The 55,919-nt window shown below is 54.5% G+C and carries 55 protein-coding genes, 2 pseudogenes and 3 riboswitches; of the genes and pseudogenes, 36 read left to right on the plus strand and 21 right to left on the minus strand.

What is annotated here, in order from left to right:
- Window positions 1-34 precede the first annotated feature (34 nt).
- From PEL01S_RS21955 to PEL01S_RS21965, 3 genes are all read right to left on the minus strand, one after another.
- The gene (locus PEL01S_RS21955; protein WP_063184365.1) at window positions 35-871 is read right to left on the minus strand and encodes an ABC transporter ATP-binding protein; all 837 of its coding nucleotides are present in this window, start codon (window positions 869-871) and stop codon (window positions 35-37) included.
- 172 nt (window positions 872-1,043) lie between these two features.
- A complete protein-coding gene (locus PEL01S_RS21960) occupies window positions 1,044-2,096 on the minus strand; it encodes a FecCD family ABC transporter permease (protein ID WP_127461853.1) in 1,053 nt (350 codons plus the stop codon).
- Complete coding sequence (locus PEL01S_RS21965) at window positions 2,093-3,103, minus strand: FecCD family ABC transporter permease (RefSeq protein WP_127461854.1); 1,011 nt, start codon at window positions 3,101-3,103, stop codon at window positions 2,093-2,095. Before PEL01S_RS21965 ends, PEL01S_RS21960 begins: the two co-directional genes overlap by 4 nt.
- Before the next feature lie 230 nt (window positions 3,104-3,333).
- Between PEL01S_RS21965 and PEL01S_RS21970 the strand changes: the two genes are divergently transcribed.
- The 6 genes from PEL01S_RS21970 to PEL01S_RS21995 all read left to right on the plus strand — a co-directional run bounded on the left by PEL01S_RS21970 (window position 3,334) and on the right by PEL01S_RS21995 (window position 9,806).
- Window positions 3,334-4,335, plus strand: a complete 1,002-nt coding sequence (locus PEL01S_RS21970) for an ABC transporter substrate-binding protein (RefSeq protein ID WP_127461855.1) — start codon at window positions 3,334-3,336, stop codon at window positions 4,333-4,335.
- 132 nt (window positions 4,336-4,467) lie between these two features.
- On the plus strand, window positions 4,468-5,799 hold the full coding sequence (locus PEL01S_RS21975) for a DUF7847 domain-containing protein (RefSeq protein ID WP_127461856.1): 1,332 nt from the start codon (window positions 4,468-4,470) through the stop codon (window positions 5,797-5,799).
- A complete protein-coding gene (locus tag PEL01S_RS21980) occupies window positions 5,792-6,424 on the plus strand; it encodes a DUF4129 domain-containing protein (protein ID WP_164824308.1) in 633 nt (210 codons plus the stop codon). Before PEL01S_RS21975 ends, PEL01S_RS21980 begins: the two co-directional genes overlap by 8 nt.
- The gene (locus PEL01S_RS21985) at window positions 6,417-7,550 is read left to right on the plus strand and encodes a DUF4350 domain-containing protein (protein ID WP_127461858.1); all 1,134 of its coding nucleotides are present in this window, start codon (window positions 6,417-6,419) and stop codon (window positions 7,548-7,550) included. Before PEL01S_RS21980 ends, PEL01S_RS21985 begins: the two co-directional genes overlap by 8 nt.
- 5 nt (window positions 7,551-7,555) lie before the next feature.
- Entirely contained in the window at window positions 7,556-8,476 is a 921-nt protein-coding gene (locus PEL01S_RS21990) for an AAA family ATPase (protein WP_063184358.1), read from the plus strand.
- Window positions 8,427-9,806 (plus strand): DUF58 domain-containing protein, encoded by a 1,380-nt coding sequence (locus PEL01S_RS21995; RefSeq protein ID WP_255320151.1) that lies wholly within the window; start codon window positions 8,427-8,429, stop codon window positions 9,804-9,806. Before PEL01S_RS21990 ends, PEL01S_RS21995 begins: the two co-directional genes overlap by 50 nt.
- Here PEL01S_RS21995 and PEL01S_RS22000 read toward each other — a convergent pair.
- The gene (locus tag PEL01S_RS22000) at window positions 9,784-10,839 is read right to left on the minus strand and encodes a stage II sporulation protein M (protein ID WP_127461859.1); all 1,056 of its coding nucleotides are present in this window, start codon (window positions 10,837-10,839) and stop codon (window positions 9,784-9,786) included. The two genes, PEL01S_RS21995 and PEL01S_RS22000, sit on opposite strands and share 23 nt — an antisense overlap.
- 73 nt (window positions 10,840-10,912) lie before the next feature.
- Between PEL01S_RS22000 and PEL01S_RS22005 the strand changes: the two genes are divergently transcribed.
- The 5 genes from PEL01S_RS22005 (at window position 10,913) to trxA (ending at window position 13,604) form a co-directional block, all read left to right on the plus strand.
- A complete protein-coding gene (locus PEL01S_RS22005; protein WP_127461860.1) occupies window positions 10,913-11,716 on the plus strand; it encodes an RDD family protein in 804 nt (267 codons plus the stop codon).
- 128 nt (window positions 11,717-11,844) lie between these two features.
- Window positions 11,845-12,171: a hypothetical protein gene (locus tag PEL01S_RS22010; protein ID WP_010497605.1), complete on the plus strand. Its 327-nt coding sequence runs from the start codon at window positions 11,845-11,847 to the stop codon at window positions 12,169-12,171.
- A gap of 146 nt (window positions 12,172-12,317) precedes the next feature.
- Entirely contained in the window at window positions 12,318-12,749 is a 432-nt protein-coding gene (locus PEL01S_RS22015) for an RrF2 family transcriptional regulator (RefSeq protein WP_127461861.1), read from the plus strand.
- A 91-nt stretch (window positions 12,750-12,840) separates the two neighbouring features.
- A complete protein-coding gene (locus PEL01S_RS22020; protein WP_127461862.1) occupies window positions 12,841-13,260 on the plus strand; it encodes a hypothetical protein in 420 nt (139 codons plus the stop codon).
- Window positions 13,261-13,289: 29 nt separating this feature from the next.
- Complete coding sequence (gene trxA, locus PEL01S_RS22025) at window positions 13,290-13,604, plus strand: thioredoxin (RefSeq protein ID WP_010497598.1); 315 nt, start codon at window positions 13,290-13,292, stop codon at window positions 13,602-13,604.
- Window positions 13,605-13,900: 296 nt separating this feature from the next.
- Here the strand turns inward: trxA and PEL01S_RS22030 are convergent, their stop codons facing one another.
- Window positions 13,901-14,500, minus strand: a complete 600-nt coding sequence (locus PEL01S_RS22030) for a P-loop nucleotide/nucleoside kinase family protein (RefSeq protein WP_127461863.1) — start codon at window positions 14,498-14,500, stop codon at window positions 13,901-13,903.
- Between the two features lie 416 nt (window positions 14,501-14,916).
- On the opposite strand from PEL01S_RS22030, the gene PEL01S_RS22035 reads away from it, so the two are divergent.
- From PEL01S_RS22035 to PEL01S_RS22050, 4 genes are all read left to right on the plus strand, one after another.
- Entirely contained in the window at window positions 14,917-15,627 is a 711-nt protein-coding gene (locus PEL01S_RS22035; protein ID WP_127461864.1) for an MIP/aquaporin family protein, read from the plus strand.
- A gap of 52 nt (window positions 15,628-15,679) precedes the next feature.
- A complete protein-coding gene (gene glpK, locus PEL01S_RS22040; RefSeq protein ID WP_127461865.1) occupies window positions 15,680-17,182 on the plus strand; it encodes a glycerol kinase GlpK in 1,503 nt (500 codons plus the stop codon).
- Window positions 17,183-17,332: 150 nt separating this feature from the next.
- Window positions 17,333-17,875, plus strand: coding sequence for a glycerol-3-phosphate responsive antiterminator (locus PEL01S_RS22045; protein ID WP_010497591.1), 543 nt, complete (start codon window positions 17,333-17,335; stop codon window positions 17,873-17,875).
- Between the two features lie 114 nt (window positions 17,876-17,989).
- On the plus strand, window positions 17,990-18,760 hold the full coding sequence (locus PEL01S_RS22050; RefSeq protein ID WP_127461866.1) for a DODA-type extradiol aromatic ring-opening family dioxygenase: 771 nt from the start codon (window positions 17,990-17,992) through the stop codon (window positions 18,758-18,760).
- Here PEL01S_RS22050 and PEL01S_RS22055 read toward each other — a convergent pair whose 3' ends face one another.
- Window positions 18,761-19,171, minus strand: a complete 411-nt coding sequence (locus PEL01S_RS22055) for a hypothetical protein (protein ID WP_127461867.1) — start codon at window positions 19,169-19,171, stop codon at window positions 18,761-18,763. It abuts the gene before it with no gap.
- Window positions 19,172-19,295: 124 nt separating this feature from the next.
- A riboswitch (cyclic di-AMP (ydaO/yuaA leader) is annotated at window positions 19,296-19,490 on the minus strand.
- 329 nt (window positions 19,491-19,819) lie between these two features.
- Window positions 19,820-19,994, plus strand: a riboswitch (cyclic di-AMP (ydaO/yuaA leader).
- A gap of 137 nt (window positions 19,995-20,131) precedes the next feature.
- Between PEL01S_RS22055 and PEL01S_RS22065 the strand changes: the two genes are divergently transcribed.
- Entirely contained in the window at window positions 20,132-20,587 is a 456-nt protein-coding gene (locus tag PEL01S_RS22065; protein WP_127461869.1) for a hypothetical protein, read from the plus strand.
- Here the strand turns inward: PEL01S_RS22065 and PEL01S_RS22070 are convergent.
- Window positions 20,579-21,844, minus strand: coding sequence for an ATP-binding protein (locus PEL01S_RS22070; RefSeq protein WP_063184346.1), 1,266 nt, complete (start codon window positions 21,842-21,844; stop codon window positions 20,579-20,581). The two genes, PEL01S_RS22065 and PEL01S_RS22070, sit on opposite strands and share 9 nt — an antisense overlap.
- A 559-nt stretch (window positions 21,845-22,403) precedes the next feature.
- Here PEL01S_RS22070 and PEL01S_RS35345 point away from each other — a divergent pair.
- Together PEL01S_RS35345 and PEL01S_RS35350 are read left to right on the plus strand one after the other, a co-directional pair.
- A pseudogene (locus PEL01S_RS35345) lies at window positions 22,404-22,711 on the plus strand (DUF3048 N-terminal domain-containing protein); the annotation flags it as partial.
- A 126-nt stretch (window positions 22,712-22,837) separates the two neighbouring features.
- Window positions 22,838-23,290, plus strand: a complete 453-nt coding sequence (locus tag PEL01S_RS35350) for a DUF3048 C-terminal domain-containing protein (RefSeq protein WP_239550995.1) — start codon at window positions 22,838-22,840, stop codon at window positions 23,288-23,290.
- Between the two features lie 18 nt (window positions 23,291-23,308).
- Here PEL01S_RS35350 and PEL01S_RS22080 read toward each other — a convergent pair whose 3' ends face one another.
- Window positions 23,309-24,109 carry a class I SAM-dependent methyltransferase gene (locus tag PEL01S_RS22080; protein ID WP_127461871.1) on the minus strand — a complete coding sequence of 267 codons (801 nt, stop codon included), beginning with the start codon at window positions 24,107-24,109 and terminating at the stop codon, window positions 23,309-23,311.
- A gap of 389 nt (window positions 24,110-24,498) precedes the next feature.
- Here PEL01S_RS22080 and PEL01S_RS22085 point away from each other — a divergent pair, with 389 nt between their 5' ends.
- Both PEL01S_RS22085 and PEL01S_RS22090 read left to right on the plus strand, forming a co-directional pair.
- On the plus strand, window positions 24,499-25,953 hold the full coding sequence (locus PEL01S_RS22085; protein WP_163767473.1) for a M14 family zinc carboxypeptidase: 1,455 nt from the start codon (window positions 24,499-24,501) through the stop codon (window positions 25,951-25,953).
- A gap of 44 nt (window positions 25,954-25,997) precedes the next feature.
- Window positions 25,998-27,107 carry an N-acetylmuramoyl-L-alanine amidase family protein gene (locus PEL01S_RS22090; protein WP_127461873.1) on the plus strand — a complete coding sequence of 370 codons (1,110 nt, stop codon included), beginning with the start codon at window positions 25,998-26,000 and terminating at the stop codon, window positions 27,105-27,107.
- Between the two features lie 155 nt (window positions 27,108-27,262).
- Here the strand turns inward: PEL01S_RS22090 and PEL01S_RS22095 are convergent, their stop codons facing one another.
- Window positions 27,263-29,158 (minus strand): acyltransferase family protein, encoded by a 1,896-nt coding sequence (locus PEL01S_RS22095; protein WP_127461874.1) that lies wholly within the window; start codon window positions 29,156-29,158, stop codon window positions 27,263-27,265.
- Window positions 29,159-29,308: 150 nt separating this feature from the next.
- Between PEL01S_RS22095 and PEL01S_RS22100 the strand changes: the two genes are divergently transcribed.
- Together PEL01S_RS22100 and PEL01S_RS22105 are read left to right on the plus strand one after the other, a co-directional pair.
- The gene (locus PEL01S_RS22100) at window positions 29,309-29,845 is read left to right on the plus strand and encodes an RNA polymerase sigma factor (RefSeq protein ID WP_127461875.1); all 537 of its coding nucleotides are present in this window, start codon (window positions 29,309-29,311) and stop codon (window positions 29,843-29,845) included.
- Window positions 29,842-31,194, plus strand: coding sequence for a DUF4179 domain-containing protein (locus tag PEL01S_RS22105; protein ID WP_127461876.1), 1,353 nt, complete (start codon window positions 29,842-29,844; stop codon window positions 31,192-31,194). The genes PEL01S_RS22100 and PEL01S_RS22105 overlap by 4 nt, the downstream gene beginning before the upstream one ends.
- A 106-nt stretch (window positions 31,195-31,300) precedes the next feature.
- On the opposite strand, the gene PEL01S_RS22110 is transcribed toward PEL01S_RS22105, so the two are convergent.
- The 4 genes from PEL01S_RS22110 to PEL01S_RS22125 all read right to left on the minus strand — a co-directional run bounded on the left by PEL01S_RS22110 (window position 31,301) and on the right by PEL01S_RS22125 (window position 34,950).
- Complete coding sequence (locus tag PEL01S_RS22110) at window positions 31,301-32,593, minus strand: hypothetical protein (protein WP_127461877.1); 1,293 nt, start codon at window positions 32,591-32,593, stop codon at window positions 31,301-31,303.
- Entirely contained in the window at window positions 32,577-33,152 is a 576-nt protein-coding gene (locus PEL01S_RS22115; protein ID WP_010503149.1) for a sigma-70 family RNA polymerase sigma factor, read from the minus strand. The genes PEL01S_RS22110 and PEL01S_RS22115 overlap by 17 nt, the downstream gene beginning before the upstream one ends.
- A 176-nt stretch (window positions 33,153-33,328) precedes the next feature.
- Complete coding sequence (locus PEL01S_RS22120; RefSeq protein ID WP_127461878.1) at window positions 33,329-33,970, minus strand: YjgB family protein; 642 nt, start codon at window positions 33,968-33,970, stop codon at window positions 33,329-33,331.
- Between the two features lie 62 nt (window positions 33,971-34,032).
- Window positions 34,033-34,950, minus strand: a complete 918-nt coding sequence (locus PEL01S_RS22125; RefSeq protein ID WP_127461879.1) for a polysaccharide deacetylase family protein — start codon at window positions 34,948-34,950, stop codon at window positions 34,033-34,035.
- A gap of 193 nt (window positions 34,951-35,143) precedes the next feature.
- Here PEL01S_RS22125 and PEL01S_RS22130 point away from each other — a divergent pair, with 193 nt between their 5' ends.
- Window positions 35,144-35,968 (plus strand): DUF6492 family protein, encoded by an 825-nt coding sequence (locus PEL01S_RS22130; RefSeq protein ID WP_063184335.1) that lies wholly within the window; start codon window positions 35,144-35,146, stop codon window positions 35,966-35,968.
- The gene (locus PEL01S_RS22135; RefSeq protein WP_063184334.1) at window positions 35,965-37,131 is read left to right on the plus strand and encodes a glycosyltransferase family 4 protein; all 1,167 of its coding nucleotides are present in this window, start codon (window positions 35,965-35,967) and stop codon (window positions 37,129-37,131) included. Before PEL01S_RS22130 ends, PEL01S_RS22135 begins: the two co-directional genes overlap by 4 nt.
- Before the next feature lie 89 nt (window positions 37,132-37,220).
- Here the strand turns inward: PEL01S_RS22135 and PEL01S_RS22140 are convergent, their stop codons facing one another.
- On the minus strand, window positions 37,221-41,420 hold the full coding sequence (locus tag PEL01S_RS22140; RefSeq protein ID WP_164824309.1) for a S8 family serine peptidase: 4,200 nt from the start codon (window positions 41,418-41,420) through the stop codon (window positions 37,221-37,223).
- 274 nt (window positions 41,421-41,694) lie between these two features.
- Between PEL01S_RS22140 and PEL01S_RS22145 the strand changes: the two genes are divergently transcribed.
- Together PEL01S_RS22145 and PEL01S_RS22150 are read left to right on the plus strand one after the other, a co-directional pair.
- A complete protein-coding gene (locus tag PEL01S_RS22145; RefSeq protein WP_127461880.1) occupies window positions 41,695-42,351 on the plus strand; it encodes a TetR/AcrR family transcriptional regulator in 657 nt (218 codons plus the stop codon).
- The gene (locus PEL01S_RS22150; protein WP_063184331.1) at window positions 42,348-42,860 is read left to right on the plus strand and encodes a DUF4188 domain-containing protein; all 513 of its coding nucleotides are present in this window, start codon (window positions 42,348-42,350) and stop codon (window positions 42,858-42,860) included. Before PEL01S_RS22145 ends, PEL01S_RS22150 begins: the two co-directional genes overlap by 4 nt.
- A gap of 100 nt (window positions 42,861-42,960) precedes the next feature.
- On the opposite strand, the gene PEL01S_RS22155 is transcribed toward PEL01S_RS22150, so the two are convergent.
- Entirely contained in the window at window positions 42,961-43,479 is a 519-nt protein-coding gene (locus PEL01S_RS22155) for a hypothetical protein (protein WP_127461881.1), read from the minus strand.
- Between the two features lie 89 nt (window positions 43,480-43,568).
- Window positions 43,569-43,736 (minus strand): sporulation histidine kinase inhibitor Sda, encoded by a 168-nt coding sequence (locus tag PEL01S_RS22160; RefSeq protein ID WP_239550991.1) that lies wholly within the window; start codon window positions 43,734-43,736, stop codon window positions 43,569-43,571.
- A 255-nt stretch (window positions 43,737-43,991) separates the two neighbouring features.
- Window positions 43,992-44,161, plus strand: a riboswitch (M-box (ykoK) riboswitch).
- A gap of 344 nt (window positions 44,162-44,505) precedes the next feature.
- Between PEL01S_RS22160 and PEL01S_RS22165 the strand changes: the two genes are divergently transcribed.
- Genes PEL01S_RS22165 through PEL01S_RS22180 form a run of 4 tightly spaced genes read left to right on the plus strand, consistent with a single transcriptional unit; the run spans window position 44,506 to window position 48,258 of the window.
- Window positions 44,506-45,204 carry an MgtC/SapB family protein gene (locus PEL01S_RS22165; RefSeq protein WP_108535153.1) on the plus strand — a complete coding sequence of 233 codons (699 nt, stop codon included), beginning with the start codon at window positions 44,506-44,508 and terminating at the stop codon, window positions 45,202-45,204.
- A gap of 18 nt (window positions 45,205-45,222) precedes the next feature.
- Window positions 45,223-45,996 (plus strand): magnesium transporter, encoded by a 774-nt coding sequence (locus PEL01S_RS22170; protein WP_127461882.1) that lies wholly within the window; start codon window positions 45,223-45,225, stop codon window positions 45,994-45,996.
- Window positions 45,997-46,026: 30 nt separating this feature from the next.
- Window positions 46,027-47,121 (plus strand): putative lipid II flippase FtsW, encoded by a 1,095-nt coding sequence (ftsW, locus tag PEL01S_RS22175; RefSeq protein ID WP_127461883.1) that lies wholly within the window; start codon window positions 46,027-46,029, stop codon window positions 47,119-47,121.
- Window positions 47,122-47,127: 6 nt separating this feature from the next.
- Window positions 47,128-48,258: an FtsW/RodA/SpoVE family cell cycle protein gene (locus PEL01S_RS22180; protein WP_127461884.1), complete on the plus strand. Its 1,131-nt coding sequence runs from the start codon at window positions 47,128-47,130 to the stop codon at window positions 48,256-48,258.
- A 242-nt stretch (window positions 48,259-48,500) separates the two neighbouring features.
- On the opposite strand, the gene PEL01S_RS22185 is transcribed toward PEL01S_RS22180, so the two are convergent.
- Complete coding sequence (locus tag PEL01S_RS22185) at window positions 48,501-48,959, minus strand: MarR family winged helix-turn-helix transcriptional regulator (protein WP_108535066.1); 459 nt, start codon at window positions 48,957-48,959, stop codon at window positions 48,501-48,503.
- Window positions 48,960-49,151: 192 nt separating this feature from the next.
- Entirely contained in the window at window positions 49,152-49,361 is a 210-nt protein-coding gene (locus tag PEL01S_RS22190; protein ID WP_127461885.1) for a sporulation histidine kinase inhibitor Sda, read from the minus strand.
- A 266-nt stretch (window positions 49,362-49,627) separates the two neighbouring features.
- Here PEL01S_RS22190 and PEL01S_RS22195 point away from each other — a divergent pair, with 266 nt between their 5' ends.
- The 3 genes from PEL01S_RS22195 to PEL01S_RS22205 are packed head-to-tail and all read left to right on the plus strand — an operon-like array spanning window position 49,628 to window position 51,449.
- Complete coding sequence (locus PEL01S_RS22195) at window positions 49,628-50,047, plus strand: hypothetical protein (protein ID WP_127461886.1); 420 nt, start codon at window positions 49,628-49,630, stop codon at window positions 50,045-50,047.
- A gap of 28 nt (window positions 50,048-50,075) precedes the next feature.
- Complete coding sequence (locus tag PEL01S_RS22200; protein WP_127461887.1) at window positions 50,076-50,849, plus strand: RNA ligase family protein; 774 nt, start codon at window positions 50,076-50,078, stop codon at window positions 50,847-50,849.
- Between the two features lie 15 nt (window positions 50,850-50,864).
- On the plus strand, window positions 50,865-51,449 hold the full coding sequence (locus PEL01S_RS22205) for a hypothetical protein (RefSeq protein WP_127461888.1): 585 nt from the start codon (window positions 50,865-50,867) through the stop codon (window positions 51,447-51,449).
- Between the two features lie 167 nt (window positions 51,450-51,616).
- Here the strand turns inward: PEL01S_RS22205 and PEL01S_RS22210 are convergent, their stop codons facing one another.
- Window positions 51,617-53,644: a Kelch repeat-containing protein gene (locus PEL01S_RS22210; RefSeq protein ID WP_127461889.1), complete on the minus strand. Its 2,028-nt coding sequence runs from the start codon at window positions 53,642-53,644 to the stop codon at window positions 51,617-51,619.
- Window positions 53,645-53,867: 223 nt separating this feature from the next.
- Here PEL01S_RS22210 and PEL01S_RS22215 point away from each other — a divergent pair, with 223 nt between their 5' ends.
- From PEL01S_RS22215 to PEL01S_RS35360, 3 genes are all read left to right on the plus strand, one after another.
- Entirely contained in the window at window positions 53,868-54,083 is a 216-nt protein-coding gene (locus PEL01S_RS22215) for a hypothetical protein (RefSeq protein ID WP_174806988.1), read from the plus strand.
- Between the two features lie 14 nt (window positions 54,084-54,097).
- The gene (locus PEL01S_RS35355; protein WP_239550988.1) at window positions 54,098-54,859 is read left to right on the plus strand and encodes a hypothetical protein; all 762 of its coding nucleotides are present in this window, start codon (window positions 54,098-54,100) and stop codon (window positions 54,857-54,859) included.
- 197 nt (window positions 54,860-55,056) lie between these two features.
- Window positions 55,057-55,242, plus strand: coding sequence for a hypothetical protein (locus tag PEL01S_RS35360; RefSeq protein WP_239550986.1), 186 nt, complete (start codon window positions 55,057-55,059; stop codon window positions 55,240-55,242).
- Here PEL01S_RS35360 and PEL01S_RS35760 read toward each other — a convergent pair.
- Window positions 55,219-55,443: pseudogene (locus PEL01S_RS35760) on the minus strand (stalk domain-containing protein); the annotation flags it as partial. The gene PEL01S_RS35360 and the pseudogene PEL01S_RS35760 overlap by 24 nt on opposite strands.
- 136 nt (window positions 55,444-55,579) lie before the next feature.
- On the minus strand, window positions 55,580-55,888 hold the full coding sequence (locus PEL01S_RS22225) for a hypothetical protein (protein WP_127461891.1): 309 nt from the start codon (window positions 55,886-55,888) through the stop codon (window positions 55,580-55,582).
- Between the last annotated feature and the right edge of the window lie 31 nt (window positions 55,889-55,919).

Below are 55,919 nucleotides of genomic sequence, written 5' to 3' on the forward strand. Positions count from 1 at the left end.
TTTGCAGGAGAGGCGCTTTATTCGATATCTTAATTTACTTCCCGGCAACCGCGAGCTGCTGAGCTGCCGCTTGGGCCGCCAGAGGCTGCTTGCCTCTGCCGAAAGGAACGACCATCGGCGTGCCGAACAGCGGGTCCTCGACGACCCGCGATTCGAGCTCGAACACGTTGCGGATCAAATCTTCGTTGACGATATCCTGCGGCCGGCCTTCGGCCCAGACTTTGCGGTCTTTGATGGCTACGATGTTATGCGCATAACGGCAGGCAAGGTTAATGTCATGAAGCACCATGACGATGGTGCGCTGCTCGCTTTCGTTCAACTCGTACAGCAAGTCGAGCACTTCGATTTGGTGCGCCAGATCGAGGTATGTTGTCGGTTCATCAAGCAGAATCGTCGGCGTGCCTTGAGCCAGCGTCATGGCGATCCAGGCCCGCTGCCGCTGGCCGCCGGACAAGGAATCGACCGTACGCTCAGCGAGCGGCTTCATGTGCGTCAGCTCAAGCGCGCGCTGCACCATGGCTTCGTCTTCCTTGGACCACTGCTGGAGCCAGCTTTGATACGGATAGCGCCCCTGCTTGACAAGCTGCAGTACCGTCAAGCCTTCCGGAGCCGCCGGGCCTTGCGGAAGAATCGCCATGCGTCTGGCGACTTCCTTGGTGGACATCGTCGCGATGTTGCTGCCGTCGAGCACCACTTGTCCGCTTTGCGGCTTGAGCAGCCGGGCCAGAGAGCGGAGCAGCGTCGATTTGCCGCAGCCGTTGCCGCCGATAAACACCGTTATTTTTCCTTTCGGAATTTTGATGTTCAGCTCTTGAAAAATGCACGTATCCCCATAACAGAGGCACAGGTCGTTCGATTGGATGGCAGTCATAAAATCTTCTCCTTCGGTCTCGAAGCCCGGCGATAAGCAGACATGGCGCAGACGGTACGGTGTCGACAGTTTAGGTCGATTAAGCCGTTCCGCTGGGATAGGCCGGGCTTCTCTGTTTTACATGGTGTCCGTGTCAAGGCTTTGCATCGATATCGACAGGTTAATAACGTAGTTAACGGCTGCGGCTGCGGTACAGCAAATAGACGAAGAACGGCGCGCCGATGCAGGCGGTGAATACGCCGGCAGGAATATCGAGCGGCGCAAACAGCGTCCGGCCGGCGAGGTCGGACAGCAGCAGCACGAGCGCTCCGATGAGCGCCGATACCGGCACCAGTGCGCCGAAGGCCGGGCCGACGAGCTTGCGGGCCATATGCGGCGCCATCAAGCCGATGAAGCCGATCGCTCCGCCGAACGCTACGGCGGCTCCGCCCAAGGCGACGCTGAGCAGCAGCAGCAGGAACCGCTGGCGCTGGACGGCGCTGCCTACGCTGCGGGCGACTTCTTCGCCAAGCTCCTGAATGTTGACATGCCGAGAATAGACGATAATCAGCGGCAGCAGCACAATAAACCAAGGCAGCAGCGGCGTGACGGACTTCTCCCAAGAGACACCGTAAATGCTTCCGGTCATAAACGTAAGCGATTGGTTCGCCAGAACGACAGGACCGGAGATCAGCATCATATACGAGATCGAGCTCATTGCCGCCGCGAAGCCGATGCCGATCAGCACGAGCCGGAGCGGGGTCACGCCGTCTCCTTTCCACGAAAGGGCATAGACGACGAACGTGGCGATGAAGGCCCCGGCAATGGCGAACACGGGCAGCAGATGAATCGTAATTTTATCCGAGAAAAAGAAAAAGAACGACACGGCTCCCAGCGTTCCGCCCCCGGTCATGCCGACCGTGTCGGGCGAAGCCAGCGAGTTACGCACGACGCCTTGCAGAATGGCCCCGGCCACCGCCAGCGACGCTCCGATGAGCACGGCCATTAGAATGCGCGGCAAGCGAAGCGAGCGGACAATCATCTCGCTGGAATCGTCTCCGAAGCCGAAGACCGAACGGACGACTTCGCCCGGCGGGATGTAGACGCTGCCGATGCCAGTGCTGAGAATCATGATGGCAATCGTGATAAAGAGCAGCAATAACGTGATGGCCAGCGCTCTTTTGCTGACAAGATACGAGAAAGCTTTTCCACGGACGGCAAAGTACCGGCTGGATGGACGGCTCATGACAGCTGCCCTCCTTTGCGCGCGATATACACGAAGAAGGGGACGCCGATCAGGGCGGTCGTGACGCCGACGGGCACTTCCTTCGGCATGGCGATGAAGCGCGCCCCGATGTCGGCGCTAACCAGCAGCAGCGCGCCAAGCACGGCGCAGTAAGGTATCAGCCAGCGGTGGTCGATGCCTACCAGATAGCGGACGATATGCGGCACGATGATGCCGACGAATACGACCGGTCCCGCTACGGATACGGCGCCGCCGGCGAGCAGCACGATGACAACGGCCGCTGCGGTTTTAACAAGCAGGGTGCGCTGGCCGAGCCCTTTGGCGACGTCCTCGCCCATCGCGAGCACGTTGATTTGCGGCGAGAGGAGCAGGGCTCCTATCAAGGCTGCGAGCATATAAGGCAGAACCGCGTTAAGCATCTCCATCGTCCGTCCGGCTACCGAGCCGACGAGCCAGAACAGCACTTGATCGAACGCTTTGCCGCTGCCGAGCAGGATGCCTTGGGTCAGCGACGCGAAGAAGGCGGTGACGGCCGATCCGGCGAGTGTAATCTTGATCGGGGTCAGGCCGTCGCGCCCGATCGAACCGAGAAAGTAGACGCCCCCGGCGCTGACGGCCGCCCCCAGAAACGCGATCCAGGTATACTGTGTCATGCCCGAGACGTCGAACAGGGCGACGGATAAAACAATGGCAAACGCCGCTCCGGCATTGACGCCGAAAATACTCGGCGATGCGAGCGGATTGCGGGTAATGGCTTGCATCAGCGCGCCGGCTACGGCGAGGCCTGCACCGACCGCGGCGGCGATAAGTGCCCGGGGCACGCGCGCCGTCTGGATAATAATATGCTCGTTGGAGCCGTTGAATTGCGTATAGGACGCGATAACGCGATCCCATGAATAATAGTTAAGGCCGAACATGACGCTGGCCGCCATAGCCAGAGCGAGCAGCACGAGAGCTGCGATCAGACCGATGATTTTGGAAGAGCGACGATGAAGTGGATTGCGCATAAAAAAATAGCCTGCTTCCTGTCTTAACCTATAGTATAAACGCTTTATTTCATTGTATGAGAACCATTATCAGCTGTCAATGAATCTGAGAATCATTATCATAAAATAGTTGACAAGCAAGCCGCTGCTCAGTAATATTAACCAAGTAAATGATAATGATTATCAATAGTTTATGGCATTCACAATGATAATGAAGACATCAAGAACAACCAGAAATCAGGAGGTCGCACATGTTTTCCTTTAACCGGTCCTTTCGTCTGAAACCGGCGGCGCTGCTTGCCGTCGTCTTATTATTGTCCGTCTGGCTGACGGCCTGCGGCGAGAAGCCCGCAGCGCAGCCGGATGCCAAACCCGGAGAAGCTGCAGCGCCGGCCCAAGCGGACGGTAAGCGCAAAATCAAGCATGCCATGGGCGAAAGCGAGGTTCCGGCCAACCCGCAGAAGGTCGTCATTTTGACCAACGAAGGGACGGAGGCGCTGCTTGCGCTCGGCGTGAAGCCGATCGCGGCGGTGCAATCGTACACCGGCAATCCGTGGTTCGATCATATCAAAGCCGACATGGAAGGCGTCAAAGCGGTCGGTGGCGAGCAGCAGCCGAACCTGGAGCTGATCGCATCGCTCAAGCCCGATCTCATCATCGGCAACAAAATGCGCCACGAAAAAATTTACGACCAGCTCAAAGCCATCGCGCCGACCGTCTATTCGGAAACGCTGCGCGGCGAGTGGAAAGACAACTTCAAGCTGTATGCTGATGCACTGAACAAAAAAGCCAAGGGCGACAAGATCATCGCCGCATTCGACAAGCGAATCGAGGACTTCAAGCAAAAGGCCGGCAGCAAGCTGAATGAGAAAGTGGCCGTCGTCCGCTTCATGGGCGGCAAAACCCGTTACTACTACGGCAATATGTTTACCGGCGTTATCTTTAAGCAAATCGGTATTGCCCGTTCCGATGCCAAGAACGACGAGAAGGCGTTCGAGGACATTACGAAAGAACGGCTGACGGAGCTGGAAGCCGCCGACCGGGTCATCTATTTCACCTATGAGACCGGCGACGGCAAAGGAACCAAGCAGGAAGAGGAATGGATGAACGATCCGCTCTGGAAAAACCTGAAAGTCGTCAAAAACAATAAAGTGTTCAAAGTGGATGATGTCATTTGGAATACGGCGGGCGGCGTCAAAGCTGCCAACCTGATGTTGGACGGCTTGTACAAAATGTATGACGTGAAGCCTTAAGCACCCATAGCAGCACCCGGACCGGCCGTCGAATCAGACGGCCGGCTTTTTGCATTCTGTAATTTATTGGTGCTATCCCGTTGAAAGTTCGTGTATAATGATGTCGAATATGTGGGGCAGGAGGAGCGACCAATGATTTCATTTGAAAGGCCGATGGGGATCGGTGCGATTTTGGACAGGAGCTTTCAGATCTACCGCAAGCATTTTACGGTGACGTTCTTGCTGATGCTGCTGTTTTTCGGCCCGCTTTATCTTTTGCAAAACCTGGTGCTCTTCGATGTGAGCAGCGTTTCGCTCCTTCCGGAATCCGGGGAAACGATTGCCGATTCGATAGACCGCTTCGCCGAAGCCAGCGGATCGGACGACGAACTGCGTATAGGGTTGCTGTTATTTTCGTTCTTGCTGATGCCATTATACATGCTGGCCGTGTTTCCGGCAGCGGTCTCGTCGCAGCTTCATCTGGTCCGAGCCGCCGCCGATGGAGCTTCCGTGGGCTTCAAGGAGCTGTTAAGAAGCTCGTTTTCCCGTTATTGGCCGAAGGTGGGCAATACGCTGCTGTTCGGATTGATTCTCATGGGCGTATACATGGCGATCTCAACTGCTGTTGTGTTTGGGGTAATCATTGTGTTCGTGGTAACGGTGGGAATCGGCACCGGCTTTTCCCAGTTGGGTTCCGATCCGTTCGGCAGCAGCATCGTGCTGGTTGTTTTGCTGGTCGTTATGTATTTGCTGGTTGCGCTGATGGTGATGGCGGGGATTGGCTTTTTCGCCATCCGTTTCGGCTTTTATTTGCCGGTTATCGCGCTGGAGGGCGCTCCTTCGTCGCTAGGCCGGAGCTGGAGGCTGACCAAAGGGAACTTTTGGCGTATATTCGGCATTTACTTCGTCCTGTCAATTATTTACGGCGTCTTTATGATGGGGACCTATGCGCTGCTGATCGCGGTGTTCAAATTGTCTCTGCTCGGCCAATTGATTTATATCGTGATGACGCTGCTGATTACGCCGATCTATATGATCCCTTATGCAGTGACGTACTTCGACTTGCGGGTGCGCAACGAAGGGGCCGATCTGGAGCAGATGCTTGCAGCCGGTCAGTCGTACGAGTCATACAGCGGCCAGCCGGGAGAAGCGGGATATGCGGCCGGTTCCGCGCAAGCCGGGGCTGGGCACGCTGTGGACGCTGCACGGACGGATAGGTTTGGGCAGCCTGCGGAGGCAGAGCGACCGGACGGGACGGCCCAAGCCGCGGGAACCGTGCAAACGGAAGAAGCGGCGCGAAAGGCAGCAGCGGGGCACACGAGCGGAGCTGCACAGGACCGGGCCGAATCTGCCGGGGAAGCCGTCCGTGCTCCGGGCATGACTGCGCCTGCCGGACAGGAAAACGGAAGTCCCGCGAATCCGTCGCCGGAACGCGAGCCTTCCGATGCCAACGGTTCGAAGGAGCCGGAGAAGAAAGATGAATAGCGACGGTTGGAAAGCGGAAAAAAAACAGCTGGAAAGCATTCTGGAACGCGACGAATACACGGCGTATTTGCGAGGCGACGGACGGAACCCCGTCGTCGAATGGCTGGAGCGGATGTGGCGGAAGGTGCTGGACTTGTTCCCGGACATGTCCGTTCCGCCCGGCACCCCGAAGTTGCTCGCTTACGTCCTGCTCGGCATTCTGCTGGCCGTCCTTGTGGCGGCCATCGTCTGGCTGGTGCGCAGCCTGATCCTGATTCGCCGCAGCCGGCGGCGCAGCGTGTTCCGCAGCGCTGCGGAGCTGGACCGCTCCTTCGCCGCATTGCTCCGGGAAGCGGAGGAATGCGCAGCGGTGGGCGACTATCCGGAGGCGGTACGCCGGACGTTTCTGGCGATGCTTCTGCTGATGGACGAACGCGAATGGGTGCGGGCGGAGCGATGGAAGACGAACCGCGAATATGCGGAGGAGCTGTACGAGCGGCAGCCGGGGGCGGTCGAGACGTTCAAGCAGGCCGCTTCTTTGTTCGAACTCGTCTACTACGGAGGCGGTACGGCGGGAGCGTACGAATACGGACGGATGACCGAGCTGTTGGCGCCGTACCGGCGGGAGGAGGCGGGTTATGCTTAAGCGGAACAAGCTGCAGATCGCTTTGGCGGTCAGTATCGTCGCCTTTCTGCTGTTCGGATACATTCTGGTGAAGCCCGATCTGCCGGATCTTCCTCCGTATCTGTCGACATCCGCCGACCGCGACGGGACCAAAGCGGTATTTACTTTGCTGAAGGAGCAGGGCGCACCCGTCAAAACCTGGAAGCAGCCTTGGCGTTCTCTGCCAAGCGGGGGGCGTCATAAGCTGCTCGTCATTCAACCGTATACGCTGGGGGCCAAAGAATGGGAAGAGATCCGCACATGGGTAAGCGGGGGCAATGAGCTTGTCATGTTGCATGACTCGCCGGAAGAAATGGATGGATTCTCCCTTACGAAGACGGGGCAAGTCGGTACCGACGCTGTAGCGATCACCGACTTGACAGGGCAGTCGGGAACCGGGCTTAGCGGGCAGGTGGCGTCCGTTTACCGCCTGAAGGAAACATCGGGCATGAAGCCGCTGCTAAAGGATGAGCGGGGCATTATTGCCGGACGCACAGAAGTCGGGCAGGGCAGCATCACGCTGCTTCTCGTCCCGGAGTGGATGAGGAACGACCGCATTTTAGAGCATTCGCATTTTGAGCTGATCCGGCCGTACCTACAGACAAGCCTGGATACCGGGGGGCTGTGGTTCGACGAGTATCATCACGGGCTATACGAAAAGCCGGGTATGCTTGCGGTATATCCCGGCTGGCTGCTCGCCGTGCTGCTGCAGCTGACGCTGGGAGCGCTGCTGTGGCTCTGGATGAAGGGCGTCCGCTTCGGGCCGGTTTACACGCCGCGCGCATGGACGGTGCGGCGCGGGGACGAGACGTTGCTCGCCGCCGCAGGGTGGTACGAGCGGCGCGAGCTGACGCGGGAAGCGTTGGCGCACCAAGCGAGATATATCCGCGGCCTCATGCGCGAGCGGTGGGGCGTACGCCTCGATGCGACCGTCACGCAGGCACTTGCGGCGGCCAAGCCGCATTTAAGCAAAGGGGAGCTGGAGCAGCTTGCGGCGGTGATGCGAAGCTGGCAGGCCGCCGAGGAAGCGGCGAGCTATTCGCCGAAGCAGTTCGAGAAAGACAGCCGGATGGCCGATGGCGTGATCCGTAGACTGGAGAGGGAGTGAGCCGATTGCAGCAGTTGCTGGAACAGATGGAGAAGAGCGTGATCGGACAGCGGCACAATATTCGTCTGCTGCTGACCGCTTTTTTGGCCGGGGGGCATGTGTTGCTGGAGGGAGTTCCCGGCCTTGGAAAAACGAAAATGGTACGCACGCTTGCCGAATTGACGGACGGTTCGTTCAGCCGGGTGCAGTTCACGCCGGACATGATGCCGAGCGATATTACCGGCAGCGTAATTTTCAATATGAAGGACAACGAATTCCAGACGGTCCGCGGTCCGGTCTTTACGAACCTGCTGCTGGCCGACGAGATTAACCGTACGCCTCCGAAAACGCAAGCTGCTTTGCTCGAAGCGATGGAGGAGCGGCAGGTGACAATTCAGGGTACGACGTACCGGCTGCCCGATCCGTTCTTCGTCGTCGCGACGCAGAACCCGGTGGAGTACGAAGGCACGTATCCGCTGCCTGAAGCGCAGTTGGACCGCTTTTTATTCAAACTGACCGTATCGTACCCGAATATGGAGTCGGAGCTTGCGATTTTAAAAGAGCACGTTCCTTTCTTCGCCGCTGCGGAGAGGAAGGAGAACGCCGTATTCTCGCTGGACCGTCTGAAGCAGCTTCGTGCGGAGCTGCAGGAGGTTGTCGTGCAGGACAGTCTGGTCGAATATATTGCCGTAATCATCCGCAAAACCCGCGAAGACAAGCGGCTCCTGCTCGGGGCAAGCCCGCGGGCGGGGATTGCGCTCATGACGGCGGCCCGCGCCTGGGCGCTGCTGGACGGGCGCAGCTTCGTCACGCCGGACGATATCAAGACCGTAGCCGTTCCGGCGCTGCGGCACCGTCTGCTGCTGACGCCGCAGATTGAATTGGAGGGAGAGACCGGTGACCACTTCATCCAGGAAACGCTGGCGACGATTCCGGTCCCTCGCTGACGCGATTGAGAAGCGGCTGATCGTGCCGACGCCGCGCATGGCCCTGCTGACAGGCGCCGGGGCGGTTCTTGTAGGCGCGGGTCATGCCGCCGGGTCAGGGGTCGGAGCCGCCGTGCAGTGGCTGGTGTGCGGCGTGCTGCTCGGGCTGAGCGCGCTCGATCTGTCGCTGCTTCCCAGGCGGCGCAGCTTGCGCGTCAGCCGCGGTCTCCCGGGGCAGGCCGATATCGGCAGCCCGTTTGAGGTGACGGTGCGCGCGGAAGCCTCGCAGCCGGTATCCTTGAAGCTGACGATCGCCGACGACCTGCCGCAGACGTTCGTTATGCCGGGAGAGCCGCAGACGGCGGCTTGGGAAGGGAAAACGGCGGAGATCCGCTACACGACGCAGGGCCGGGAGCGGGGAGAATATCATTTTCGCTCGGTATGGCTCCGCTTGAGAGGGCGGATCGGCTTGTGGGAGAAGCAGACGCGCCTGGAGCTGGAGCAGACCATCCGCATTTATCCCGATATGTCGGGGGTTCGCGGCATCTTATCTTCGATGCAAAATCAGCTGACGCTGGAAGGAAGGCGGATTTACCGGAAGGAGCGGTCCGGCTCGGAATTTCACGCGATTCGCGAATACGTTCCCGACGACGACCCGCGGTTTGTTAACTGGAGAGCGTCGGCGCGGTCCCGCACACTGATGACGAACGTATTTCGCCCGGAACGGGGCAAGGTCGTTACCATCCTGCTGGACTGCGGACGCATGATGGGGATCGAGCTGGACGGCCGGACCAAGCTCGACGTGTCGCTTGAAGCGGCGCTGGCGCTTGCCGCCGTAGCGCTTAAGCAGGGGGATAAGGTGGGGCTGCTCGCGTTCTCGAACCGGGTGAAGGTGTATGTGCCGCCGGATAGCGGACTTCTCCATCTGCAGACGTTGACGGCGGCGGTTTATAACCTGCAGAGCGATTTTGTGGAGGCCAGCTATGGTACGGCGCTGCAGCATTTGCTGCGCGTGCAAAAGAAACGGAGCCTGACTGTCCTGTTCTCCGATATGGACAATTATATGTTCGAGGAGGGGCTGCGTCCGCTGCTGATGCGGCTGAAGCGGCAGCACCGGATTTTGCTGCTCGGCCTGCGGGATGAAGTGCTGCAGCGTTGGGCGTCGGCCGAGACGGCGGGCAGGCGCCAAGCTTATGTGAAAAGCGTGGCGCACAAGTTCGCCGTCGACCGGCAAACGGTCGCTGCGGAGATGGCCGCCGGCGGGATCGACATCGTGGACGTTCCCGTCGGGCAGCTGGCCTGGACGGCGGTTAACCGGTATCTGGATCTTAAATCGAACGATTCGATATAGAGCCCGGGGAGGAGAAGAGGTCCGCCGTCCTCAATCCTGCTTCGTCCTTCGGGGCGGCGCCTTCGGCTGCAAGCTGCGTATGCCTGCGTTCGTTCAAACGTCCGTAAGTCACATACAGCGCCAGAGCAATCAGCGTGGCGCCCGCGACGATATACTTCGTTTCCAGCGACAACCCGGAAGGCGTAATATAGCCTTCGATAATCCCGGCAATGACGAACAGCGGAATCGTGCCGACCATCAGGAGCGCCGATTCCTTGACGGAGCGCAGAAGCATATATTTTCGCGTATACGGTCCGGGGTTGATCATCCGGTAGCCCATATACAAGCCGGAGCCCCCGGCAATGAAGATGGCGGTCAGCTCGATGACGCCGTGCGGCAAAATGTACGCCCAGAACACGTAGCTTTTGCCGGATTGCCAAAAGACAGCGGTTAGCGCGCCGATCAGGATGCCATTGTAGAACAGCACGTAGACCGTCAGCAGCCCGAAGGTGATGCCGCTCACGAACGCGAGAACGGCGACCCGGATGTTGTTGGTCATGATGGACGTGGACATGACGGCGCTTTGCACTTCGCCGTGGTTTTTGCCCACCGCATCGGGATTGATGCCGTCGGCCATCTCAGGGGATACGAGCGCATACAGGTTTAGCGGGTCCTGCCAGACGGCCGCGAAGCCGGACAGCGCTCCGACCATAAACAGCAGAAACGCAATCGCAATGAACTGTTTGCGTTCCAGCACGTAGCCGATAAACCGGCGCTTGAAAAAATCGCCGAGCCGATGGGACGTTTTCCACTGTTCGGCATGCAGGGCATGGTGCGCCCGCGCCACGAGCTGATTGAGGTAGAGCCCGATCTCGTCGCCGGGATAGTACGTCTGCGCGTAGGCCAGATGTGCGGAGGCCGTCCGGTACAAGAAGGTCAGCCGGTCAACCTGCGGGGCCTGTACCGTGCGGCGCTTTTTCTCGAATAAGGTCAGCAGTCCGTCAAGCTCGGTCCATACGGACTTGTGCTCGCGGATAAAGCGCTGAATGTTCATAGGTGCGAACAATCTCCTTCCGTCTCTCGAATAGTTCAATATTACCACAAAAATGGAAAGGAGGAGCGGGGAAATGAACGAGGTGAATATCAGGGAAGCTTCGATCGTGACGCCGGAGCATGTCCGGCTCCAGTTTCGGACGGCGGGTATCGGCAGCCGGACGGCCGCTCAGCTCATAGACAATCTGCTGCTGCTGGCAGCCTTCGGGGCCATCAGCCTGCTGGTCGGTCTGATCCTGATGCTGCTGGACATCGGCTTGGACGATGCGCTTGGGGAATATGCCGCCGCTTTCCTGATCGTGCTCAGCTTTCTATTGATCGGCTGCTACTACGCGTTGGCGGAATATTATATGGGCGGACAGACGTTTGGCAAAAAATGGCTGGGTCTGCGCGTCATTCAAGAGAACGGGCAGCCGGTTACGCTGCTGTCGGCCATCATTCGCAATTTTTTCCGGCTGATCGATTTTTTGCCGTCCTTTTATTTTGTCGGCATGCTGTGGATGTTCTTCCATCCGATGGACAAACGGATCGGCGACCTGGCCGCAGGCACGCTCGTCATCCGGGATATGCAGCATGAGCGGCTTGCTCTTCGTAAGCGGACCCGGAAGTGGCTGGACAAGAACAACATTCGGCTGACGTATGAACTCAAGCTGTCCGAAGCGTTCCGCAGGCGGATCGAGCGGGAGGATTGGCTGCTGCTGTCCACGTTCGTGGAACGCCTCCCCTCGCTGGATAAGTTCAAGCGCGAGGAGCTCTCCTGGCAGATAGCCGAGCGGCTCGGAACCAAGCTGGAGCTGGAACGGGAGCTTTATGCGGCCCAGTCGACGGCTTTTTTGATCGAGCTGTACGTGCAGTTGTCGGAGGAATGGACGCTGTAAACGAGGCGGGAACGGCGGAAAATATTTTGCGTAGGGATGAATGAGGACGAAAGGAAGCATGCATACTAAAATGGGCTAAATGAAAAGCCAAGCATTTCCAGAAAGCATGCCAAGGAGGAATTTCGTTCATGTTCAACGCTACTCAGCAATTGAACCATTGCCAGCAAATGATTCAACAATTGATCCAGCAAACGGATCAAGCGAGCGCGAATTATCAGCAGTTGCTCCAGCAGGAGCAGCAAAATGCGCAGCAGCTGCAAATTTTGTCCCAGCGCGAGCAGCATGCGGCGCAAGTGATCCAAACGGCGCTGCAAGGCCACCATACGGCGGTACAGCAAATGCAGCAAATGGCGCAAATCTGCAATCAGCTGGAGCAAACGCTCGTACAGTTGAATCAAGCGAGCTTTCAATCGCAGCAAAATCAAAACTTCGCCCGCGGCAACTTCTATCAATAATTGGGCAAATGCGGAACAGAGCCGGCTCCCGGGAAGAAGGGACGGCTCTGTTTTGTCGTTCGGAAAATGGTGCATAAGCGGATTTGACAAAAGCAACTGTTATTATTATAATTACAGTAAGCGAACGGAGAGAAGGGAGCCGCCCGGTGAACAGCGAATTTACGATTGCCGTCCACAGCCTCGTGCTGCTCGCCTATCGGCCGGATCATATGGCTACCAGCGATATGATCGCCCACAATGTGGATACGCATCCGGCCCGTGTACGCAAGGTGATGGGATGTTTGCGCAAGCAGGGATACGTGACGACCAAGGAAGGCAGCGGCGGAGGATTTGCGTTAAACTGCCGTCCGGATGAGGTCACGCTTGCCGAGATTTACCGCGCCACGTCGTTCGGTTCGATCAAGCCGTCCTGGTGCTCGGGGAATGTGGAGGAAGACTGCCTCGTCGCCTGCAATATGACCGAGGTGATGGATCATATATTCACGGAAGCGGAGGAGCAGATGTTGACGTACCTCCAACGGCTGACGATTCAAGACGTGCTGGAACGCGTCCTCGCGAAGCAGCAGAGAAAGTGCTAATTTTTTTTAACGCAACTGTTATTAAAAAAGTTTCAGTCGTTTCAGAGGCTTCATAACCGTGTAATGGTGTAAAAAAGGGAGGGTGATCAACATGGCAGCTGCAAATCATGAGCTGATTCGGGAAGGCGATTGGGTAAGCGGGACTTCCTGGAAGGACGAAAGGTTTATCGGATATGTCGAATGGACGGACGGAGCTGGCGCGCTGCGGGTTCGAATTACGCAATGCGACCGCGCCGAAGCGGTAGGCTTTGTGACGGAGGCCCGGCAGTCGAAAGTAACCCGGCTGCCCGAGCCCGACGGGCTGTCTTCGGACGAAGCGGCGCTGCGCGATCTGATCGAGCTGGCACTGCAAACCCGGGATCAGGCATGGTTTGAAGAGCTGAGCGCCATGCTGCCCTCGGCGTCCGCGCAAGCGGCGGGAGGGCGGAAGCCGAGCCTTCCCGGACCGAGCGGGTGGAAGGCTCCCGCCTCCCGGTTTCCGTTCGGATTCAATCTGGAGAACCTGCGTTAAACCAAAAAATAAACTAAGGAGTGGTTGAGATGGCTATTGTCAATGTTAAAGATGCGGAGTTTAAGGATGCGATTCAAGAAGGTGTCGTGCTGGTCGATTTCTGGGCGCCTTGGTGCGGTCCTTGCAAAATGATCGCCCCTGTGCTTGAGGAGCTGAACGGCAAGCTCGGCGATTCGGTGAAGATCGCGAAGGTCAACGTAGACGACAATCCGGAAACGGCCGGACAATACGGCGTGATGAGCATTCCGACGCTGAAGCTGTTCAAAAACGGCGTCGAGGTCGGTACGCAAGTAGGCGTCCGTCCGCTGACGGAGCTGGAAGCTTGGGTGCAAGCGCAGCTGTAATGGTAGCGATAGAAAGGCCCCTTCGGAAACGAGGGGCCTTTTGAGCTTGTTGAGGAACCCGCTTCGCGTAGAAAATTCTCTGCATACGCCGGTGGGGTATATCCCTCCAGCCGCTCTTGAAACCCGTGAACTTGATTAGAATTGGCGGTATTTTCACGGATTTCAAAGGCGGACGTAAACTCTTACGGAATATACCCCACCTCTATTGGTCTGAGATTTTTCTACTTCTAACGTTTCTCAACACGCTGGTGCCCCTCGAAAACGATGGGCCTTTTACTTTGGGTTAGAGTACCGATTTAGGCTTCCGATTCGTCGCCGTAAATAAAACGCTCGACCAGCCGCAGCTTTTCCTCCGTGAGCGGGCCTGCGTTATTGAACGAGAGAATCGATGAGGCCGGCAGCTTCCACCGGATTTCCCGAACCGCAAGAGAGTGGCTGAATTCGTTCCAGTTCTCCAGCTTCCACGCATCCAGGGCCAAGCCTCGGTCCCGAATGCGCTCGCGGTAATGCTGCTCGTCGGGGAGCGAGACGAGGATCGCTTTGACGTCTACGTCGTTCAGCGATGCGCCGATCCGCAGCAGCTCCTTCTCCGGCCATGCCGGATCTTCAAGCTCCCGGGTGAACGGACCGATGACGAAGGCATTCACGCCGAGGTCCACGTTTTCCAGAGCGGCGTCCATCGTGATGCGGTAGCCCAGATCCCGGCAACGTATTTTGTAAACGTCGGAATCGCGGTCGTTCGGGTCAAGCCCGGAGAGGGTCATAATCGCCTCCGATGCGGGCCGGGATAAGGTGTCCATGTCGAATAAGGCCGCATGGCGTCTGCGGGCCAAGGCTTTGGCCAAGGTCGTCTTGCCCGCGCCGGCGGGACCCAGGAAAAATACGAGCTTGCGCATGTCATGCCTCCTGTCCTGCTTCTTCTGCCATATATCGTATCATAAACGCGGAGGGTAACGGTAACGGCCGATTGTCTTTAACAAGAAACGGATTGGCTAGGATGCGATTGGCGTATCATTCAAATAAATGGAATTTTAGGGGTTCAGGGTTTACGAAACGGGGCACATATACTATAATAAAGATCACAAGTAAACAGTTTTGCTGTGAGAAGATGAGAACAGCCATCATCCAAAGTGGAGCTTTCCACATTTCGGATCATGGCTGTTTTTTGTCTTATCCTGGAAAGGAGGGGCTCTTCATGCAAGGGCTCGGGTGCAGAATATATTGACCTACGACCAATTAAGTGGGGAAGTCTTTCTTTAAAGCGAAAGTTTGAAAGGGTTTACAAAAAAACATAATGCCAGGAGGTAGGCCGATGACTCCGTTTATGGGGGAATTGCTGGGGACGATGCTTTTAATCTTATTCGGCGATGGGGTATGTGCCGGAGTGAGTCTGAACAAATCCAAAGCGCAGAATTCGGGCTGGATTGTCATTGCGATGGGCTGGGGGCTCGCGCTCGCCATTGCGATTTTTGCGGTCGGCCGATTTAGCGGCGCGCATTTGAATCCCGCCTTTACCCTCGGGCTGGCCATGGCCGGACAATTCCCTTGGGAGAAGGTCCCGTCCTATATTGCCGCGCAATTCATCGGAGCGTTTCTGGGAGCGTGTCTCGTATGGCTGCAGTACTTGCCTCACTGGAAAGCGACCGAGGATACCGGGGCGAAGCTCGGAACCTTCGCGACAGGACCTGCCATCCGCAGCCCGTTCGCGAACCTGATCAGCGAAGTGCTGGCTACGTTTATCCTGTTTGTCTGCATTTTGGCGATCGGCGCCAACAAATTTACGGAAGGCTTGAATCCGTTTGTCGTCGGTTTCCTGCTGGTCGGCGTCGGTCTTTCGTTCGGAGGAACGACCGGCTATGCGATGAATCCGGCCCGCGACCTGGGTCCGCGCATCGCGCATGCGGTGCTGCCGCTCGGGAAGAAGGGCTCTTCGGACTGGGGCTATGCCTGGATTCCGGTCGTCGGTCCGCTGGTCGGAGGCTCGCTTGGAACGCTATTTTATTATGCGGTTTTCGGAAGCTAACGCATAGGCTACATGTATATCCAACATTTTAACCATACAGGAGGGCATCATCATGGATAAAAAATATGTGCTTGCGCTCGATCAAGGAACGACCAGCTCGCGCGCCATTTTGTTCGACCGTTACGGCAGCATCGTCGGTTCCGCGCAAAAAGAATTTACGCAAATTTACCCCAAAGCCGGCTGGGTCGAGCACGACGCGATGGAAATTTGGGGAACGCAAAGCGGAGTTGCGCGCGAGGTGCTGGAAAAGGTAGGCGTACGCCCGCAGGAAATAGCCTCGATCGGGATTACCAACCAGCGGGAGACGGCGGTCATCTGGGACAAAAATACGGGAAGGCCGATTCACAACGCCATCGTCTGGCAGGATCGCAGAACCGCCGAGCTTTGCGACGAGCTGAAGGAGAGAGGCTTGGAGTCTTACATCCGGGAGAACACGGGGCTCGTTGTAGACGCTTACTTCTCCGGAACGAAAATCAAGTGGATGCTGGACCACGTCGAAGGGGCGAGGGAGAAGGCGAACCGCGGGGAGCTGCTGTTCGGCACCGTCGATACTTGGCTCATCTGGAATTTGACGCGGGGCAAAGTGCACGCGACGGATTACACGAACGCTTCCCGTACGATGCTTTATAACATCAAGCAGCTCTGCTGGGACGAAAAGCTGCTGCAGGAGCTGGACATTCCGCATTCGATGCTGCCGGAGGTCAAGCCGTCGGTAAGCGTATACGGCTCCACTGATCCGCATACGTTCGGCGGCGCGGAAATCCCGATTGCGGGTGTGGCGGGGGACCAGCATGCCGCGCTGTTCGGACAAACGTGCTTTGAATCGGGGATGGCGAAAAACACGTACGGTACCGGCTGCTTCATGCTGATGAATACCGGCACGAAGGCCGTCGAATCGAAATCCGGGCTGCTGACGACGATCGCCTGGGGCATGGACGGCAAGGTGGAATACGCGCTCGAAGGAAGCATCTTTATCGCCGGCGCGGCAGTCCAATGGCTGCGTGACGGGCTGAAGCTGTTCGACTCGGCGTCCGATTCCGAGTATTACGCGGGCAAAGTTAAGGATACGGACGGTGTCTATGTCGTGCCGGCCTTTGCGGGACTCGGGGCACCTTACTGGGACATGTACGCAAGAGGCGCGATTTTCGGCTTAACGCGCGGAACGAAGAAGGAGCATCTCATCCGGGCTACGCTGAATTCGCTGGCCTACCAAACGAAAGACGTATTGGGGGCGATGGAGATCGATTCCGGCTTGAAACTTCAATCGCTGCGGGTCGACGGCGGGGCGACCGCGAACAACCTGCTGATGCAATTCCAGGCGGACATTCTCGGGGTTGCCGTACAAAGACCACAAATTACCGAAACGACTGCGCTTGGTGCCGCTTACATGGCAGGAATCGCCGTCGGGATCTGGGATAAAGCGGAAATCGCGGCGCGCGCCGGTTCCGACACCGTATTCGAGCCGGGCATCGACGAACCGACCCGTGCGAAATTGTACCGGGGCTGGAAAAAAGCCGTGGATCGTACAATGCTGTGGGAGAAAGACGAAGAATAAGCAGTGACCGGGCCGTGCTGTGGCACCCTTCTTCAGGAGAAGGGCCGCAGCACGGTTTCGCTTGTTTTCCGGTTCCCGACGGGGTATGTTAAAAAGGATCGTAACGTCTGCACTTGAAGAAAATTCCTATTTTTATCGAAGGAGGATTTTATGTTGAAGCCGAACACCATGATTCCCGCTGTCCGGGGATTTAAAGAATTGGAGAAGGCGCTCGCTTCGCCGCACGAGGTCATTTTTTTGCTGGAAGGGGAATTAATCCAATTACAAAGCATCGTAGGGGCGGTCAAGCAAGCGAACAAAAAAATATACCTTCATTTGGAGATGGTGAAGGGGATTAAAGACGACGAAGCTTCGATTCATTTTTTATCCAAGGTGATCAAAATCGACGGGATCATCAGCACCCGGACGTCGTGCCTGCTTCACGCCAAAAAATACGGGCTGAGCGCCATTCAGCGCGGCTTCATTATCGACTCCCACTCGATCCGCACGATTATTAATTCGGCCGCTCAAGTGAAGCCGGACTATATCGAGATTTTACCGAGCTTCTCTTATCCCAAATTGAATTTGATCAAAAATGAAACGGGGCTCGATATCATTTTGGGCGGCTTTGTCGAAAAGAAGGAGGAGCTGCCCGTTCTGTTCAACGCCGGTGCGATTGCCGTATCGACCAGCCGGATCGAGCTCTGGAGCTGAGGAGGGTTGGCGCCACCCCGTCAGCGGATGAATACGATATAATGGTTACAGCATCCCGACAGCCGCAGGGCTTTGCCGTCCGGAGCAGTCATCGAAAAGGAGAATGATGCGCGAATGTACCCGTCCTTTTTTCTCGCTCATGGCCTGCCGACACTTGTGACGGAGCCGCATAGCTATTCCCGTTTCTTGAGATCGCTTGGGGCGCAGCTGCCGAAGCCCACAGGGATTGTCGTATTCAGCGCCCATTGGGAAAGCGAAGTGCAGACGATCGGCGCGGCGGCCGAGCCGGATACGCTGCACGATTTTTTCGGATTTCCGGAGAAGCTATACGGCATTTCGTACCCTGCAAAAGGGAATATTCTGCTTGCTATGGGCATTGGGCGGCTGCTCGATGCCGAAGGGATCGCCTGCGCTCTGGACGATACTCGGGGACTCGATCACGGCGTATGGACACTGCTCTCGCTTATGCACCCCGCGGCGGACGTGCCCGTCGTCCATTTGTCCGTGAATCCGCTGCTGGTGCCGGAAGAGCAGTACCGGATCGGCCGCGCACTGCAAGCTTTGCGCAGCGAGGGGATGATGATCGTCGGCAGCGGCGGGACGGTGCATCATCCCGGCACGCTGCATTGGCAGGACGATGCCGCCGAGCTGTGGGCGAAGCAATTCGACGCCTGGCTGTACGACCGGATTACGGTGTGGGATTCGGATGCCTTGTTCGATTACGAGCGGCGGGCGCCGCATGCTTCTCTGGCCGTGCCGACGGCGGAGCACTTCGCGCCTCTGCTAATCGCAATGGGAGCGGCGGACCGCAGCCGACGAGCGAAGCTGCTGTACCAGAAGTATCAGTACGGAACGCTGAGTCTGGGGGCGTGGATGTTCAGTTAGCTATTCGTGCGCCGAATGAATCAGAAAGGATACTTCGCCGGTGTTCGTATAAATCACGTAGTTGGCACCAAGCCCTTTATAAATCAAGCGCGGATGGTTCGACTGCGTAATGACATACAGCGGTTCCGAGGTCCAGGTTCGGCAAATGCGGATATAGCGGCAGCACAGGGTTAGGCTGTTCTCGAACAAAAACACTTTGCCGACGGGCCATTCGGGGATGAGCCACGTATTCTCCTCGTTCGTATCCACCATCACCATTCGCTCGACCCCAAGCTCCTGCAGCCGGGTCTGTTCGGCTTTGTTGTTGACGATGACCGCAAACGGGATGCTGCCGAATTTGAGCTGCCGGATAAACGCTTCGCCGGGTTTGTTGGGAGCCGAGACCAAAATGTATTGCTGTTCCTGTTCCATGATTTTCTCCTCCTAAGGCATATAGGAGAGAAGGCAATGCGAAAGAAGCCTGCGGGGGAATAGACGAGCTCCGCCGCGGCTTTCTAAGGCACGGAAACAAGCCGTGTCTTGCGCGTAATAACGATGCCTCTCTCGACTACGCTGACGAGGTTAGCTGACGGGTTCGGGCGGTGAGAGTCGCCCTACTCTGGCGCATATGCGGCATGCGCGCTCGAGATTCACCCCCATGCGATGGGCGGCACGGCTTTCACGGCGTGCGCCGCATCGCTTGTTTTGGTTCCCCCGCTTTCCTGTTAAGGAAATTAAGCGATGTGATTGGATTTTCGAATCAACTTGAGTCGTATCATACGCCTGCGATTTAGCCAGTGTAAAGAAACGCCGCAGCGCATATTCGGCCTTAGGATATATTTGGAAGGGGAAAGATGATGCCGATCTCCGTTATTCTGCATGAATCTCTGTATTTCTTCGATTTTCTTGAAAATGATGAAAAGCGGCGAATCGCGCAGCTTTTGTATCGATAATCGATGCCGGTTCCATATGAATCCGTTTCCACACGCCAAAAAAGCAAAAAGATCAAAAATAGCGTGCGGTTTCGGATTTTACTTTGCTCCGCAACCGGCGTATGATTCATGTCAACAACTTGATATTCCAAGCCAAACGCTGAATTCCCGAACCGGGAAGCGGGGGAACCAATCGAAACCGCCGATAAGAAGGACGGTTTCATGGGGTGAATCCTTTCGCGCTTGTTTTGCAAGCGCTGGGGTAGGGCACTCTCAAGCCCGAATCCGACAGCTAACCTCGTAAGCGGATTGAGAGAGAACGACGATCGTGCCTCTGCAGCCTGTGTGAATTCCTGTGGCAGAAGCCCGAGAGTAGAGTTTCTCTGCTCTTGGGCTTCTTTTTGTTTTTTTTTATTAAACTTAAATATCCCATATTTCCCTAAAAAAGGAGAAAATGTTCATGTTAAAATTAAGCGATCCCCTGCCCGAAGTTAACGAAGGTGTCTTGTCGACGAGCCGGATCGGGCTTATCGAGGTATACCGGTTCGACTGCCGGCTGATTGAGGCCCGCATCGCGGGCAATTGCCGCGACTGCAACTGCGGATTGCTTAAGCTGTCCTCCTACGGCGTAAACGGCTGGGCGGAATACGTCGTGCCGAACACGCAGCCGTACGCCGATATCGTGCGGTGGACTTCGGTCTTTCTGAAGCTGAAGGGGCTGTCCGTTTGCGAAGCCGTCAGCTACGTTCGTAGCCATGCTGCGGCGTGGGGACCGGTGCGCACGGACATCGCGGAAGTCGCTCTGGCCGATTTGGCCGCGCAGCTGCTGAATCCGTCGGCGGGACATGCACATGAGGGGGCTTCCTTCGAGCGCTCACGCTTGATCGACCGTTCGCAAGCTTACTGCTCATTCTGAGATGGCATTGGACCGAACGGGCAAAATGATCGTGAAGGTCGTCCCGGCTCCCTTCTCGCTGTGCACTTCGGTTCGGCCACCCATGCTTCCGATGATGCCGAGCGCGACCATCGTACCGATGCCGGTGCCTTTTTCCTTGGTCGTATAAAACGGGGTGCCAAGCCGGTCGATTTCCGCCGGGGTCATGCCGATCCCTTGATCCGATATTTCAATCAACAGCTTTCTTTGCCTCCGGTACGCTTTAATTTCCAACGTTCCCCCGTCGGGCATCGCTTCAATGCCGTTCTTGACAATGTTGATCAGCGACTGGTTGAGCCGGGAAGCATCGGCCTTGAGCTGAAGGCCCTGCTCGATGGAGCTGGCGATGCTGACCGTATTCATGAGCGCGTAAGGGGACATCAATTCGATGATTTGCCTCAGCAGCGGCTCAACTTGGATAAGCTGGATCGAATCGGTCTTCGGCTTGGCAATCGCCAAATAATCCGAGATGATCGCTTGGGCCCGCTCCAATTCGTTGATCATCATACGCAAGTAATCGGGCTTGGCTTCTTCCGCAATCTGATTTTTGCCCATCAATTGCAAAAAGCCGCATACAACGGTGAGCGGATTGCGGATTTCATGGGCAAATGAGGCGGCGAGCTCTCCGACAAGATACATTTTCTCCGCGCGCTCCACTTCTTTGCGCAGCTTCATTTTTTCATAAATTCCCTCCAGAATAAAAAGTGACATCGCCATCGTGAAGGTCGTAACCAAGATTAAATACATCAGAAACCAACTGATCAGAAGGTCTTCCCTTCCGGTACGAAAGCTGGAGAACACGATGGCGGTAAGCGCCCAGACGAGGGCTAAACCGGTGCCGTGGAGTACGCGCTTGATTTTGCGCTGGGCGGGTCGAAAGGGACCGAAGATGATCATTAGCGGAAACACAATCGCGTACACGATCACCGTTGTTACTATGCCTTCTCCGCCGAGCAGCGACCGGAAGGCGAGATAAGCGATGGAAATATAAAGCAGATTGCGGTGGCCCCCGTACAAGTAGCAAAGCAGAATCGGCACATAGCGCAAGTCGAAAATATGCCCGGAAAACAAGCGAATCGGAAACGCCATGCACATCGCCATCGCTACGATGCAGAACAGGAGCAGAAACCACCGGTTGGTACGCTCCGGCCTGTCTTTGTCGAGACAAACGATTTGATAAAAAAAGATCGATAAAATAATGATAAAGATGTTCAGCAGCAGGGGAAGAACTTCAATCATAAGACACCTCCTGATGGCGATGGGACTAGCGAACCGCAAACGTACTGTTCTGATCAAGCCGGTCGTTACGCTTTCGGACAACGGCGGCATCCTAAATGGTTATTTTCGACAATTCTTCCTTTTTCCCTGCTGCGACTTATTTGGAGATTCGGATGGGGTTGGAAACCTTTGGGAAGAAAATGCGTTAAATATAATGAAAAGCGCACATTTTTCGTCTTTTTGCGCGAAATCGCTTCTAAATCAAGCCTCGCTAGAATATAGATTACTAGAGGAACATGCTGATGAGGTGACGTGTATGAAACGAAGAGGATGGAGAAGATGGAGCCGGTTCTGGTGGCGGGGGAGGCTCGCGCTGCTGGCAGGCTGCCTCGCCGTGACGGCGGCGGGCTGTAGCCTAACGGGCGGCGGGCAGCCGGACAAGCCCGTTGCTGCGCCGGTCGAGCCGGAGAAGCCCGTCGCGGACCCGCCGCCGACGCCACCGGTTCAGCCGCCGGCCTATCAGGCGCCGCTGACCGGGATGATGCTGCCGCAGCCAAGCGAGGCCCGGCCGGTGATGGTCATGATCAATAACCATCCCGCGGCCCGGCCGCAAAGCGGGCTGACACAGGCGGACGTCTTGTTCGAGGTGCTGGCCGAAGGCGAGGTGACGCGGCTCGTGGCGCTGTTCCAGAGCAGCGCGTTCGCGGAGCCGATCGGTCCGGTGCGCAGCCGTATTTTATCGATATCGGCAAAAGCTTCGGAGCGATCCAGGTGCATGCGGGCGGCAGTCCGGATGCGTATGAGCAGCTGGGGAAAGAGAAGATCGCCGACCTGGACGAGATTACGAATGCCGGGTCTTATTTCTGGCGGGAGAAGTCGCGGAAAGCTCCGCACAACCTGTATACGAATCTGGAGAACATCCGCGCAGGCGCGCAAAAGCGGGGGCTGGACGAGCAAGGTCCGACGGGGTCGGTATACGCCTTTGCAAAAAGCGAAGCGGAAGCAGTCGGGGCGATGGGGACGGCGGCGCAGGACGCTCCCAAGGTAGATATCACCTTTTTGTGGAAAAGCTATGTCGTTTCTTACGAGTATGACGCGGCCAGCGGCAAATACCAACGGTCGATCAACGGCAGCAAGCATACCGATCTGAACAACGATCAGCCGCTGAGCGCTTCCAATGTGGTCGTGATGGGTACGGATCATAAGGTGTTGGATAAGGAAGGCCGTCTCAACGTCCGGCTGACCGGCAAAGGTCCGGCGTTGCTGTTCCAGCAGGGCAAGGTGAAATCGCTGGAGTGGAGACGGGATAAGATGAACGATCCGGTCCGCTATTACGAGCAGGACCGCGAAGTCGCGTTCCGACCGGGACAGACGCACATCATGATCGTGCCGCTGAATCCGTCGTTCGAAAGCCATGTGACGTATGGTGTCCCCGGCGGCGGCTCGGGAAAGCCGGACCCTGCTTAGCAGGGGCTGGAATGGACATTACGGCTGTGCCGGTTTCTCCAGAAGGACGCGCCAATCATCGATTTGCAGCGATTGCAGCGCCCCGTCCGCGCCTTTGTCGGCCTGCACGGAAAAGTATTCGCGGCTGGAAGCGGGGCCGCCAAGGATAAACTGTTCGACCTGCCGCGCCTGCTCCTCCGTATCGGCGGTCCGCCGCACCCACGACGGAAAAGCGTGCCGCTTCCGGCCCATTTGCTCTTGAACAACGTGCAGTCCGGACGCTTCGGCCAACGCCTTCCATTCGCGGACCGACAGGCAGAGGACATGGCTCGGGTCGCGCATGGCCTCGAAGCGGTTCATGAAGGCGGCCAAGGCATCGTCCTCCGGGGCGACGTTGTCGATGAACACGAACCGTCCTCCGGGCTTCAGCACGCGCGCCGCTTCCTGCATGAAGAGCGCGGGATTCGGGAAATGATGCGCGGCGATCCGGCAGGTGACCGCATCGAACGCGGCGTCCAGGAACGGCAATTGCTCCGCATCCGCAACGGTGTACAGAATGTTATCGCATCCCCGGCCCGTCAGGTGAGCGGCCGCCGCGGCGAGCATAGGCCGGGTCAAATCGGTCGCGGCAATGTGCCGAACGTAGGGAGAAAGCTTTCCGGCCGCATGGCCTCCGCCAGTCGCGATATCGAGCACCTGCCACTCGGGCCGAGGATCGAGCCATTGAAGCATCACCTCAAGGTCGTCTCCTTGCGCGTGTCCCTCGCTTGCCACATATTTCTCCGCATGCTTGCCGAATTGCTCCTGAACGCGTGCTTTAACACTCCGATCCCGATCCATCGTCACCTCTCCTTTGGTTTCATTTAATGAAACCAAATATCATATAATGAAACTTGGTGTTTTTATTTTATCATAATCCGCTTCATCTGACTATGGCGGACACAAAAAAGAGTTGAGGCTCTGGTCCTCAACTCTTTTTTGTGCTTACGGCTCATGGGGCAGGCCATGGCGAACTTTGAACGGCACTGACGCTTATTGTCGGCCAATGCAGCCAAGCACGGAAAAATGCGGATCGTGTTACCTCTCTTTACGCAGGTAAAATGTTGAAAAATGTCGAAATTTACCTAAAAAACATATATTTTATGTTGTGAATCTATTATAATGAACTAGCAATGAATAGTTAATAAGTCCTAATATGAGACTATAGAAATGGGACAGGTGAGATGGGTTTGCATTCAAAACGGAGAAAAACAACGATAGCGGCAGCTGTTATGGCGCTCTTCGTCGCTACCGGCTATTTGGGAAATGAGAGCGTTTTTGCAGATGAGAAGCCGGCGGTCAACAAAGAAATTGTAAGCCCTTACCAAACCTACACGTACGATTTAATGGCAGAGCATATCCGTAAGCTGGCGGAAGCCTATCCGGAGCTAATTCAAGTGAAGCCGATCGGCAAAACCGCGTACGGTAAGGAGATTATAGCGGTCAAGCTGGGCAAAGGCGAAGCATCCGTTCTGATTGACGGGTCTCAGCACGCCAGAGAGTGGATGGGGACGAATCTCATTTTATATATGATCGACCGCTATGCTTATGCCTACGAGCACAATATGAAATATGGCGACTATGTGGTTCGGGAGTTGTTGGATCACTGCTCGATCTGGTTTGTTCCGATGGTAAACCCGGACGGTGTGACGCTACAGCAAAATGGGCCCGGCGCATTTCCCGAAGACGCGAGGTCCGGACTAGTAAGCATGAATGGCGGCAGCTCCGATTTCAGCCGATGGAAAGCCAATGCGCAAGGTATAGACATTAACCGGCAGTATCCCGCGGAATGGACCGGAATTCGCTACTCGACCAAGTATCCGATGTATAAAAATTACAAGGGCTCGGAGCCTGCGGAAACGGCGGAAGCGCAAAGCATGATCCGGTTTACCTACGACGCCGATCCGGAAATTGCCTTATCGTATCATACTTCCGGGCGTGTCCTGTATTGGCATTTTCATACCAAGCCGGAGAATTTGGAGCGGGACCGGAAAATGGCTGCAACCCTAAGTGGTATGACAGGATATAGCTTGGTCAAGCCGGAGGATTATCCGTCCGGGGGAGGATTTACGGACTGGTTTATCGCTCAATTCGGTCGCCCCGGTTTTACGGCTGAATTGGGGCCGTACCATGAGGAGACGGCGCTGCCTCTCTGGACGTTTACCGACATTTGGGCGGAAAATCAGACGATGGGCTTGTACTTGGCTTCGGAAGGCTACAAGCTGTCGCGACAACGCTATCCTATCGAGACGGTGGAGAATAAGCTTCAACTGCTTGAATCGGTCAAGCTGTATAACCGCCCCAACGAATCTTTTCCTACAGGGGGCGAGACTCCCGCCGGACCGGTCGTGTCGGATGCCAGAATGGGGGATTGGTTCCGGATATCGACCTGGCTGGGCACGAAGTGGGTCCATCTCGATAAGGCATCTTACCTTCAAGGGCACACCGAGAAATTCGTCCAAGAAATTGAGTTGCAGGACGCGACGCTTTTATTCAAGCGTCCCGCTGCGGAGAATCAGGAGCCGGCAGGCAAGCTGACGCCTCAAAAGGTCGGCACATTGGAACGGTGGAATGATTGGGTCTTGATCCATACTTGGGGAGGAGACTTCTGGACACCGTATAAGAAGCGGACGGAAGCGCAATGAACATGATTCATAATACGCATCGTAAGCGAAAGGGGGAAGCTTCAATGATACGCCGATTAGGATGTATTGTCATCATATCTGGCTTTCTATTAAGTGCGTCCATTGGTCCGGCGGCCAGTGCGGAAGCCAAAAATTCTAAGGAACCGGTCATTTGTCTGGATCCCGGTCATCAACTGTATGGGAACAACGAGCTTGAGCCCATAGGTCCCGGGGCAAAGGAAATGAAGGCCAAGGTAACTTCGGGGACCCGGGGCGTGAAAACGAAAAAGCCGGAATATGTCGTAACCTTGGAGGCATCCCTGCTGATGAAAGCAAAGCTGGAAGCCCTCGGTTATCAAGTACGCATGACCCGTGACACGCATGAAGTGGACCTCTCCAACAAAGAAAGAGCGGCCATGTGCAACCAGGCGCGCGCCGATTTGGCGGTTCGCGTCCATGCCGACGGGGACGGCTCTCCGAAGACGAAAGGTATCTCCTTACTATATCCTGCATGGAGCGAGTGGAGCCAACCGATATTCGCCCAAAGCAAAGAGGCCGCTCAGGACGTATTGAACGAAGTGCTGGCTGCTACGGGAGCGGCTTCCCGAGGCATTGTGCCGCGATCCGACCTGTCCGGATTCAACTGGTCGGAGGTGCCAAGCATTTTGGTAGAAATGGGGTTCATGACCAACCCGGAGGAAGATGAGAAATTATCGGATGCCGGCTATTTGGACCGATTGACGCAGGGTGTCGTGAATGGAATCAATAGCTTTATGGCTACGCAGACAGAAGGAACGGAGCGGGAACAGCAGGGGCGAATTTATTTGCCGGAAACCGCCCGGTTGTACGAATCGCGGAACGGTAAAATGATCCGCACGGCGCTATCGCTGACGTCGCAAACGGTACAAACCTCCGCGGTATGGGGCAATTGGCGCAAAGTGAGCACCTGGGCAGGTGACAAATGGGTCGACGCCGGACAAATGCCGATTGAGGTGCAAAAAGCGGAGCGGCTTCTTGAGCTTACAAAGGATACGGCGATGTATCGAAGCCCTCTGGACAAAGCTCCCGTCGGTGGACTTACGCCTCAAAAGGTACAGGCATACGAGCAGTGGAACGGATGGTACTCAATCGACACGTGGATGGGAAGAGTGTGGATACAGGCCGATGTTCAATAGCTTCTGTCCGCCAACTCTTTTCGAAACTCCCAAGGTGAATCGGCCTTTATGAAACGCAGAAACCACCGTCTTCAGGTTGACTACACCTGACGGTGGTTTTCTTAGTTTACGGAAAATACGCCGGCTGTTGCCTGTCCAGCCTCTGTCTTGGTGCGTCATTTGGGTCCTAGAGGCTCCCGCGCCGCCTTAGCCAGAAGCGAGGCGTAATATTCCGAGCCTGCGGTGTTTAAATGGACGCCATCGGAGGCGAAGAAGGAAGCTTTGCCCGCGCTTGCGGCATGCCAATCCACGAGTGTCGTATTGGCGAAGCGGCCGGAGGCTTCTTTCAGCATGTCGTTCACCGTTCCCTCCCATGGACGGGGAACGCGCGTATTCACCAGCACGATCTGCTCCGCATCGGCAAGGGAGTGCAGCAGCGACTCCAACTGCTTCTTGGAGAACGCACCGTTCGTGCCCAGCTCGAGGATGATCCGGGAGCCGAGCTTTCCTTTTGACTGAAGCCGATCGACGACCTCTTGCGCCTGGGACAGTTGTCTTCCAACCTTGCCGTCGATGACGATACCGGGCAGCTGCTTCTCCAACTGCGCAGCGGTGCCGAGCAGAACCGAATCGCCGATCGCCGTAATCCCTGCCCCCGCTTCTTCTTCAGGAGCGGCTTCCATGGCGACGGGAGGGGCGGTTTCAGCGACGACTTCGGTAGCTTTATCCGTTTTCGGACCCGGCGCTTCCGTTACCGTGCCCGTCCCGGTTCCTTGTTCAGGCTGGAGGGGCGGTGTCGGCGCTGGCACCGGTGCAGCGATCCCTTCGCTCCCCTCGGCCAAGGCATTGGTAACGGTGGGGGGCTGCGGGCTCTCTCCCAGGCAGGAAGCAGAGATGAACAAAATGAGCATCCCCGACACGACCCAGCGCATGCCCTGCTGCGGGAGCCGTTTCCGGTACCAGCCGAGCAACTGCGTTCCCCAAGCTTTCATACCTCCCCGACGAATAGGCTCCTCAACGAATTTCCAAGACAAAGCCGCAAGTCCGATGGTAGCGGTCAACTGTAGGGCGGCGCGCACCAGGCTGATTCCGTCGCTGCCGCTTGCCGGACTGGTCAGAATGATAACGGGATAATGCCACAAATAAATGCCGTAAGAGCGTACGCCGAGCCAGCGCAGCGGATGCCAGCCCAAGATACGTCCGAGCTGGCCGGACGGGTGAACAAGCGCCGCTACCGTGACTGCCGCCGCCAGAGACAACAGGACGAATCCGCCTTGATATAAGAAAGCGTCGTACTGGCTGCTTTGGACGATCATCAGCAGAACGGCGAACAGACCAGCCGTTCCGGCCCAATCCACGATCCGCCTGATGCGGACGGATGTGCCGGCGGAGAGCTTTCCGCTCGGCCAGACAACCGCGAGCGCGGCTCCGATCAGCAGGCCGAAGGCTCTGGTGTCGGTTCCGTAATAAATCCGGCTCGGATCGGCGCCGGGCTCGTACAGCAGCGCCATGGCGGCTGCCGAAGCGGCTGCGCCGACCAACATGACTCCGGCAAGCCAGCCCCGCCGGAGCTGCAAGCGCAGGCCGAGCGCCAACAGCAAGGGCCACAGCAAATAAAATTGCTCCTCCACCGCAAGCGACCAGAAATGGCCGAGCGGGGAAGGGGGGCCGAAGCTTTCGAAATAAGACACCTCGCGGTACACCAGCCACCAGTTGCTGACATAGGTGAGCGCCGCCAGGAAGTCTCCCTGAAGCGCAGGCAGCCGGGAGCGGTCGATCATCCATATCCACACCGCAACCGCCGTGAGCAGGACCAGCATGGCCGGAAGCAGCCGCCGGAAGCGCCGCAGCCAGAAGCTTTTCAGATTCAGTCGTCCTTCTCTTCGCCATTCGGCGATCAACAAATCCGTAATCAGATAACCGGACAGGACGAAAAATATCCCGACACCGAGCAGCCCGCCGGGTACCCACCCGGGGTGAAGGTGATAAGCGATGACGGCTAGTACGGCCAGAGCCCGCAGGCCGTCGATTCCGGGCATGTACCGGCTTTTTCCTTCGATCGGTGATGGCATCATTTTTCCCTCTTTCGTTAGCTCGTAGGACTTCATCTTATAGCGAAAAGAGGCGGATTTTGTAACAAAAAAGTTACATCTGTGCCGAATCGAACTATTTCCGTTTTCAAGGCGTATTTACTATGAATACGGGAACCGGAGGATCGTTCATTGAAGGAATATTTGATCTCGGAAGAGCAATCGCGGGCTTGGTTTGAAGAACATTCTCCCTACGTTTACGGGATTGCCCTCATGATGACCAAGTCTGCCATGCTGGCTGACGACATTACGCAGGAAACCTTTTTGCGCGCTTACCGGAAATTTCATTTATACAATCCCGCCAAGCCTTTGCGTCCGTGGCTGTATCGGATTACGCTAAATATGGTGCGGAGCACGCTTCGCAAGCAGCGGTGGCTTACCTTTTTCGGTCAACTGCCGGTTGAAGCCGGGACGGATTCCGTAGAGGATCTGATCCTAAAAAGCGAAAGCGAGCACGAACTATGGCAGGTGGTGAACCGCTTGTCTCCGAAAAGAAGAGAGGTCCTTATTCTGGTCTACTATGTCGGGTTGTCTTTGCAGGAGACTGCCTCCCTGTTGAACATTCGTCTGGGAACATGCAAGTCAAGGCTGCATGCGGCGCTTGAGCAGCTAAGGAACGACGATGCGGAGAGCTATCAACTGACGTCGATCAAGGAGGGGCTTAAATGACTTTGCAGACCGATAAAAAGGGAAAAGCGCAGGATTGGTCCACGGAATCGTCGGAGGGCGTGCAAAGCCGTTTGAAGCAGCTAGGGCCCTCCTTTACGTTTGAGGAGCTGTGGGAGCTACACAAGCAATCCGTCGGGAAAAGCCGGCCGTCAGCCAAGGGGAGCATGACGCTGCGGAAAAAGGGGATGATCCTAGGGTATGCGGTTATTGTTTGCGCGATTCTGCTGACGGGAGTCGGCCTGTACTCCCCAAGCGTAGGCGCTGCTCTGCAAAAAGTATTTTTTATCGATTTGTTCTATAAAAATGTACGAGGCGGTATGGACAGCGGGCTATATCAGATTGAGAAGCAAAATCTTGGTACGGCAACTGACGTATCGGTTACGGATCAGGATATTCGGCTTACCGTTGCCGAGGTGTTCTACGACGGAATTCAATTCGTAATCAATTATCAGGTGGATTATCTAAAAAAGCAGAAGATTAAGGAAGAAGATGCCGCCGTGTATTACAAGTACAAATTTGAAGATGCTCACCCTGCGATGATAGGCACACATGCATTTACAATAACCGGTGATCATACTTTCATAGGGACGACGGTGTTCAATACCGAACCGCTGCCGGAGAATGCGCGGCTTCATATCGAGATCCGGCGAATCGGGACGACGGACGGGAATTGGGATGTTACGGTTCCGGTGTCGCTCGACAAAACCAAACCGTTTATCAAAATCGTTCGGCCTCAAATTACAGGCGCTTATGAGGATAAGAAATTTATGATCGATCAAATTACCTTTACTCCTGTGGGCACTCAAGTTGTGATCAAGACAGACCATTCGGGAAGTTTATCTTATTTCTTGGAGGATGATCTTGAGACTCGATTCGATAACGCAGGCGGGATAGGTAATAACTTTAGTCCGCTTTCCGAAATTAATCCGAAGCCTCCTTATGTTACTTTGCTGGTACACGATTCGACAAGCGTGCAATCCAATACGCTGCATCAGAGGGAGGAATATGCGGATTATCATGGTCCCGGAAGCTTGCCGGTCACATTAAAGGGAGCTCGGGGAGGAACGATTACGATAACTGATGTCCAATTTTTGGAGGACTCGACGGTGGTCTATTACGAAGCCAGCGATGCCGCGAATCAGAAACCTTTTCTTATTTTGGAAGATTCATCGGGCAAAGGTTTCGTTTCCGCCCCAAATGCCGTCCGGCTTTCCAGAGATTCGTTCGCCTACAAGCTGCAATATTCGAAGCTTCCTTCAGACCGGTTTACATTTCAACTGATCGTTAATGAGTATTCCCCAGAGCCTAAAGAACCGGTGAAAATAAAAATTCCGATCGATTGGGAATAAGACGATATAACGCAGCAAGTCCGGTTCCCGGGCACGATGGCTCCGGAGACCGGACTTGCTTTTGTAAAGGACGCTAACCAAGCGTGTCCCATGCTTCTTGGCTCACTTACTGCGGCTGCAAGTAAGTTTTCACCTGCCGTTTCCACAGCTCGACGTAAGATCCCATGGCCCATTGAATCATGACGACCGATTCCTTCGGTTGAAGCGGCAGCGTCATGAGAGGGATCGGAATCCACTGATCCGCATACGGGTAAATGATAATGTTTTGCTCGGTGACGACGGCGACCATGTCGCGGTTCGGGGAGGAGAAGGCATCCACCGCGCCCGGCTGCACCCGCACGATATCGCGCCAGGGAACGGCCAGCTCGTCGTGGGAGACGACCGATTGGGGGAGCGCCAGCGGCACTTCCTGCAAGCGGTACGCCGGGCCTTCCGCTGCGCCGTTTGCCGGGCTGTCATAGGAAGCGAGCTGCGCCGTCCATTTCCCTTGCTTGCGGGCGATGGTCCAGCTCTCGCCGGAAAGATCCGCTGCGGCAGTCTTCGCGCGACCGGAGCCTACCGGCTGCGCAGGCTTCAACTCCTTCAGCACAGGGACGGCGGCAGCGGCGAATACGCTGTGCAGCGTGACGTGCGGCTCCGATAGCGGAGCGGCCGTCTTCTGGCCCGAGGCGAGCTGCTCCAGCTCCTTCACCCACACATAGTCCTGCTGCGCCGGGGACGGGGCGGCGCCGTTTTTACCTGCCGTCGTTTGCGCCACGGCAACGTAGCGGTTGCCGGCGAACATCAGCTTCTCCGCCCGGACGACGGTCTGTGCCAGCTTTCCGCGCTCTGCGCTGCCGCTTGTTTTCGGCTTGGCCGAGGCCACATGGGCCGTCAGCGTATACGTTTCCTGCGCGCCGTTTGCTTTCGGCTCATTCTCGATTTTCCAGAAATCAAGCTTATACGGCATTAGAATGCCTTCGCCTTCCGCCGTCTTTTGCAACCGGTTCCGGTCCGGTGCGATAAGAACGGTGCGGTATGTGCTAGGAGCCTGAGGGTTTTCCGCTGCGGGCGCATCGGAGCGCAGGCCGATCAACAGCGCCGACCGGACGGAGGCTTCCCAATCCGGGCCGTGGGGCGCGGGAGCAGTTGCGGCGGGCTGCTGCATCTCCGGCTTCTCCGCTGCTTCCTGCTGCACAAGAGGGAGAGGGCGGCTGTCCGTAACGAACAAGAATACGAGAGCCGATGCCAGCACGGCGGAAACGCCGGCACTCCAAGCGCTCCACCTGCGAGGCCTGCGAACGGCGGCGTGGTTATCGATGCGTTCTTCGATGCGCTTGCGCAAGCTGTCGTTGAACCCGTTTTGGCTGAACGGCCCGCGGGCCAATTCTTTCTTGAGCTCGTTATCCATCGGATCCAAGGCTTCGACTCTCCTTCATCTTCGATATTTTCCCCCGTGCGTGGAACAGCCTCGATTTAATCGTTCCTTCGCTTACGCCAAGCACCTCCGCCATCTCTTTCATAGACAGCTGATGGTGAGCGTACAGGATCAGCACCTCGCGGTATTTGACGGGCAGCTTCAGCACCATATCCCACATCTCGTTCACGGCCATCTTGTTAAGCACCTCGTGTTCCGTAGAAGCGGCGGCCTGCTCGTACTCCCCGCGCGAGGCGATGAAGTCGACGAGCGTCACCTTGCGATAGAAGGCCGACTTGCGGTAATCGAGCGTCATGTTGCGGGTGATGGCGAGCAGCCACGTCTTCACCGACGATTCGCTGCGGAACGTGCTCAGATTGCGGTAAACCTTGATGAAAACCTCTTGGGTTATATCGTCAGCCTGATCCCACTTTCGTGTGATGCTGTAGGCGTAATTCCATACATCTTTCCCGTACGCGTTCATCAGCTCGTTCAAAATGGCTTTCTTGTCGGAGCTCGCGGACAGGTATTTCAAATAGTCGAAATTGACATTCGATTCCAAAGCTGCCACCTCTAATTTTAGACGATCTCCCCGGCATTACGGTTCAATCGGAACGGGACCGAACCTGCCAAGCGGCCCCGGCCCGTACCTTCTCTTACCCAGTGTACTGCGATCGTCCAATGAAAGAAAGGGGCAAAATACAGTTGGCGAAACGTCAACCGCTTCCAGCTCGCCGGTTATCCGGCCATATTGTTTTTCGCGTCCTGCGGACTGAAAACGGAAATATGGTCGACTTTGCCGGTGGCAGCCGGAATGACGAATTTCAGCTCAAACTGCTCGCTTGCTTGAAAAACGTAGATCTGATCGTCGCCGTTCTTCGCCGTCTCCTTCGGTTTGCCGAGCGTCTTCTCAATGGCGGGCAGCGTCAGCTTGTGAAGCTCCGGATCGTAGGAGCGGACATCGAAGATCAGCTCGCCCTTGTTGAAGCCGAACGTGATGCCGTGTTTTTTGTAGGTGGCGTACAACCCTTTGCCGGCCGAATCGATCTGATCCGCCTTGCCCCATTTTTTCTCGACTTCGTCAATCAAATTGGTATGAGCGGCGAAGTCGCTACCTTTCACCTGACCTTTGCGCGCGAGGACTAACATATCCTTGAGCTGCGCTTCGACAGACGCGGAGTCAGGCTCCACGTTCGAAGGCGCTGCGGGAGAAGACGGCGCAGGCTTGGCCGGGGCTTCGGGCGTTGTCGCTGTCCCCGGCTGCTGCGATGGCGCTGTGGCTTCGGGCGGTGCGGACGTCCCGCCGGGCTGGCAGGCGGTCAGCGCAAGCAGACCGGCGGCCGCTGCGGCGAGCAGCTTCATTCTCTTGATCGTATGCATGCGGTAAGCACTCCTTTGCTGAGAGATGAGTTGCGGCTTGACCGAAATCGGCGGCGCAAGCCTTACTCTTTCTTTACCCCAAGCTCGGGTACCGTAACGAAGGCATATCCGTCCTGCTTCAACGCTTCGATCATGAGCGGCAGCGCTTCTATCGTATTGTCCAGCTTGCCGTTTTTCCCGCCGAAGCTGTGCATCAGGATGATACCGCCGTTCTTCGTCCGCTTGCGGGCAAGCTCTACCATGTCGGCCGAAGCCGCTCCGGTCCAATCCTTCGTATCGACCGTCCAATTGACGAGCTCACGTCCCGCGGAGGTCAGGTTGCGCTTGATCGAAGCGTTGACGGCGCCGTAAGGCGCCCGGACCATCGGGCTGTAGGAACCGATCACTTTTTCGATCGCTTCGTCCGTGTTTTTGATTTCTTTCTGAATCTGGTTGGGAGACAGCTTGGTCAGGTTTGCATGATCCCAGGAATGATTGCCGATGGAATGGCCTTCGTCATGAATGCGTTTCAGCACATCCGGGTGATTCACTACCTGTCTGCCCACGACGAAAAAGGTGGCCTTCACTTCGTACTGCTTCAAAATATCCAGCACCATCGGCGTATACTTGCTGTCCGGGCCGTCGTCGAACGTCAGCGCCACTTGCTTCGTCGCTTTGACCGCTCCCGAATTTCCTTGCTGCGCCGCGGCTCCCGGCTTACTCTCCGGCGTCCGTCCGTCGGTGGGCTGCACGGCCGGCGCCGTCGTCGAACCGGCTTCCTGAGAGGATTTCGGATCCCCCGTATATTTTGCGTGGGTCGCCTGCTCGGGGACTACCCCCGGTACAGACGCGTTGTTCGGCGTCCGGGTCTCGTGCTGGCCGGCGGAAAGTGGCTGCCGCGTCTCGGCCGCATGGAGGCTGAACATTACAATCGTCGTGGCGCTGAGCAGCGAAGCGCCGAGTACGACGAGTTTTCGGTCGGATAGGATTCGTATGGCCATGTTAGCATTCCTCTTTCACAGGTTCGTGCTTTGCAAATCATTTGACGAGTCGAGTCGACAAAAAGTTTAAAGTAAGTTCTCCCATTTCGACAAAAAAATTTTTGCCGCCTGTCCGGCGATCGTATAGGGGCCCGGACCAACCCCTCCTCCATAACATAAGCTGGTACAAAACCTTGCAAATGGAGATGAAGAGATGTCTCTCGCCCCCCCTCGTTCCCGGAACGGCAGGATCAAGATCGATGTACTGATCCCTGCCATTGATAAAGATCTGGAAACCTTGCCGTTCGTCATTGACGCCATCCGGAAGCAGGTAAAGCATCCGATCGGCAAAATGATGATCGTCTCTCCGGATAGTCCGAGAATCAAGGCGCTGTGCGCCAAAAAGAAATGCACTTTCGTACATGAGCGGACGGTGCTGCCGATCACCAAACAACAAATCCGTTACCGTTCAAAACGATGGGAACGCTCCGGGTGGCTGCTTCAGCAATTGCTTAAGCTGAGCGGCGATCGGCTGGGTTCGAGCCGGTATTTTTTGACGATGGACGCCGACACGGTGCTCATCCGCCCGCACGTATTCCGGCAAAAGGGGAAGCCCGTGTTTTACTGCCGGAGCTGGAGTCATCCCGAATACTTCAGAGTCAGCCGAAAGCTGCTGGGCCGCAGACGCACCGCCCCCTCGTCGTTCGTCGCGCATTACATGCTGTTCGAGAAAGCGAAGCTGGCCCAGATGAAAAAGCGAATTGAAGCAAGACACGGAACGCGCTGGTACCAAGCCGTTCTTCGCAGTATTGACAGGTCGAAGCAGTTCGGCTTCTCGGAATTCGAATTGTACGGTAACTTCGTCTATGCCGCCAATCCAAGGGGCGTCGTATTCAAACGATGCTTGAACAAAAGCTTGAGCCAAAGCGTGAAGAGCATTTCGGCGAAGCGTATAAAAGCGTTGGCTGGTTCCTTCAGGTCGCTTTCCTTCCACAAGCGTAGAGGGTACTCACTCAAACCGAAGGAGCTGAAGAAATGACATCGTATCAGGTCACATGGAAGGGTCCTGTCAGAAGGCACAGTGGGATCGGAAGAGCCAGCCGGGAATATGCGCTTGCCTTAAGCCGGCAAGGAGTGGACGTCAAGGTTGAGGTGGAAAAGTCTAGGGATAAGAAGCCGGCGGCAGGCGGCGCCTTGGGGCGTCTGCTTCGCAAGCCATATGCCGCAGGCAAACGCAAAATTTTGATTTACCATTATTTCCCGTATATGATACGCATGCGGAAGGAACGCCAAAAATACGACCATATCATATTGAATACCGTCTGGGAGACAACGCGCGTGCCCCGGAAATGGTTCCCGAATCTTAACCGCTTCGACGCCATACTCGTTCCCTCCCGGCATAACAAAGCCGCCCTGCTCCGCAGCGGGGTGAAGGTGCCGGTCTATATCGTGCCGCATGGAGTCAACACCAAGCAATTTACGCCACGGAACAAGAAGCTGGCAGTAAAGGGGACGGCCGGAAGGTTTGTTTTCGTATCCGTCTTCGGCTTCCAGCACCGCAAAAATCCGGAGGGCTTGCTAAGAGCGTACTGGGAAGAATTTGGCCCGTCCGAGAAGGTCGCGTTGGTGATCAAGACGAACGGATACGGTTCCGGGCAAACCGAGAAGTGGATCAGAAATAAAATCAACGGGTACAAAAAGAGGCTCGGGTTTCGGAAAACGGCCCCGGTGATCTTAATCTCCAGCCGTATGCCGGAGCATCGGCTGAAGGGACTGTATACACTCGGTTCCGCGTTCGTGCTTCCGACGAGGGGAGAAGGGGTCGGACTGCCGTTTCTCGAATCGCTGGCAAGCGGCGTTCCGGTCATCACAACGGGCTGGGGCGGACATATGGATTTCGTCACGCGCCGCAATTCGTTCCTGGTCAAGTACCGGCTGCAAAACCCGGCCGTCAGCATGCGAAGCAAGCATTCGATCTCAAGCCTTTTCCGCGGTTTTTTTGCGCAAAAGGGACAGCTCTGGGCCGAGCCGGATATCGGCAGCTTGAAGAGGCAGATGAGAACTGCTTTTCAGCAGCGCGCGGTTTGTCAAAAGAAAGGAAGACAAGGCAGGCGGGACGTGATGAAGTTCACGTGGAACCGTGCCGGAGCTGGTATGAAGCGGGCGGTGGAGCGAACGATCCGAAAAAAAGGCCGCCGATAACCATCGTGCTTGCGGCCCGCAGGCTGGAAAAAGAACAGAGCCCCTTTGCCTGAATGCAGGCGAAGGGGCTCTGTGCGTAAGAAAGGCTCTTAGTTAATCAAGCTGCCGTTCTGCAGCAAATTATACAGGACGGTTGCGGCAGCTTCGCGGGTCGTCGGGTCGGCCGGATGGAAGTGCGGCGTTCCGTCGATCTCATCGCCGCTCATCAGTCCGCTTTTTGTAACCGCGTCGATGCTGTTCATGGCGTACTCGGCAAATTCGGAAGCATCCGCATACGGCTTGTGCGAAGGATTGCTCTTCGACGTAAGCTGGATCAGGGAGGAGGCCCGGGACAGCATTACAGCCAAGTCTTGGCGGCTGATGCTGGCATGCGGAGCGAACCGCCCTTCTTCGACGCCGTTCACAAGACCTGCTTCATAGGCGGCGGCAATATCGTCAGCAAACCAGTCGGAGGCGCTCACGTCCTGGAACGGAGCTTTCGAGCCGGCATGCAGACCGAGCGCACGGACCAGCATGGCCGAGAATTGCGCGCGGGTTACCTGTTCTTTCGGCGAGAACGCCGAAGCCGAGGTTCCGTTCAGCAGCAGCCTGTTAGCCAAGGCCTGAATGTGCGATTGCGCCCAAGACGAGTCGATGTCCGTAAACGAGATCGCGCGAGTTGCGGCCGCATAGGTCGAGATGCCCGGACGGTTGACGGTTACGGTGCGTGTGCCGTCCTTGTTCAGAGCGACGCTCGCCGGAACGGCATATACCTTTCCGTTATCGATATACAAGACGCCCAGCGCGTTAGCGTCGGTATTGCCGCTCACGATAAAGGAGCTTTTCAGGAAATCGCGGTTGGATACGGCAAGCGGCTGCGTATCGCTGCCGTTCACTGTGTTCACGGCAAAGGAAACCGGCGTACCGGTCACTTTGGCTCCCGGGAATCCGTCAGCGAATGCCGCTGCGCGGTCCGTGTCATACCGGACAGCCACGTTCAGTCCTGCTGCCGCCGGTACGCGCTTCAATACCGAAACGGGGAGCGCAATCGACGCATTTCCGTTGCTGACGACAACGGAGTTTTGCTCGCCCGACGCTTTCAACGTATTCACTTGATCCGGCGTCAGCTTAACGATTACTTGTTGGGACGCCGTGGCATAGACGGAGACGACCACGGCAATCGGCGTGCCGGATTCCGTTTTTAAAGCGGCTTTCAGGTCTGCGTCCGCAATGGTCGCCGTCAGCGTATTGCCGTCCGTCGTTACCGTCCGTTTCAGCGAAGCGGAGGTTTGTCCTTGATTCACGACCGTATCGACGGAAGGATTGCTGCCGGACTGTTCCGTGCTGCCGCTGACAGATCCGCCATAATAGAAGCCGCCGCCGCTGTTGTTAATCGGCGTGCTGCTGTCGTCCGTGTTGCTAAAACGGAGCGTCTTCCAGGCGACATATTGAATAAGTTCGTTGTTGACGTCTCGTTTCGGCTGTCCCTTCGCATCCAGGATGAGAGCGCGGACCATGAGTTTATACGTGCCTTCCTTTAGGCGCTGAACGATCGGCTTTCCGTTGCCATCCACTTTATCGTTAATATAAGTGCCGTCGACGTTCTGGAACGTATAGGTCCCCGGAGCAAGCAATTGCGGTTTCCCGCTTGCGTCTTGCTTCAGAATTTGTCCCATGGTGCCGACGTATTTGTCATCCACGCCGTAAACGTTCAGATCCAAATAGTTCGCGTCTTTCGCCGTCAGGGTCACGGAGACGTCCGTCGACTTGCTTGGCGTAATGACGGTTCGGCTCAGCGTCACGTCCTGCAGCCCGAAGCCGTTGTCCGGCCGTTTTGTGCCGACATGCACGACGAACGGCAGGTGCAGCGAAGGCAGTCCGGCGCTTTCCAGCAGTACTTCTCCTTCATACACGCCATCTGCGGCTGTAGCCTTAGGCGCTACGGAAAGGGAGAACTTCTGTGTCGACTTGGCTCCGGCGGACACCGTATTGCCGCTGCCGAGACCTTCCAGCGTCGCGACGATGTTGTTCACGTCAGGCGTCGTCACCGGGTTGTTCGGATCGGAAGTGACGTTCGGATGCAGCTTCACGGACGCCTTGTACGTTACCGCTTTGTCCGAAGTGTTCTTGAGCTGGAGTTGCTCTTTCTTCGCATTGCTTCCGGCAGCCATCAGCCCGAAGCTGGCGCTGCTGCCATAGTTGACGACCTCTTGCGTGTTCAGATTCTTGTCGAGAATAGTGATCTGATCCACCGTCTGGAGCACGGCCGGCGTATAGACCGCTTGGGACACATTGATGCGGCCTGCACCTTGAGAATATACATCGTATGGCGTTTCCTTAGAGTCTTTGATCCCGTCCGCGGTATTGGCCATCGCCGCGCGAATATCGAACGGCGTCCAATCCGGGTGCTGCTGCTTCAGAAGCAGGGCGACGCCCGCTACGTGCGGAGTGGCCATGCTGGTTCCGCTGCTCCGCTTGTACGCTTGCGCGTAAGAGGCGCCGGGAATGCTTTTGCCATAGGCCGGATAAGTTGACAGCACGTTCACGCCTGGCGCGCTAATATCCGGCTTAATGCTCAGCTTATCGTCCGACAGAGGACCGCGGGAGCTGAATGTTGCCATCGTGTCGCCCTTATCGATCGTTTGCGGATAGCTTGAGCCGAACGTCATGCGGAACGGCTTGTCCGGATTGGCCAACACGGCAGTGGCCAATGCGCGTCCCTGCTGACCGGACATGTCGAAGGCAGGAATATATTCGAAGTCGTCCCCAATGAAGGAGTCGATATGCCCGTCCCGTCCGTTTATGTTGGGGGAGAGATCCGGTATGTCCTTGCCATTGGCATCTTTCTTGACATTGCCGTTAAAAATCACGATGGCTTTGGCTCCGCCCTTTTTCGCATTTTTAATTTTGTCTACGAAGGCCAGCGAACCGCGCGATACGAAGGCGATCTTGCCTTTCACTTTATCGTTTGCGAAATCTTCTTCTTGCCCAAGCCCGGCATATACGGCTTCGACGGGGGTCGTCCCGAGGAGCGTTTTAAAGTCCTCCTGCCCGGTCTTCCAGGCCATGACGTTCAACGGATAATAAACGGCTTCGTACACGGAGCTGGTAACCGAAGCCTGATACCGGTTGGACGGGCTGGTCACCGCGCCGACGGAGATCGCAAGCTGCGAAGAAGCCGGGGAACCCATGGAGTAGAAGTACGGCCCTTTATCTCCCGCATTGCCGCTGGCCACAACGGCGACGATGCCGCCGAGCACGGCATTGTTGATTGCGATCGAATCCGGGGAGTTCGGGTCCTTCTCCTCGTCCGAGCCCAGCGACAGGTTGATCACGTCCATTTTGTCCTTAACCGCGCGCTCGATTCCGTCGATCACCTGAGCCGAAGAGCCGGAGGATCTGCCGGTTTTGGGGTCGCGGGCCAGCACTTTGTAGACGTAGAGGTCCGCTTCGTAGGCCACGCCTTTTTGGACGATATCGGTGTTCGTATTCTTGGCCCGGCCGGCGATTGTACCGGATACGTGCGTGCCGTGAGACGTGCCATCAAAGCCTTTTCCAAACGGGTCTTGAGCCTTCGGAATGGGCGGTTCCTCATAAGGATCGGGCGTATTGAACGATGAGTTGTACCCGCCTTTATAGGCGTCCTTCAAATCCGGGTGCAAATAATCGACGCCGCTGTCGATGACGCCGACCTTCAAGCCTTTGCCGGTCAAGCCCTTGGCCCAAGCATCCTGGGCTCCGATTTGCTTGATCGGTGCAACATCGTAGCTGCCGGTCACGGCATCGACCGGCTGCGGAGCTTCGACGGGCAAAGCATAATAGGTCCGGTTCTCGTGAATCGACTTGACGCCGGGGATGGCGGCCAGCTCGGGAATCTGGTTAGCCGGCAGCGTAAGTTCCATGCCGTTCAGCACGGTGTTGTATTGGTAATTGACTTTCAAATCGATGCCTTCGGATTTCGCCAAGCTGATCATGGACGATTGTTCGCGAATGATAGCGCTTTCTACGGACTCCACAGAAAGCTGCTGCTGGCCCAGCTCGGCAGCGTATTTTCCGACGGAAACCGGCTGTCCGCTCAGTTGGACGATGACGTTCACCTTGTTCGTGGAGGTGGTGTCCAGCTTGTCGGAAATAAAGGCAGTGGCATTCGGATGAAAAGAAAGAGTGCGGATGATTTGGGCATCGACGATGCCGGACGGGGTGCCCGATACCGATGTCAAAGGCGCTGCCTGTGCAACGCTTTGCATCATTAAACCTGCGGTTAATAGAGTAGACAGCAGTGAGAGACGCGAAAACTTTGCTCTTCTCATATCAAAACTCCTTTTCACTGTGATTTTGAGAGACGAAGTAAATCGTCACCCCCGATTCTCTTTGTGTTTACAGCATTTACAAGAATTTATTGTATCACCTATTTCAAATATATACCATATATTATAGTAAAATCTTCTAATAGAAATGTATTGAATTCGATAGATTTATTTGAATTCGGGATAAAAAGGCGTTGACTATTAAGTTAACTTGAGTTAATTTATTTATTAGAGTTCATAATTGAGTGAAAGTAAACCATGTGAGGTGATTCCGGCTATGGACGCACAATCGATCCCGCTGCGGGAGCTTAAAAAAGCGCGGACCAAGCTGGCGCTGTACGAAGCGAGCTTGGAGCTGATCGGCGAACGCTCGTTCCGCGAGCTGCTGGTAGACGATATTTGCCGCAAGGCGGAAGTGTCGAAGGTGACGTTTTTCAAGTTTTTCCGGCAAAAGGAAGACGTGCTGGTCTACTTCATGCGGGTATGGCTGACTTGGCGGCGGATCGAGCTGGCGGAGCGTCCGCTGCGGGGAATGGCGGCCATCCGGCATATGCTCGGGAAGGTCGTCGAAGAGGCGGAAACGAAGCCGGGCTTGATGCTGAGCCTGATCGGTTTTTTGTCGGAAATGAAGATGCATCCGTGCATGCCGGAGCTAAGTGCGGCGGAAGTCCGCTTGCTGTTCCCGGGCCATGAGGAGCTGGGGGCGCAGGAGCCGGATTTGCATCAGGAATTTACGAAACGGATGCAAGAAGCGGCCGAGGACGGGGAACTGCGTGCGGGAGTATCCGCGGAATCGGCGGTAGTACTGCTGCATACGATTTTTTACGGGGCTTATTTGACGGGCCATTTGTACGGAAATCCGGATTTGATGGGAGTCTACGATATGCATTTGGAGGTGCTCGGCAACGTCCGGGAGAAGGGAGATCAGGTATGAGTGGAGTGGTAAAAGGCCGTTATACGGCCGAGATCGATGGGGATTTCGTCGTTTTCCAGATCGGAATGAGGATCAACAAGCTATGGGCGGTTCACAAGTGGCTTCCGGTATTCAAGGCAATGCCGCCGATGATCCGGGAGCTGTACGAGAACCCGGAGCTCGGGTTCCTGCACGCCAATTACTATATGACGCTGCGGGGGCCGGTCATCCTGCAATATTGGCGCTCGTTCGAGCATTTGGAGCGGTATGCGCGGCACGGCGCGGTGCATTTGCAAGCCTGGCGCGAGTTCAATCGGAAGGTGGCGGCAAGCGGTGCCGTCGGCATATTTCACGAGACGTTTATCGTCCAGCAGGGACAATACGAATGCTTGTACCATAACATACCCGTCTTCGGGCTGGCGAAGGCCGGCCGGCACGTGCCCGCCACCGGACGCCGCGAAACCGCTGCGCGCCGGCTCGGACGGGATAGCGATCCGGCCGTACCGACGCCTCCGGCGACGTCCATGTAGAAGCAGCGCAAACAAGCACCTCGGCCAAGGAACGGCTTGGCAGGTGCTTGTTCAGGCGGGGGGCTAAGCCGCGGTCCAGTCCGCTCCGGAGGAGGCTCCCCTAGACAAACGGATAGGCATAGTTCTGCGGCGCTTCGAAGAAATGGCTGACGTTGACCAACTGGCCCGGATCGAAGCTTATACGGACAGGGCCCTCGGCATGAATGTCGAGCTCGCAGTAACCATGAGGCCAATCCAATATCCCCGTCAGCCGATACACATACGGGCTGTGGGCGGTTTTTCCCGGAATGGCCCATTCTTTCGCCAAGGAAACCTTGCTCCCGTCGGAGGTTCGGACAAAATCGTTGTTTTGCTCCAACGAATGATACAGAACGGTCGAAACGCTTACTTTCGACACCTGATGGAACTCGATCTTCGCCATACCGGCCAAATAAAAATGACTGCCCTCGTCCGGCTTAAAGATTCGATTCCGGACGCACCAGTCTTTGCTCACATCTATGCCCCAGGCGCCGATGCGTAGGGTGTCTTCCGTAAGCGGAACGCTGTTGAAAAAAAGATGCGACTCCCGAAAACCGATCGGTTTAAAAGAGTCGTTTGTAATATTGCCCTCAAATATCATACCCAGTAGTCCTTCCATAGCAGAATCTAGTTTTTTTATTCGCTGCTGAACGGCAGCTCAAGCTCTTGCTTCTCCCCTCTCTCCGGAACTTATTTCCCGGAAAGAACGAACCAGGTCCGGCGAAAAACCGGATCGTCCAATCGCCGATGAATTTCATTAAGCAGCAAACGAATAAATTTCGGATCAAGCTGAAGCCGGATCGCGTCGGAGTAGCAGTCCAAGAGCCAATCGTCTTTAAGAGAACGCATGCTTGCCATACTTGCCTCCACTCAAATTCATTTCCATATTTATACTAAAATGATAGTATTAGTTGATCGCGTGTGCATCACATTTTGTTTTTCGTCCGATAGCAAATAGGATTGCAATATATGGAAAACGAACGCAAAAATCGGCCCGAGTACCACGGCGCTCAGAGAAACGTAAAGCGGCTGATCAGCGCGCAAGCGTGACGTCATCCTCGTAATTGGATCTTGACAATCTCTATGACCCGAAGTACAATCCATCTGTAATGAAGAAGTCCTCGTTAGGTGAGGCTCCTATACAAACATAGGCCACTGCCCAGAAATATCGAAAGATGCCCATGGGTAGAACAGGAACTGCCGGATTAAGGCTTTTCTTAAGGTGGCTAAGAGCGCCGCTCTTTACGTTGTATAGTGCCAAAACTCGACCAGGGGGAGCGGAAGCGTCGTCGTGCGCCTTTTTTTAAGCCCTCCAGGTTTACTGGGGGGCTTTTCGATTTTGATGCCAAAAAGGGGGGACAGCCAAATGGACAGTTATGCGAGTCGAAACTTACTTCACGTTCATCATCATTATAGTGTAAACCAAAGAGAACGCGATGTTCGCTTGTCCGTCTCATGCGTCCCCTTGCTGCGGTGCCCGTCGGCTTATTGCCGAACGGGTTGTTCGGCAAGCTTATTTGACATGTGAGCCGGACCATGGAACAGATGCATAGCGACAAGCTCTCTCTTTGCGGGGGAGCTTTTTTTATTTTTGGATTTTATGGCTGAAGAGGTGATAAAGATGACGATGGAAATGATCATGAAGCTTGGTCTTGCCCTATTGTTCGGATTATTGATCGGCATTGACAGACAAATTAAACAGAAGCAGCTGGGGCTAAGGCCCAGCATGGTCATCTGTATTGCAAGCTGTCTGGTGACGATCGTATCGATCGAAGCGTTCGGCAAGTTCGGCGGCCCCAATCACCCGAATATGGACCCGATGCGGCTTGCGGCGCAAATTGTGAGCGGGGTCGGCTTCATCGGAGCCGGCGTTATTTTGCGCAGAAGCAACGAGGTCATCTCCGGGCTCACTTCCGCGGCGCTCGTCTGGTCGGCGTCGGGGCTCGGCATCACGATAGGGGCGGGCTTTTATCTGGAAGCGGCCTGTGCGGTCGTTCTTTTGATGGCCGCGGTGAATGTCGTTCCGTTTCTGATCAAAACGGTCGGCCCCGCCAAGCTGAGCCGGCACGAAGTGGCCGTTCGGATCGTGGTGGAGTCGAATACCCGCATGACCGAGCTGCTCCAAAGGATCGAGCGCAAAGGAACAAGCGGATATTCCCACAAGGAGGAATATCAAATCCGGCATTTTAAGCTTAAAGATATCGATGAAGATCGCCAGCGGATGGACTTCGTACTCTCGGTGCCGGAAGAACAATATACGACGGAAATTTATTATTACATCAAGAAGATCGATCATGTGCTCAGCGTTGAAATTGAAAATCTGTAAAAGGGAGGAGGGGCTCTCATGTTCAAACTGGATCAATACAAATTCAAGGAAGAATATACGTACTACATGCTTCAGGCGTTAAAGGTGGGGAAGAAGGAGGCGTTCCGCAAAGATTTTCTAAATCTGCATCCGACCGATCAGATGCAATTTTTCGTCGAATTGGACGAAGCCCGACGGTCGCGGGTGTACGCTTTCCTGTCTCCGGAAGAGTTCGGGGAAATTTTCGGCGAGCTGGACCCCTTTATGCAGAAAACATGCATCGCGGAGCTGGATCGCCATTACGCGATTGAGATGCTGAACGAGCTGCCCTCCGACGATGCGGCCGATTTCTTCGGTCTGCTGTCCGATAAGGAAGCCGATTTTTTTCTGGATCGCATGGAAAAAGACGAAGCCGACGATATCAAGCAACTGCTGACGTATAAACAAGGTTCGGCAGGCGCTTTGATGACGACCGACGTTGTAACCGTAACCGGATCGGACTCCGTTGCTGATGTCCTATACCGTCTGCGGCACAGCGAATCCGATGCGGAGACGATTTATTATTTGTACGTCACGGATACGGGCAATCGGTTGACAGGTGTCGTCACTCTGCGGGAGCTGATCGCTTCCGATCCGCAGCGCCGCATGGACGAGATTATGAACCCGCAGTGGATCTCCGTATCCGCCGATACCGGACAAAGCGAGGTGCTTCAAATCATCCGCAAATACGGGCTCTTGGCGGTGCCGGTCGTTACGTACAAAGGCACGCTCCTTGGAATCGTTACTTTTGACGACGTGCTATTTAATTTGTAGACCCATGCGATTAGAGGAGTTGTTCTATGTATGAACACGACCAAACGAGGCCGGCCCGATTTTCTTATGCTCTTTTTGACCGTTCTACTGGTTGCCATCGGACTGGTCATGGTATTCAGCTCCAGTGCCATGACTTCGTCCATCAAGTACCATAGCATGTGGTATTTTGAACTGAGGCAAGTAACGTGGGCTTCCGCAGGATTATTTTTTCTTTTCTTTTTTATGAATATACGGTACCAAAAGCTAAAGAAATGGTTTCGCCCGCTTTTTCTGCTCACGGTTGTATTGCTCGTGCTGGTCCTTATTGTGGGAACGAAGGTGAACGGACATAAAAGCTGGTTCGGCATCGGATCGCTTGGCATGCAGCCTACGGAATTGGCCAAGCTGAGTCTCGTTTTGTATTTGGCGGCGCTGATCGAAAAAAAGGGCGACCGTTTTCAAAATTTTAAAGAAGGCTTGGCGCCCGTTCTGCTCATTGTCGGGTTCATCGCCGGATTGATTATGCTGCAGCCGGATATCGGCTCGAACATTATTATTGTTTCCGCATCCGTGATCATAATGATCGTAGGCGGAGCCAACAGGAAGCATCTGTTGCTTGTCGCCTTATGCGCGGTGCCGGTCGGTATGGTGATCGTGATGGCCAAAAGTTACCGGATTCAAAGATTGACCTCGTTCATGGACCCCTGGAGCGATACGCAAAACTCCTCCTACCAGCTGGTCCAGTCTTTATATGCTTTTGGCCATGGCGGTCTCACCGGCTCCGGTTTCGGGCAGGGCATTCAAAAGCTGTTCTATTTGCCCGAAGCGCATACGGATTTTATTTTTTCCACGATCGGCGAAGAGTTCGGCTTTATTGGATGCGCCTTGTTTTTGCTGATTTACTTGGCTTTTCTATGGAGGGGCCTCATTATCGCTTTGCGGAGTCCCGACCTGTTCAGTACCCTGTGCGGTATCGGGATTGTCTCGACGATCGGGATTCAGGCGCTGATCAATCTGGGGGGAGTTACCGGAAGCATCCCGATCACGGGAGTGCCTCTTCCTTTCATTAGTTACGGCGGTTCGTCGCTGCTGCTGTGCATGGTTAGCATCGGAGTTTTACTAAGCATCTCAAGAGAAAGGGGCTGACCTCTCTTGTTCTTCGGTATTATCGATAGACTGAAGCGGCTCGACAGCGCCATTATTTTTATTCTTCTTTGTTTCGCGGCCATTAGCACGCTTGTGATTTACAGCGCGACCTCGGGAACGAAATACGACGGGCTTCATCTTCATAATATAGTGATGTTTGCGGTCATGCTGATTGTCATGCTTGGCCTTTCCTGCATGGATTACCGCTTCCTGGTCCGCCGTCTTTCTGTGATTTTATACGGATTGGGCATCGTTCTTCTTCTTGTCGTCATGTTCAAGGGAATGACCATTAACGGATCGAAGCGTTGGATCGATCTCGGCGTCATGCAATTTCAACCGTCCGAATTGGCGAAGATTTTTGTCATCTTGCTGCTGGCCCGCATCCTGGAACAACGCAACGGCGAGCCGCTTCGCTTCTTTCGCGATCTTCTCCCTCTGGGGCTGATCACTGGCGTCCCGTTCTTGATCATCCTGGAGCAGCCGGATTTGGGGACGTCCATCGTGTTTATTTGTATCTTTATCGGCATGCTGTGGATCGGGAATGTGCGTATGACGCATGCGCTCAGCGGTTTCTTCGGCATCGCCGCCATCATCGGGGGGATGTACTGGCTGTATTCCGCCAATTTCGGGTTGTTTTCCAAGATTGTCAAACCGCATCAGCTTAGCCGCATTCAAACGTTTTTGGACCCGACCAGCGATCCTGACAAAAGCTGGCACGTGCTGAACTCCATCCGGGCCGTAGGCGCCGGACAAATGTTCGGCGAAGGGTTTAAGCATGGTCAGCTGGTTCAAAAAGGCTACATTCCTTACGACTATGCCGACTCGATCTATGTGGTGATCGGGGAAGAGTTCGGCTTCATCGGCTCGGCCGTCTTGCTGCTTCTTTATTTTGTGCTGATTTACCGGATGATCAAAATCGTGCTGACCTGCCCGGACCTCAGCGGCCGGTATCTTATCGTCGGAGTGATCTCGATGTTTACGCTGCAGATTTTCGAGAACATTGCGATGCATACGGGAATGATGCCTTTGACGGGGATTGCGCTTCCATTCATTAGTTATGGCGGCAGCTCGCTGATGACCAACATGATTTCGATGGGACTCGTGCTGAGCGTTAAGGCGCATAGCGAAGCGGGATAGGGGGTCGAGAAAGTGGTCAGGGAGCACTACAGGTAGTACGAGGGGGTGGGGTATACACTTCCGGTCGCTCTTGTCCGCAGAAAATTTTGATTTGAAGCCGCTTTGCAGCGGATATTTTCCGCGGACAAAGGCGAACGCTATCGCTCCTCCAGTGCATACCCCACCTCCGTATGTTTCTCTGTATTAGTGAAGACCACTTTCTCGACAAGCCCAGGCATCTCATGGCGAGATGCCTTTTTGCGTTACTCCCCGGCAACCGTGCCGTTCAGCTCATGAATATGAGCCATCATGGCTTTAACCTGCCGGTTCAGTTCGGCCAGCTGCTCGAGCGTCATGCCGCTGGAGGCGAACAGCGCTTGCGGAATACAGACTGCTTTGTGCTGAAGCGCCAAGCCTTTGTCCGCGATCCGGACGATCACGACGCGCTCGTCCTCGCTGGAACGCTTCCTTTGCACTAGTCCGGCCGCTTCCATCCGCTTCAGCATCGGTGTCAAGGTTCCCGAGTCGAGATCGAGGATTTCGCTGAGCTCCTTGACCGTGCTCTCTTCCTTTTCCCACAAAACCAATAACACAAGATATTGAGGATAGGTCAATCCCAGCTCATCGAGCAGCGGGCGGTACATTCGCGAAATCGCTCTCGAACAGGCGTACAGGCTAAAGCATAGCTGATTGTCGAGTTTCAAATATTCATTGTGGCTCATTGGAGGAACCTTCTTTCCTCAATCCTGTTCGTCTCGGAAGGATTGATTGTGCACAAGTTAATTTGCACAAAATTATATCATGCTCTCCTCATCCCCAACAAGTCCGCGAGATAGACCAAAAAGGCTCCGTCGCTGCGCATTTCGTGCGACACAGCGTAAGAGCCCGGAAAGATAAGAAAAGGAAGGCGAGAATCAATTCACATGGAAAGCGGCGCCAACCGCAGCCTTTTGTTCCAGACCCCATGGGGAGTGGGAGACGGCCATCCACATTCGGCGGAAAGCGGGATCGGTTGAACGTCTATGGATTTCTTCTAGCAGCAGATCGATAAATTCGGGATCGAGCTGAAGGCGGACCGCATCCATGTAGCATTGAATGAGCCAATCGTTTTTGAGCGTGCGCATCGGTTATCCTCCATCCTTGGGATTCGTTGTTGTCGGTTATCCCAAATCCCTGATTGAAATTCCATAATTGTATTAAAATTGTAGTATTCATGGTGGCAAATCGCATCACATTTTGTTGTTTATTGAATGCAAAAATTGTTGCATCATATCGAAAAAGGGCGCAAATTGGCTTTTGGAGGCTGCGACTCGGGCAAAGCAGGCATGTTCCGCCCCTTAGCCGCATATCTAAAAGATATAAGACAACCTGTCTGCTAAGGGGGGATACGGTGCTGCAGCGAACCATGAATATCGTTAGCAAGAAATCGGTATGGATTTCAGTCGTCGCGCTCTTGAATATTTTGCTGGCTTTGCTTATTATGGTTGACAAGAAAAACAGCTTTTCTTTTTGGTCTGACGGCGCTATGAGTTTATTGGGCAAGGTTGAGGTCGGAGGCGAACCGGCTATCGCGACCGGGGCATTCTCCGCTTCCGGTTCCTCCGTAAATGGAGCCAAGCAATACTCGGTATTCACGCAGTGGAAATTAGCCGACCGGTATCAGGACGGAAGTTACATGGTGGAAGCTTACCGGCAATACGAAATTTATAAAGATAAGAACGGCAAGACGGTCAAAACCGTGCCGACCGAAAACTTCAACTACATCCGCTATTGTCCCGGGTGCGAGGTAAAGGTGCTGCCTGGGGAATGAAGCATGATATTCAGGGGGATAACCATTCATGGATTTAAAGAAAATGAACTCTTTGACGAAGTATCCGAGCATTCTTACCTATCATCAACTGGGGGAGAGAGGCCGTTTAACTGAAGAATTATCGGAAGGCAGAGGCTTCTCCGATTCCGACGATGTTTTTGTTTATGAAAAAGTGGACGGAGAGAACGCCAGGATCATTTTATTCAAAAATGGGAATGACATCGATTATCTCATCGGCTCCAGAGAGGAGCTGTTGTTCGCCAAAGGGGACAGAATAGGCAACCCTTACGGGAATATTGCCGAGTTTCTTCGGCCGTTGGCCGATCAATTAATTCACCGGATTTGTGCTGACGAGGATTGGGCATTGACCGTCATCTATCAGGAGTCGTACGGAGGAAAGACGAAAGCAGCTAAAAATTACACGGAAAATAAGACGCAAGCGTATAGAGTTTTTGACGTGTTTTCACTGGATAAGAAGGAGTTGGAGCATCTTCTTGAACTGCCGCAAGAAAAAATAGCGGAATGGCGCGATCATGGAAAGCAGCCTTTTTATCATGAAGCCGAGAAACTCAAGTTTATTAAAACGATGGAGCTGGAATATGCGCCGCTGCTGACTAGCGTGAAGGGCTCTGCTTTTCCGCAGTCGTTGGAAGAGACGTTTTCTTTTTTGAAGCAGTTTGAACAGACCCAAGTCGGGATCGATGCCAGAGGCAAGTCCGAAGGCATTATCGTTCGCACCTCGGACCGCAAGCAGATTAGAAAAATCCGCTTTGAGGATTACGAAAGAACGTTTAGAAAGTGAGCTGCGCGCACCCATATGTCTGAACAGATCCCCGATTATTTCAAATACAACAAGGAAAACAACGATAAATACAGCAAGAAAAAGCACTATGAACTCGCGGCTATCGAGAAGGACTGGCCGTTTATTCCCGAAACATACGGGTATCATCCTGTTGATCATTTTACGGGATGCTGGAGAGGTTTCCATTGTTTATACGAAATGGATGATCTACAGCTTCTTCTCAAGTCTTTTTTCGTAACTCTGGATTGTTCGGTTGTTAGCCCTCCTGACTTGAATGGTGTTGCGGGAAAGAAGGGTTACGGCGGTTTTTGGGAATACAAGCAGGTGAATCTGCCCCTCGGTTATTCGGGAGGCATTATTTTATGCGCTGACGTCGTAGGTCCCGAGGATTGGTGTAGCGATTATGAACGTACGCATCATTTCCGGGATGTTATGGAGTTACGGTTTGAAAACGGCGTTCTGACAAGTAAAACAGACCACAGCGACACGATGAAAGAGATTAGGGGCTTCACGGATTTAAGCTTCCATGAGCAGGAAGAGTTGGTGGCTGACTATTTTTCGCTGTATTCGAACAGGTGGATAAATTATTTCAAGCTATGAGACGGAAGATCGTCCCTGCCGCAATTAATGCGAACAAGGGACGATTTTTTACGTTGCTCCACGAATTGAGCAGCCAAGCTCGCTCTTTCTCCAAAAATTTCTTAATGTCGGATCCAATCGGGCCGCTTTTTGTCTGGCTCCTGTCGTTCCAGCCGGACGGATTTCGCCTAGGTTGTTTTCTTTCCCTGCTTGACGACTTCTTCCACCGACCATGCCACGCACCACGGCCGCTGCTCTTCCTTGCCCTCCGGAACCCAATAGCATGGCTTGGCCTGATTCTCGCCGGGCACCAACAGATGCATGCGAAGCACATATTTTCTGACGTCTTCCGGGTGATCGAGTCGTGGGAACGGGAAATTCAGTTTCACGCCGACCTTCTCCGACACGTCGGAGCGATGGGAAATTTCATACTCGTAGGATAGATTTCCACCGATGTCAAAGATGTTTTTGACGCCCTCCGTGAATTCAGCAGACACTTTGCTGCTCTCAATCTCGACGGCCGAGGTCTTCTTTTGGAAAAAGACGCTGGTCTCGCCCGGGACCCAGGTGACATCTAGCGAAAGGCTGCGGTCGATGTCGGCATACGGAGCCAAGTCGCCGGAACGGTGAAGGAAGGTCTCGTAATTGTGCGTGTTCGGGTTGTTCACGTAGGTATGGAGAATATCGTGCATGTCAAAATCGACACTAGCCTTCTTCGCATGGAACAAGCAGCTCTGAATGCCGAACGGTCTTTCTCCTTTCCAGTCGTACATCTCATAGGTTGTCTTGAAGACATGAGGCGCGAGGTAAATGTAGGTCACGTCATTCTCCCCCGGGACAGGGACGATACTTTTGTCAAATAGGGTTGTCACTTCCGAGGCTTGTGTCGCTTTGTACGAATGCTCGGTGGCGAATTTCAAAGTGGCCTCCACACCGACAGGCAGACTGCCGCCCGCTTTGACATACGCGCTGAACTTGAACTGGGTGGAAATCGCCACCTGACTAGTCTCGGTACGGCCATAATAGAAGGTAGACCCGTAGTTGCCGGATTCGCTGCCGTTCCGCACATAGGGCGGAGCGCCTTCCACTACGCCGATCAGAGCCCGGAATTCTTTGCTGACCGTGCCGTCTTCCGTCTTTACATATTTCATCTTGTCCGACTTGTAGCGGCAGAGCACCAGTTGGCTGCTCCCCTGCTGCACGACGCTGTCGTCGTTATAGCACATGTAGAGCCAGATTTCTTGCTGCATCTCGCCCTTATCCCCGAACGGTGCGAAGTATTGCAGGGTGCCCATGTATTTCCAGGTCGGGTATTTCGTATGACCGTGCGAACGGGTCATTTTCGGTCCCCATACGCCTGTACGGATGTTGTATTCTTTCTTCTGGTTATTTTTGTGCCCGGCCCAGATGTGAGGCCGGTGCCAGCCATTGATGAACAACTGGATCGCGGGATCTTGGATACTATCCTGAACGGTACCGGTTTCCAGGGCGAGGAAGTCGACAAGTCCGTCGTATTCGTTATGCCGTTGGCTGCTGACCTCCCGCAAACCGCTAGCTTCGCTGTTCGGGTCAATGCTGCATCGATAGACTGCCGTCCACAGATTCGCGTTGGTGGTCACGATGCCGATCATGATGCTGAGGCTGCCGTTTGCGTCATGGTAGGCGCAGGCGCACACGTTCCGAATATTTTTCCAGTTGAGATGGTTCTCGGAACGCCACGTTTTTCCGTCGTGATCGAGGAAAACCACAACCAAAGTGTCCTTATTGTCCACATGGCGTCCGCCGATGAGATACAGTCGTCCGCCCAATGACACGGCTGCGAATTGCGTGCGCCGATTGAAGGCAAAGCCGATCTGCCCGGCCGTTGTCCAGGTCTGGCCGTCCGCCGTTTTCTTGTGCCAGAGGTGGCCGTCCTCCGTCCAAAATACATACAACGCTCCTTGGTGCACGACGCTGGCAATGTTGGAGATTTCACTATGGCCGTTGACGTTGTAGTTTTTCTTATTATGCATCACCGTATTGGCATCGTACGTTTCCAAGCTTTCCTTGCCCTTCTCGTTTTTGAGGATGACGCGGGAGTACAGGATACGATCTCCTTGGGTCGTGGACCTTTTGTGATAAAACAAATAAGCGGCGCCATTAAAATACGTTCCGTTAACCCCGTCAAAGTCAAGATCGGCTTTTTCGATTCGATGGTTGGCATAAGTATTTGACATCAGGACACCTGTCTTTCGGAAATAGTCAACAGGCATCATAGCACATTTTGGTGGATATGGAAGCTTACTTTAGTTAACATCCGGGACATTTGCCCCGAATTCGCCCATCCCAAAATAGAAATAACAATTTCACCCAAAGGAGACGATAATGAATCTGTAGAAACCTTATTATGGAAATCAGCCTTTTTATGATGAAGCCGAGAAACTCGATTTTGTTCAAACGATGGAGCTGGCGTATGCGCCGCTATTGACTAGCGTGAAGGGTTCCGCTTTTCCGCAGTCGTTGGAAGAGACGTTTGCTTTTTTGAAGCAGTTTGAACAAACCCAAGTCGGGATCGATGCCAGAGGCAAGTCCGAAGGCAGTATCGTTCGCATCTCGGACCGAAAGCAGATTAGAAAAATCCGTTTTGAGGATTACGAAAGAACGTTTAGAAAGTGAATGGGGGCGCACTTATGAGAATAGATACGGAAAGAAGTTTATTTTTCACAGATAAAAATGAAATAAAAAATAATACTTCTAAATTTGAAAAGGCTTCATTTTATTTTGCTTATATTTTCATTGCCGTGGCGGTTGTCCTTTGGATACTTTATTTGAACAATAAATCATTTAGCGGGTGGTATGGTTCAATAGCATTCCTACTTGCAATTGTTTTTGCTGTAATTTCAGCATTGCCGGATAGTAGAGTTAAGGATAAAAATGTAGAAGCTATATTGGCTTCAATCCCCAACTTCAATTGTTCTGAAAAGCTTTCTTACAAAAAATTAGATCGAATTATGGCTATTGATAAAGAAGCGAGAATACTATGCCTACTAGATAGGGAGAATAGATTTTTTACTTATCCTGATGTTCTCGGCTTTTTGATAGTAGAGGACGGGATAATAACAAGAAAAAAATTTAGGGTAGGAAATAAAGGGAGAGCGTTAATTGATAACGTTCCTTTATCTAAAAAGGATGAGTTTTTGGATGGTTTATCTGAGCAGACCTCAGAAACTAGTTCTTTTGTCAAGTGTGCTTACCTAAAGCTATTGGTTAACGACCCGGAGAACCCTTTTTTTGAATTTCATGTAATTCAAGATGAGTATTACGGAGGAAGAAGAACATCAGAGCCGGCTATGGGCAATCTTAAACTATTGTACACATGGGCAAAATATATTGACGATTTTATTGACCATGCAGATAAGGAAGAGGAAGAACTGCGTCCTTTTTTATTATAGTTGTAAGACTCTATGATATGCAGAGGGAGGGTGGCATTATACTCGTTATTTTTCTTGAGTTGATCTCTTATTAAAACGGTCTCTATAATTTCGTCAGAAGAAACTCCTTTCTCGTCCCGAACCGTAAAAAGGATGATGGGGTTACCGTGGCCCACGGTTATTTCTTCCTCGCCCAAGTAAACGAGGGAGCTCCACAAATGAATGATATCATTTGTTTTATAGGTTTCTTTTGCGCTGTGCAGATTGAGCATAAAATTGTCCGCTTGTTTGGATACGCTGATTTTGGCTTTCGTCAAATTGTTGACACGTCGATCGATATAAATGCCTTTCTTGGCTTCGTCATAATGCACTCTGCCGCCCATATTTTCGGCAATGTAGCGTAGGGGAACATAAACGGAACCGTTATAGTTGAGAATCTCAAAAGCTCCGCTCTGCTTATTGGCAGGTTGATTGTTGAAGTAGATAGATCCAGGAAATAGATGCGCTTGTATAAAATCGGAACTGCTTGCGGCGGAAGCGGCTGAAATACAGCAAGTCTTACATGCTGAATTATGGAAAATTGTTATAAATCTTTCGCAGAACATTTTATGACAAACTGCCTGAAGAACCTAAAGGAAAGGCGTACGCAGCGGAATACATTGAAAAGCTTCGTAACGACACGAGGGTTCTGGATCTCGGTGATTGTTGGCTCAATGTTAGGACCTTTGGTTGTTGTCCTTTTTATTTGGGTTTCGCTTTGGATTGAGTGATATTCATGACCGTACCTTTTCCTACCGTTCTACTGCCATAGTTCAATTCAAACGTATAATTAGGCACTATAATGTGTGAAAAAATTTCTCCGTACGGTAAACGAATGGTAACGAGATACGTTTTACCCCTATGGAAGACTTCATTATCAGCGGCTAAAATCTCACACATGATTAGTTCATCGTTTACACGAAATGAAGGCATCATTCCCGAGCATCCATCGCGTTTCATACCGCCATCGGCTTCTTCAAGCAGGTTAATTTCCGCGAGTATCTCCAGCATTTCTCTTCTCTCCTTTAATCTTGTCAGAACA

This window comes from Paenibacillus elgii NBRC 100335 (genome assembly GCF_004000865.1).
Taxonomy (GTDB): domain Bacteria; phylum Bacillota; class Bacilli; order Paenibacillales; family NBRC-103111; genus Paenibacillus_G; species Paenibacillus_G elgii.

Coding starts and splice junctions, on each gene's coding strand:
- PEL01S_RS22200 (WP_127461887.1), top strand. CDS start 50,076: ATGGATTTAAAGAAAATGAACTCTTTGACGAAGTATCCGAGCATTCTT.
- PEL01S_RS22150 (WP_063184331.1), top strand. CDS start 42,348: ATGAGTGGAGTGGTAAAAGGCCGTTATACGGCCGAGATCGATGGGGAT.
- PEL01S_RS22145 (WP_127461880.1), top strand. CDS start 41,695: ATGGACGCACAATCGATCCCGCTGCGGGAGCTTAAAAAAGCGCGGACC.
- PEL01S_RS22130 (WP_063184335.1), top strand. CDS start 35,144: ATGTCTCTCGCCCCCCCTCGTTCCCGGAACGGCAGGATCAAGATCGAT.
- PEL01S_RS35355 (WP_239550988.1), top strand. CDS start 54,098: ATGAGAATAGATACGGAAAGAAGTTTATTTTTCACAGATAAAAATGAA.
- PEL01S_RS22135 (WP_063184334.1), top strand. CDS start 35,965: ATGACATCGTATCAGGTCACATGGAAGGGTCCTGTCAGAAGGCACAGT.
- PEL01S_RS22050 (WP_127461866.1), top strand. CDS start 17,990: ATGTACCCGTCCTTTTTTCTCGCTCATGGCCTGCCGACACTTGTGACG.
- PEL01S_RS22140 (WP_164824309.1), bottom strand. CDS start 41,420: ATGAGAAGAGCAAAGTTTTCGCGTCTCTCACTGCTGTCTACTCTATTA.
- PEL01S_RS22170 (WP_127461882.1), top strand. CDS start 45,223: ATGTTCAAACTGGATCAATACAAATTCAAGGAAGAATATACGTACTAC.
- PEL01S_RS21980 (WP_164824308.1), top strand. CDS start 5,792: ATGAATAGCGACGGTTGGAAAGCGGAAAAAAAACAGCTGGAAAGCATT.
- PEL01S_RS22215 (WP_174806988.1), top strand. CDS start 53,868: ATGGAGCTGGCGTATGCGCCGCTATTGACTAGCGTGAAGGGTTCCGCT.
- trxA (WP_010497598.1), top strand. CDS start 13,290: ATGGCTATTGTCAATGTTAAAGATGCGGAGTTTAAGGATGCGATTCAA.
- PEL01S_RS22160 (WP_239550991.1), bottom strand. CDS start 43,736: ATGGCAAGCATGCGTTCTCTTAAAGACGATTGGCTCTTGGACTGCTAC.
- PEL01S_RS22155 (WP_127461881.1), bottom strand. CDS start 43,479: ATGATATTTGAGGGCAATATTACAAACGACTCTTTTAAACCGATCGGT.
- PEL01S_RS22190 (WP_127461885.1), bottom strand. CDS start 49,361: ATGCGCACGCTCAAAAACGATTGGCTCATTCAATGCTACATGGATGCG.
- PEL01S_RS21965 (WP_127461854.1), bottom strand. CDS start 3,103: ATGCGCAATCCACTTCATCGTCGCTCTTCCAAAATCATCGGTCTGATC.
- PEL01S_RS22035 (WP_127461864.1), top strand. CDS start 14,917: ATGACTCCGTTTATGGGGGAATTGCTGGGGACGATGCTTTTAATCTTA.
- PEL01S_RS22225 (WP_127461891.1), bottom strand. CDS start 55,888: ATGCTGGAGATACTCGCGGAAATTAACCTGCTTGAAGAAGCCGATGGC.
- PEL01S_RS22055 (WP_127461867.1), bottom strand. CDS start 19,171: ATGGAACAGGAACAGCAATACATTTTGGTCTCGGCTCCCAACAAACCC.
- PEL01S_RS22105 (WP_127461876.1), top strand. CDS start 29,842: ATGACTTTGCAGACCGATAAAAAGGGAAAAGCGCAGGATTGGTCCACG.
- PEL01S_RS35360 (WP_239550986.1), top strand. CDS start 55,057: ATGAATGATATCATTTGTTTTATAGGTTTCTTTTGCGCTGTGCAGATT.
- PEL01S_RS22165 (WP_108535153.1), top strand. CDS start 44,506: ATGGAAATGATCATGAAGCTTGGTCTTGCCCTATTGTTCGGATTATTG.
- PEL01S_RS22205 (WP_127461888.1), top strand. CDS start 50,865: ATGTCTGAACAGATCCCCGATTATTTCAAATACAACAAGGAAAACAAC.
- PEL01S_RS21960 (WP_127461853.1), bottom strand. CDS start 2,096: ATGAGCCGTCCATCCAGCCGGTACTTTGCCGTCCGTGGAAAAGCTTTC.
- PEL01S_RS22125 (WP_127461879.1), bottom strand. CDS start 34,950: ATGGCCATACGAATCCTATCCGACCGAAAACTCGTCGTACTCGGCGCT.
- PEL01S_RS22080 (WP_127461871.1), bottom strand. CDS start 24,109: ATGGATCGGGATCGGAGTGTTAAAGCACGCGTTCAGGAGCAATTCGGC.
- PEL01S_RS22020 (WP_127461862.1), top strand. CDS start 12,841: ATGGCAGCTGCAAATCATGAGCTGATTCGGGAAGGCGATTGGGTAAGC.
- PEL01S_RS22070 (WP_063184346.1), bottom strand. CDS start 21,844: ATGATTGAAGTTCTTCCCCTGCTGCTGAACATCTTTATCATTATTTTA.
- PEL01S_RS22010 (WP_010497605.1), top strand. CDS start 11,845: ATGTTCAACGCTACTCAGCAATTGAACCATTGCCAGCAAATGATTCAA.
- PEL01S_RS22065 (WP_127461869.1), top strand. CDS start 20,132: ATGTTAAAATTAAGCGATCCCCTGCCCGAAGTTAACGAAGGTGTCTTG.
- PEL01S_RS21975 (WP_127461856.1), top strand. CDS start 4,468: ATGATTTCATTTGAAAGGCCGATGGGGATCGGTGCGATTTTGGACAGG.
- PEL01S_RS21970 (WP_127461855.1), top strand. CDS start 3,334: ATGTTTTCCTTTAACCGGTCCTTTCGTCTGAAACCGGCGGCGCTGCTT.
- PEL01S_RS22005 (WP_127461860.1), top strand. CDS start 10,913: ATGAACGAGGTGAATATCAGGGAAGCTTCGATCGTGACGCCGGAGCAT.
- PEL01S_RS22210 (WP_127461889.1), bottom strand. CDS start 53,644: ATGTCAAATACTTATGCCAACCATCGAATCGAAAAAGCCGATCTTGAC.
- PEL01S_RS22045 (WP_010497591.1), top strand. CDS start 17,333: ATGTTGAAGCCGAACACCATGATTCCCGCTGTCCGGGGATTTAAAGAA.
- PEL01S_RS22000 (WP_127461859.1), bottom strand. CDS start 10,839: ATGAACATTCAGCGCTTTATCCGCGAGCACAAGTCCGTATGGACCGAG.
- PEL01S_RS21985 (WP_127461858.1), top strand. CDS start 6,417: ATGCTTAAGCGGAACAAGCTGCAGATCGCTTTGGCGGTCAGTATCGTC.
- PEL01S_RS22090 (WP_127461873.1), top strand. CDS start 25,998: ATGATACGCCGATTAGGATGTATTGTCATCATATCTGGCTTTCTATTA.
- ftsW (WP_127461883.1), top strand. CDS start 46,027: ATGAACACGACCAAACGAGGCCGGCCCGATTTTCTTATGCTCTTTTTG.
- PEL01S_RS22185 (WP_108535066.1), bottom strand. CDS start 48,959: ATGAGCCACAATGAATATTTGAAACTCGACAATCAGCTATGCTTTAGC.
- PEL01S_RS22120 (WP_127461878.1), bottom strand. CDS start 33,970: ATGCATACGATCAAGAGAATGAAGCTGCTCGCCGCAGCGGCCGCCGGT.
- PEL01S_RS35350 (WP_239550995.1), top strand. CDS start 22,838: ATGGGGACGGCGGCGCAGGACGCTCCCAAGGTAGATATCACCTTTTTG.
- PEL01S_RS22030 (WP_127461863.1), bottom strand. CDS start 14,500: ATGCGCAAGCTCGTATTTTTCCTGGGTCCCGCCGGCGCGGGCAAGACG.
- PEL01S_RS22095 (WP_127461874.1), bottom strand. CDS start 29,158: ATGCCATCACCGATCGAAGGAAAAAGCCGGTACATGCCCGGAATCGAC.
- glpK (WP_127461865.1), top strand. CDS start 15,680: ATGGATAAAAAATATGTGCTTGCGCTCGATCAAGGAACGACCAGCTCG.
- PEL01S_RS21955 (WP_063184365.1), bottom strand. CDS start 871: ATGACTGCCATCCAATCGAACGACCTGTGCCTCTGTTATGGGGATACG.